This is a genomic window from Psychrobacter sp. SCQQ22, assembly GCF_015864605.1.
GTDB lineage: Bacteria > Pseudomonadota > Gammaproteobacteria > Pseudomonadales > Moraxellaceae > Psychrobacter > Psychrobacter fozii.
Window position 1 is genome coordinate 57,672 of record NZ_JADYWZ010000004.1, and the last position, 57,671, is coordinate 115,342.

General features: G+C 43.1%; 49 protein-coding genes (2 of these 49 cut by a window edge). 31 read left to right on the top strand and 18 right to left on the bottom strand.

The annotated features are described in order from the left end of the window. Positions 1 to 1,213, top strand: partial view of a tRNA-dihydrouridine synthase gene (locus I6E84_RS06765; protein WP_197217032.1) — the 3' portion only. 26 nt of this gene lie to the left of the window's left edge; the window shows 1,213 of its 1,239 coding nt (coding positions 27-1,239); its start codon lies beyond the left edge, outside the window; its stop codon occupies positions 1,211 to 1,213. Between the two features lie 151 nt (positions 1,214 to 1,364). On the opposite strand, the gene I6E84_RS06770 is transcribed toward I6E84_RS06765, so the two are convergent. Next, a complete protein-coding gene (locus tag I6E84_RS06770) occupies positions 1,365 to 2,255 on the bottom strand; it encodes a LysR family transcriptional regulator (RefSeq protein ID WP_197217041.1) in 891 nt (296 codons plus the stop codon). A 189-nt stretch (positions 2,256 to 2,444) separates the two neighbouring features. Between I6E84_RS06770 and I6E84_RS06775 the strand changes: the two genes are divergently transcribed. The 6 genes from I6E84_RS06775 to I6E84_RS06800 all read left to right on the top strand — a co-directional run bounded on the left by I6E84_RS06775 (position 2,445) and on the right by I6E84_RS06800 (position 9,933). Beyond that, positions 2,445 to 2,834, top strand: coding sequence for a RidA family protein (locus tag I6E84_RS06775; protein ID WP_045445827.1), 390 nt, complete (start codon positions 2,445 to 2,447; stop codon positions 2,832 to 2,834). 59 nt (positions 2,835 to 2,893) lie between these two features. Beyond that, positions 2,894 to 4,369 (top strand): aldehyde dehydrogenase family protein, encoded by a 1,476-nt coding sequence (locus I6E84_RS06780; RefSeq protein ID WP_197217042.1) that lies wholly within the window; start codon positions 2,894 to 2,896, stop codon positions 4,367 to 4,369. Positions 4,370 to 4,476: 107 nt separating this feature from the next. Beyond that, entirely contained in the window at positions 4,477 to 5,466 is a 990-nt protein-coding gene (locus I6E84_RS06785) for a membrane dipeptidase (RefSeq protein ID WP_197217043.1), read from the top strand. A gap of 176 nt (positions 5,467 to 5,642) precedes the next feature. Beyond that, the gene (locus I6E84_RS06790) at positions 5,643 to 7,334 is read left to right on the top strand and encodes a BCCT family transporter (RefSeq protein ID WP_197217044.1); all 1,692 of its coding nucleotides are present in this window, start codon (positions 5,643 to 5,645) and stop codon (positions 7,332 to 7,334) included. 150 nt (positions 7,335 to 7,484) lie between these two features. Next, positions 7,485 to 9,224, top strand: coding sequence for a hypothetical protein (locus tag I6E84_RS06795; RefSeq protein WP_265090853.1), 1,740 nt, complete (start codon positions 7,485 to 7,487; stop codon positions 9,222 to 9,224). Then, positions 9,208 to 9,933 (top strand): DUF3726 domain-containing protein, encoded by a 726-nt coding sequence (locus I6E84_RS06800; RefSeq protein ID WP_197217046.1) that lies wholly within the window; start codon positions 9,208 to 9,210, stop codon positions 9,931 to 9,933. Before I6E84_RS06795 ends, I6E84_RS06800 begins: the two co-directional genes overlap by 17 nt. A gap of 164 nt (positions 9,934 to 10,097) precedes the next feature. Here the strand turns inward: I6E84_RS06800 and I6E84_RS06805 are convergent, their stop codons facing one another. Next, positions 10,098 to 11,024, bottom strand: coding sequence for a LysR family transcriptional regulator (locus I6E84_RS06805; RefSeq protein ID WP_197217048.1), 927 nt, complete (start codon positions 11,022 to 11,024; stop codon positions 10,098 to 10,100). Between the two features lie 161 nt (positions 11,025 to 11,185). Here I6E84_RS06805 and I6E84_RS06810 point away from each other — a divergent pair, with 161 nt between their 5' ends. Further along, entirely contained in the window at positions 11,186 to 11,638 is a 453-nt protein-coding gene (locus I6E84_RS06810; RefSeq protein ID WP_197217050.1) for a DoxX family protein, read from the top strand. A 113-nt stretch (positions 11,639 to 11,751) separates the two neighbouring features. Then, positions 11,752 to 12,573, top strand: coding sequence for a DODA-type extradiol aromatic ring-opening family dioxygenase (locus I6E84_RS06815; protein WP_197217052.1), 822 nt, complete (start codon positions 11,752 to 11,754; stop codon positions 12,571 to 12,573). 149 nt (positions 12,574 to 12,722) lie between these two features. Here I6E84_RS06815 and nirD read toward each other — a convergent pair whose 3' ends face one another. Together nirD and nirB are read right to left on the bottom strand one after the other, a co-directional pair. Next, complete coding sequence (nirD, locus tag I6E84_RS06820) at positions 12,723 to 13,073, bottom strand: nitrite reductase small subunit NirD (protein WP_197217054.1); 351 nt, start codon at positions 13,071 to 13,073, stop codon at positions 12,723 to 12,725. A 165-nt stretch (positions 13,074 to 13,238) separates the two neighbouring features. Then, on the bottom strand, positions 13,239 to 15,839 hold the full coding sequence (gene nirB, locus I6E84_RS06825) for a nitrite reductase large subunit NirB (RefSeq protein ID WP_197217056.1): 2,601 nt from the start codon (positions 15,837 to 15,839) through the stop codon (positions 13,239 to 13,241). Between the two features lie 560 nt (positions 15,840 to 16,399). Between nirB and I6E84_RS06830 the strand changes: the two genes are divergently transcribed. From I6E84_RS06830 to cobA, 5 genes are all read left to right on the top strand, one after another. Continuing rightward, the gene (locus I6E84_RS06830; protein WP_339343417.1) at positions 16,400 to 17,989 is read left to right on the top strand and encodes a NarK family nitrate/nitrite MFS transporter; all 1,590 of its coding nucleotides are present in this window, start codon (positions 16,400 to 16,402) and stop codon (positions 17,987 to 17,989) included. Positions 17,990 to 18,005: 16 nt separating this feature from the next. After that, entirely contained in the window at positions 18,006 to 20,126 is a 2,121-nt protein-coding gene (locus I6E84_RS06835; protein ID WP_320158632.1) for a protein kinase domain-containing protein, read from the top strand. A gap of 52 nt (positions 20,127 to 20,178) precedes the next feature. Then, positions 20,179 to 21,657, top strand: a complete 1,479-nt coding sequence (locus I6E84_RS06840) for an NAD(P)/FAD-dependent oxidoreductase (RefSeq protein ID WP_227681338.1) — start codon at positions 20,179 to 20,181, stop codon at positions 21,655 to 21,657. Next, the gene (locus tag I6E84_RS06845; RefSeq protein ID WP_197217058.1) at positions 21,654 to 25,145 is read left to right on the top strand and encodes a nitrate reductase; all 3,492 of its coding nucleotides are present in this window, start codon (positions 21,654 to 21,656) and stop codon (positions 25,143 to 25,145) included. The genes I6E84_RS06840 and I6E84_RS06845 overlap by 4 nt, the downstream gene beginning before the upstream one ends. Before the next feature lie 157 nt (positions 25,146 to 25,302). After that, positions 25,303 to 26,214, top strand: a complete 912-nt coding sequence (gene cobA, locus I6E84_RS06850; RefSeq protein ID WP_197217060.1) for a uroporphyrinogen-III C-methyltransferase — start codon at positions 25,303 to 25,305, stop codon at positions 26,212 to 26,214. 77 nt (positions 26,215 to 26,291) lie between these two features. On the opposite strand, the gene I6E84_RS06855 is transcribed toward cobA, so the two are convergent. The 4 genes from I6E84_RS06855 to I6E84_RS06870 all read right to left on the bottom strand — a co-directional run bounded on the left by I6E84_RS06855 (position 26,292) and on the right by I6E84_RS06870 (position 30,473). Then, the gene (locus I6E84_RS06855) at positions 26,292 to 27,500 is read right to left on the bottom strand and encodes a copper resistance protein B (RefSeq protein ID WP_197217062.1); all 1,209 of its coding nucleotides are present in this window, start codon (positions 27,498 to 27,500) and stop codon (positions 26,292 to 26,294) included. 25 nt (positions 27,501 to 27,525) lie between these two features. Then, positions 27,526 to 29,226: a copper resistance system multicopper oxidase gene (locus tag I6E84_RS06860; RefSeq protein ID WP_320158633.1), complete on the bottom strand. Its 1,701-nt coding sequence runs from the start codon at positions 29,224 to 29,226 to the stop codon at positions 27,526 to 27,528. A 326-nt stretch (positions 29,227 to 29,552) separates the two neighbouring features. Further along, on the bottom strand, positions 29,553 to 30,122 hold the full coding sequence (locus I6E84_RS06865) for a c-type cytochrome (RefSeq protein ID WP_197217064.1): 570 nt from the start codon (positions 30,120 to 30,122) through the stop codon (positions 29,553 to 29,555). A gap of 90 nt (positions 30,123 to 30,212) precedes the next feature. Further along, positions 30,213 to 30,473: a hypothetical protein gene (locus I6E84_RS06870; RefSeq protein ID WP_197217066.1), complete on the bottom strand. Its 261-nt coding sequence runs from the start codon at positions 30,471 to 30,473 to the stop codon at positions 30,213 to 30,215. 552 nt (positions 30,474 to 31,025) lie between these two features. Between I6E84_RS06870 and I6E84_RS06875 the strand changes: the two genes are divergently transcribed. After that, on the top strand, positions 31,026 to 32,162 hold the full coding sequence (locus tag I6E84_RS06875; protein ID WP_197217068.1) for a M14-type cytosolic carboxypeptidase: 1,137 nt from the start codon (positions 31,026 to 31,028) through the stop codon (positions 32,160 to 32,162). Between the two features lie 198 nt (positions 32,163 to 32,360). Here I6E84_RS06875 and nfsB read toward each other — a convergent pair whose 3' ends face one another. The 4 genes from nfsB to I6E84_RS06895 form a co-directional block, all read right to left on the bottom strand. Further along, positions 32,361 to 33,017 carry an oxygen-insensitive NAD(P)H nitroreductase gene (gene nfsB, locus I6E84_RS06880; RefSeq protein ID WP_197217069.1) on the bottom strand — a complete coding sequence of 219 codons (657 nt, stop codon included), beginning with the start codon at positions 33,015 to 33,017 and terminating at the stop codon, positions 32,361 to 32,363. Positions 33,018 to 33,081: 64 nt separating this feature from the next. Next, on the bottom strand, positions 33,082 to 34,134 hold the full coding sequence (locus I6E84_RS06885; RefSeq protein ID WP_197217071.1) for a zinc-binding alcohol dehydrogenase family protein: 1,053 nt from the start codon (positions 34,132 to 34,134) through the stop codon (positions 33,082 to 33,084). 42 nt (positions 34,135 to 34,176) lie between these two features. Next, positions 34,177 to 35,073 (bottom strand): SDR family NAD(P)-dependent oxidoreductase, encoded by an 897-nt coding sequence (locus tag I6E84_RS06890; RefSeq protein ID WP_197217073.1) that lies wholly within the window; start codon positions 35,071 to 35,073, stop codon positions 34,177 to 34,179. Positions 35,074 to 35,324: 251 nt separating this feature from the next. Beyond that, a complete protein-coding gene (locus I6E84_RS06895) occupies positions 35,325 to 36,293 on the bottom strand; it encodes a hypothetical protein (RefSeq protein WP_197217075.1) in 969 nt (322 codons plus the stop codon). Positions 36,294 to 36,474: 181 nt separating this feature from the next. Between I6E84_RS06895 and I6E84_RS06900 the strand changes: the two genes are divergently transcribed. Next, positions 36,475 to 37,389, top strand: coding sequence for a LysR family transcriptional regulator (locus I6E84_RS06900; protein WP_197217077.1), 915 nt, complete (start codon positions 36,475 to 36,477; stop codon positions 37,387 to 37,389). Between the two features lie 115 nt (positions 37,390 to 37,504). On the opposite strand, the gene I6E84_RS06905 is transcribed toward I6E84_RS06900, so the two are convergent. Continuing rightward, a complete protein-coding gene (locus I6E84_RS06905) occupies positions 37,505 to 38,416 on the bottom strand; it encodes a LysR family transcriptional regulator (RefSeq protein ID WP_197102595.1) in 912 nt (303 codons plus the stop codon). Between the two features lie 104 nt (positions 38,417 to 38,520). Here I6E84_RS06905 and I6E84_RS06910 point away from each other — a divergent pair, with 104 nt between their 5' ends. Both I6E84_RS06910 and I6E84_RS06915 read left to right on the top strand, forming a co-directional pair. Continuing rightward, a complete protein-coding gene (locus I6E84_RS06910; protein WP_197102597.1) occupies positions 38,521 to 38,967 on the top strand; it encodes a VOC family protein in 447 nt (148 codons plus the stop codon). Next, on the top strand, positions 38,954 to 39,547 hold the full coding sequence (locus I6E84_RS06915; RefSeq protein WP_197102599.1) for a glutathione S-transferase family protein: 594 nt from the start codon (positions 38,954 to 38,956) through the stop codon (positions 39,545 to 39,547). Before I6E84_RS06910 ends, I6E84_RS06915 begins: the two co-directional genes overlap by 14 nt. A gap of 191 nt (positions 39,548 to 39,738) precedes the next feature. On the opposite strand, the gene I6E84_RS06920 is transcribed toward I6E84_RS06915, so the two are convergent. Further along, positions 39,739 to 41,919 (bottom strand): heavy metal translocating P-type ATPase, encoded by a 2,181-nt coding sequence (locus tag I6E84_RS06920; RefSeq protein ID WP_197217079.1) that lies wholly within the window; start codon positions 41,917 to 41,919, stop codon positions 39,739 to 39,741. A 199-nt stretch (positions 41,920 to 42,118) separates the two neighbouring features. On the opposite strand from I6E84_RS06920, the gene cadR reads away from it, so the two are divergent. After that, positions 42,119 to 42,532, top strand: a complete 414-nt coding sequence (gene cadR, locus I6E84_RS06925; protein ID WP_227681339.1) for a Cd(II)/Pb(II)-responsive transcriptional regulator — start codon at positions 42,119 to 42,121, stop codon at positions 42,530 to 42,532. Positions 42,533 to 42,891: 359 nt separating this feature from the next. Here the strand turns inward: cadR and I6E84_RS06930 are convergent, their stop codons facing one another. Beyond that, on the bottom strand, positions 42,892 to 43,050 hold the full coding sequence (locus tag I6E84_RS06930; RefSeq protein ID WP_181416263.1) for a hypothetical protein: 159 nt from the start codon (positions 43,048 to 43,050) through the stop codon (positions 42,892 to 42,894). Between the two features lie 164 nt (positions 43,051 to 43,214). Here I6E84_RS06930 and I6E84_RS06935 point away from each other — a divergent pair, with 164 nt between their 5' ends. The 10 genes from I6E84_RS06935 to I6E84_RS06980 all read left to right on the top strand — a co-directional run bounded on the left by I6E84_RS06935 (position 43,215) and on the right by I6E84_RS06980 (position 50,641). Then, positions 43,215 to 43,823 carry a nitroreductase family protein gene (locus I6E84_RS06935; RefSeq protein WP_110923015.1) on the top strand — a complete coding sequence of 203 codons (609 nt, stop codon included), beginning with the start codon at positions 43,215 to 43,217 and terminating at the stop codon, positions 43,821 to 43,823. Between the two features lie 186 nt (positions 43,824 to 44,009). Further along, complete coding sequence (locus I6E84_RS14275; protein ID WP_197217081.1) at positions 44,010 to 44,216, top strand: DUF4298 domain-containing protein; 207 nt, start codon at positions 44,010 to 44,012, stop codon at positions 44,214 to 44,216. 77 nt (positions 44,217 to 44,293) lie between these two features. Further along, positions 44,294 to 44,947 carry a TetR/AcrR family transcriptional regulator gene (locus tag I6E84_RS06945; RefSeq protein ID WP_110923017.1) on the top strand — a complete coding sequence of 218 codons (654 nt, stop codon included), beginning with the start codon at positions 44,294 to 44,296 and terminating at the stop codon, positions 44,945 to 44,947. A 70-nt stretch (positions 44,948 to 45,017) separates the two neighbouring features. Further along, complete coding sequence (locus tag I6E84_RS06950) at positions 45,018 to 45,983, top strand: hypothetical protein (protein ID WP_197100239.1); 966 nt, start codon at positions 45,018 to 45,020, stop codon at positions 45,981 to 45,983. A 12-nt stretch (positions 45,984 to 45,995) separates the two neighbouring features. Next, complete coding sequence (locus I6E84_RS06955) at positions 45,996 to 47,084, top strand: NAD(P)/FAD-dependent oxidoreductase (protein ID WP_197217082.1); 1,089 nt, start codon at positions 45,996 to 45,998, stop codon at positions 47,082 to 47,084. Between the two features lie 466 nt (positions 47,085 to 47,550). Further along, complete coding sequence (locus I6E84_RS06960) at positions 47,551 to 48,462, top strand: hypothetical protein (RefSeq protein ID WP_197217083.1); 912 nt, start codon at positions 47,551 to 47,553, stop codon at positions 48,460 to 48,462. Positions 48,463 to 48,515: 53 nt separating this feature from the next. Continuing rightward, complete coding sequence (locus I6E84_RS06965; RefSeq protein WP_197217084.1) at positions 48,516 to 48,758, top strand: hypothetical protein; 243 nt, start codon at positions 48,516 to 48,518, stop codon at positions 48,756 to 48,758. Then, on the top strand, positions 48,758 to 49,123 hold the full coding sequence (locus tag I6E84_RS06970; RefSeq protein WP_197217085.1) for a hypothetical protein: 366 nt from the start codon (positions 48,758 to 48,760) through the stop codon (positions 49,121 to 49,123). The genes I6E84_RS06965 and I6E84_RS06970 overlap by 1 nt, the downstream gene beginning before the upstream one ends. A gap of 47 nt (positions 49,124 to 49,170) precedes the next feature. Beyond that, the gene (locus I6E84_RS06975) at positions 49,171 to 50,079 is read left to right on the top strand and encodes a hypothetical protein (protein ID WP_197217086.1); all 909 of its coding nucleotides are present in this window, start codon (positions 49,171 to 49,173) and stop codon (positions 50,077 to 50,079) included. A 49-nt stretch (positions 50,080 to 50,128) separates the two neighbouring features. Then, positions 50,129 to 50,641 carry an endonuclease V gene (locus I6E84_RS06980; RefSeq protein WP_197217087.1) on the top strand — a complete coding sequence of 171 codons (513 nt, stop codon included), beginning with the start codon at positions 50,129 to 50,131 and terminating at the stop codon, positions 50,639 to 50,641. 996 nt (positions 50,642 to 51,637) lie between these two features. Here I6E84_RS06980 and I6E84_RS06985 read toward each other — a convergent pair. Further along, positions 51,638 to 52,354 (bottom strand): 3'-5' exonuclease, encoded by a 717-nt coding sequence (locus I6E84_RS06985; protein WP_197217089.1) that lies wholly within the window; start codon positions 52,352 to 52,354, stop codon positions 51,638 to 51,640. A gap of 337 nt (positions 52,355 to 52,691) precedes the next feature. Then, positions 52,692 to 54,506: an NAD(P)/FAD-dependent oxidoreductase gene (locus I6E84_RS06990; RefSeq protein WP_197217091.1), complete on the bottom strand. Its 1,815-nt coding sequence runs from the start codon at positions 54,504 to 54,506 to the stop codon at positions 52,692 to 52,694. A gap of 1,113 nt (positions 54,507 to 55,619) precedes the next feature. Here I6E84_RS06990 and I6E84_RS06995 point away from each other — a divergent pair. Next, the gene (locus I6E84_RS06995) at positions 55,620 to 55,925 is read left to right on the top strand and encodes a putative quinol monooxygenase (RefSeq protein WP_197217093.1); all 306 of its coding nucleotides are present in this window, start codon (positions 55,620 to 55,622) and stop codon (positions 55,923 to 55,925) included. Positions 55,926 to 56,172: 247 nt separating this feature from the next. On the opposite strand, the gene I6E84_RS07000 is transcribed toward I6E84_RS06995, so the two are convergent. Next, positions 56,173 to 57,057, bottom strand: coding sequence for a LysR family transcriptional regulator (locus tag I6E84_RS07000; RefSeq protein ID WP_197217095.1), 885 nt, complete (start codon positions 57,055 to 57,057; stop codon positions 56,173 to 56,175). 173 nt (positions 57,058 to 57,230) lie between these two features. Between I6E84_RS07000 and I6E84_RS07005 the strand changes: the two genes are divergently transcribed. Continuing rightward, positions 57,231 to 57,671, top strand: the 5' end (the start) of a protein-coding gene (locus tag I6E84_RS07005) for an alkene reductase (protein ID WP_197217097.1). The gene runs 696 nt beyond the window's last position; 441 of the gene's 1,137 nt are visible here — the first part of the coding sequence; the start codon lies at positions 57,231 to 57,233; its stop codon lies off the right edge, out of view.

Sequence of the window (57,671 nt, forward strand, 5' to 3'; positions counted from 1 at the left end):
TCCAAGCAACCTAGCAGAAACATTAGGTAAGCCGCTTGAACTGCCTTGCGGGGTAGTGCTCAAAAACCGAATGGTGAAGGCCGCAATGTCAGATTCTCTCGGTGATGGGTGTGGTAATGCAACGGATGCTCAATCACGTCTTTATGAGCACTGGGCGCAAGGCGGCGTCGCATTGTCATTGATTGGCGAAGTACAAGGTACTCCTCATTATCCTGAGAAGCCTGGCAATTTAGTACTAAACCCAAATTCAGATATCGAGGCATTACAGGATTTGGCACGTCGCGGATCTATTAATGGTGCACATCTTTGGCCGCAGCTTGGACACGCTGGTGCATTGTCATATTTGCCTGTTAGTAAACCCAAAGGTCCCTCTGCATTAGATCTGGCAGAATTACAATGCGAAGGAATGAGTATAGAAGATATCGAGGCGTTACCAGCTATGTATGCAAACGCAGCGCTTATTGCTAAAGAGGCAGGATTCGGTGGCGTTCAAATACATGCAGGACATGGTTTTCTGTTAAGTCAGTTTTTATCTCCGTTGTTCAATCGACGCACTGATGGATACGGTGGCTCTGTAGAAGGAAGATTCCGTGTCGTGCATGAGGTGATAGAAGCCGTTAGAGAAGCGGTGGGCGATGCATTCCCCATTGGTATTAAGATAAACTCAACAGATCAATTAGAAGGTGGCCTAACAGAAGCTGATGCCATGAAAATGATTGGTATCCTCGATCAGACGTCTATCGACCTGATTGATATCAGCGGTGGTACTTATTTCCCAGGAGCGCCTGCAAGCTCAGACAGTAGCTCTGGTAGCGGCCCTTACTTTATTGAGTTTGCCCAGCGTGCCAAGCAGATAACAGGTATTCCTATTATTGCGACGGGCGGTTTTAAGACGCGCCAGCAAGCCATCGACGCTATTGCGAATGGTGCGGTCGATATGGTGAGTATAGGCCGTGGTATGGCAGTAAATCCCAGTCTGGCCAATGATTGGTTAAGTGCTGAAGGTGGTGATCCAAAACTACCAAGGTTTGCCATCAATCCTCCGGGCGGTGTGACGGCTTGGTATTCAATGCGATTGACGGCACTTGCAGAAGATAATGAGGATGCATTCGATTTAGATCTAAAATCTGCTATGAGTATTTATGATGCGAGAGATGAGGCTCGTTGTGCTGAGTGGCGTCAGGCTTTTGGTCGTATAGTCAAAGAATTATAAAATGGGTACAAGGCAGCCGATTGCAGATTGTACAAGTAGTACATCTAATGAGGGTAACGCCGTAACCGTTTAGCAGTTCGCTGACTATATCTAACGCAAGACGCCTTGATTTTAGGTCCTGGTTTTCTTCTTCAGAGTAAAGCTTGCCACTCTACAGCCAGTAGTTCTCTTGAACATACGTCACACAGAGATTATAAAATGCTTGGGCGGGCGGAGAGATAGATTTATTGGCGAGTTTAAAGATACCGATCTGTCGGTTTAAAGAAGGGTCAACTAAATCTATCCAAACCAATTCGGGCTCATTAGCAGGGAAGGCAAGCTTGGGTAGAGTAGTGATACCCAAATCATTACGCAATAAAGAAAATAGCGATGTGATGTTTTCTACCGTATATCTTGCCCTGCGATTGAGCGCCTCGGCCGGTGTGTTTTCGAGCAATCTGCAAGTGCCATTATAGATAAACGGCTGCGACATGAGTTGTTGCCATGTTAGCCCTTGCACCTGATTTAACTCGTTGTTCAGTTCATTGGCTTTAAGGCAGACAACGCCAATGGGGTCTGATATTAATAAGGTGAAATCTATATTTGCTTTATCAATACTGGTGCAATTGCCCAATGCCAAATCTATCTCACCGGCCAATAACCGATTGGCCACACCGACAGAGTTATCATCTATCAATACAATCTCTATATCAGGATATTTTTTTGAGTATTCGACCAACACGCTAGGTAATAATTTAGTCACTAGTGATGGCACGCTTGCAATTCTAATTTTACCTTTATCGCCAGATGCAGAGGCTCTAAGATCGTCTTCTAGCGCTTGATAAACAGTAAGAAACTGCTCCATTTTTGGTAAGCAGGTTTCACCAAAGGGCGTCAATATGGCTTTGTTTCCCACTTCAAATAAACGCTGACCTAACGTTTTTTCTAATTCCTTTATCGAGGCTGATAAAGCGGCTTGCGAACGGTTAGCGCGATCAGCCGCCGCACGAAAGCCGCCTTCTTCTACCACAAATAAAAAATGTCGTAATTGCTGTAGCTTCATATTCAGATCATCCAAGACTATTATTCAATAACTTATCTTAAATGATAGATTAAATCTATCAAGATTAAAATTTAATTAGTTAGATTTATCGTTATTAATTAAGTAGGATAAGTTATATAGCAGTTGGCAATGATTAAATAAATTTCAGATCGCTTACTGCTGAAACCACTTATCAAAGGATCTGACGACATGACGACTCATTCAACCAAACAAGCTATCAAAACCTCACTTTATGCATCTAAAGCCCCTTTAGAATGGGCAATCACCAGCAATGGTACGTTGTACACTGCGCAGATTCCTATCGATGAAAATGGTGATGTGGTTGCAGGTGGTATTGAAGCGCAAACCCGTCAAACGCTAGACAATCTTAAGCACACATTAGAATGTGCCAATGTTGGCATGGATTCGGTATTACAGGTCATGATTTATGTGACCGATCGCGACTATCTAAAAACAGTCAATCAAGTCTATGCTGAATACTTTGAAGCACCCTATCCAAATCGTGCGGCGCTGGTGATAGCCGGATTGGCTCGTGAAGAGATGCTGGTTGAGTTGGTCGTATATGCCGCTGTGCCCTAAATTTTGAATGTACTCTAGTCAATAAATCAAATATTTAATACTTTATCAAGGAAGCTCTTATGTCAGCTCACACCGCCCAACAGATATTGCAGCAAGACCCAACCAAATCACTTTACATCAATGGTGAATGGCAGGCAGGCGTAAATACCGTTGCCAATATTAACCCATCTGATATCACTGAAACTATCGGCGAGTTTGCACAAGCCAGTAGCGATCAAGTCAAAGATGCCATTGCGGCGGCGCGTCAAGCCCAGCCAAAGTGGGAAGCGACTCCTTTAGAAAAAAAGCAGTCTATCCTACAAGCGATTGGCGATGAAATGATTGCTCGCTGTGATGAGCTAGGTACGCTGTTGTCTCTTGAAGAAGGTAAGCCGTTTGCGGAAGGTCGCGGTGAGATTTATCGTGCAGGCCAGTTCTTTCATTACTATGCGGCTGAAGTGTTGCGTCAAATGGGTGATACGGCTGATTCAGTGCGTCCTGGTGTTAAGGTCGAAGTTACCCGCGAAGCAGTCGGTGTGGTTGCAATTATCTCACCTTGGAACTTTCCAACTGCCACTGCTGTATGGAAAATCGCGCCAGCTTTGGCCTTTGGTAACACTGTCATTTGGAAGCCTGCAAATTTAACGCCAGCTAGCGCAGTGGCATTGGCTGAAATTATTCACCGTCAAGGCCTACCTGAAGGTACGTTTAACTTGCTGTTGGGTGGCGGCTCGTCAGTCGGTGATGCCCTCATCAATTCTACAGACATCGACGCCGTTAGCTTTACAGGTTCTGTACCAACAGGTCGCAAAGTCGCTGCTGCTACTGCACCAAACTTTATCCGTTGTCAGCTTGAGATGGGCAGCAAAAACGCCTTGGTTATCGCTGACGATGCCGATTTGCAAGTCGCTATCGATGCAGCAGTGGCTGGTGCGTTTGGCGGTTCGGGTCAGAAATGTACGGCTTCTTCACGTCTTATTGTGATGGACGGTATTCATGATGCGTTTGTAGACGGTGTGATTGCCAAAATGAAAACCCTAAAAGTTGGCCATGCGCTTGAAGACGGCATATTTATGGGGCCTGTCGTCGATGATAAGCAACTGGCATCAAATATGGACTGGATCGAAAAAGCCAAGCAATCTGGTGCCAATTTAGCGTTTGGCGGTGAGCGTTTAGAGATGCCGCATGACGGCTACTATATGTCGCCGACGTTATTTACTGAGACGGATAACAGCTGGGGTATCAACCAAGAAGAAGTGTTTGCACCGCTGGCGTGTGTCTTGCGTGTCAAAAGCCTAGAAGAAGCGATTGCGATGACCAATGATACGCGCTTTGGTCTGACGGGCGGCATCATCACTCAGAGCTTGCGCAGCAGTGCGATGTTCAAAGAGCAAGTACAAGCAGGCTGTGTCATGGTCAATCTAGCGACTGCAGGTACGGATTATCACGTACCATTTGGTGGCCGTAAACAGTCAAGCTTTGGCCCGCGTGAGCAAGGTCAATATGCCAAAGAGTTCTATACCATCGTCAAAACCGCTTATCAAAAAGCGTATTAGAGACCTTCTTGACAAGCATGTTAGCCACTATCGACGCGACAGGGTGTGAACACGCACTTAATAGCAAATGATAGCGGTCACTTATAAAAGTATTAAAGGGAATTGATATGTACCAAGACCATATCGTCATTGACGGATTACAGTATAGCCATTGGGATCGCGACTACTTCAAGATGCTACAAGCCAGTGGTATTAATGCGGTACATGCCACCTTGGTCTATCACGAAGACGCTCGCCAAACCACAACCCGCTTTGCTGAATGGCATGCACGCTTTGAGCAAAACTCAGATCTTATCTTGCCCGTGTACTCAGTGGCTGATATCAAGATGGCAAAAGAGCAAGGCAAAGTTGGCATCTTTTTTGGCGCGCAGAACTGCTCACCAATCGATGACGAAATTGGTCTGATTAGCGTGATGCGGCGTTTAGGTCTATTGATTATGCAGCTGACTTACAACAACCAGAGCTTACTAGCGACAGGTTGCTATGAGCAGAATGACAGTGGCATCACCCGATTTGGTCAGCAAGCCATCGCTGAGATGAATCGTGTCGGTATGATTATTGACATGTCACACAGCGCTGAGCGCTCAACACTAGAAGCGATAGAAGTGTCATCGCGTCCGATATGCATCAGCCATGCCAATCCAACCACGGCTCATGAGGCCTTGCGTAATAAATCGGATACGGTCATCAGTGCCTTGACCCAAGCAGGCGGGTTGTTAGGGTTTAGTTTATATCCGTTCCATTTGCCAAATGGCAGCGCATGTACGCTTGATGACTTTTGCACCATGATTGCCAATTGTGCTGATAAATATGGCGTCGAACATTTAGCGATTGGCAGTGATTTATGTCTCAATCAACCGCAAGCCGTGCTTGAGTGGATGCGCAATGGTCGCTGGTCAAAAGCGATGGATTATGGTGAAGGCAATGCCAATAATTCAGGTTGGCCAGATACTTTGCCATGGTTCGCTGGCAAAGACGGCATGGAAAATATCTATAACGGTCTGCTAAAGCACGGTTTTAATGAAAGTGATGCTGGAAAAGTCATCGGTCAAAACTGGTTCGATTTTTTAGAGCAAGGCTTAAAGCCTTTGTCTTAACCACTCAGTCTGAAAATAGTGTTTCAATCAACGGTTACTCGAAATCGCTATAAGAAGACAGACGTTTTATAGCATAAAACCTTTTGAAGTAGACAGTATAGCGAGGTTGTTTAGATATATCATCATTGCTATGCACCTGATTTAAATAACGAAACGTTAGCATATGGAGCCACATCATGGCCGATTTAAAGGGATTTAATCAAGATGAGCAAGGACGCTCAAGCGCTGCCAATACAGATAAAGAGGCGGAAAAGGTCACTAGCACATTAATTTCTACAGATGCTGACACGCTAGGGCTTAAAAACCCTGCATTTTGGTACAGTGGCGGCTTTATTACGATCTTTGTGCTCATGGCAATTTTTGCAGAAGCGCAGTTAGCCACGATCGTTGATGTTGGTTTTCAATGGTCGGCTAATGTTTTCGGTCCTTTCTGGCAAATTTTGCTTCTTGCCACTTTTGTTATCGCGTTAGCGGTTGGCGCAGGTCGGACTGGCCGTGTCATCTTGGGTAATTTACCAAAGCCTGAAATGGACAATTTCAAATGGATGGCTATTCTGTTTTGTACGTTGCTGGCTGGCGGCGGGGTTTTTTGGGCTGCGGCAGAACCCATTGCTCATTTCGTTTCAGCACCTCCGTTATATGGTGAGTCACCAGACTTACAACAACGGGCTTTTAATGCCTTATCACAGTCTTTTATGCACTGGGGATTTTTGGCGTGGTCGATTGTCGGTAGTTTGACAGCGATTGTGGTCATGCATCTGCATTATGACAAAGGCTTGCCGCTGAAGCCTCGTACGCTTCTTTATCCTATGTTTGGTGAGCGCGTACTCACTGGTCAAACGGGCGCGATTATCGATGCTTGCTGTATCGTCGCCGTCGCCGCTGGTACGATTGGTCCTATCGGTTTTCTGGGTCTACAAACCAGCTATGCACTCAACACCTTGTTTGGTATCCCTGATACGTTTACCACTCAGCTCATCATTATTGTATTTGCTATTGCGCTTTATACCTTATCAGCGATCAGTGGGCTTGCTCGAGGCATGCAGTTGCTCAGCCGCTTTAATGTCATATTGGCGGTTGCCCTGATGCTCTTTATTCTGATATTTGGGCCGACCAACTTTATCGTGAATGGTTATATCCAAGGTGTCGGTACGATGGTCGATAACTTTATCCCAATGGCGACGTTTCGCGGTGATGAAGGTTGGCTTGGCGGTTGGACAGTGTTCTTTTGGGGTTGGTTTTTAGGCTATGGCCCGATGATGGCCATCTTTATCGCTCGCATCTCACGTGGTCGTACGATTCGCCAATTAATTACCACCGTTTGTATTATTGCACCGCTCGTGACGTGCTTTTGGTTCACCGTCGTTGGTGGTTCTGGTTTAGCATTCGAGATTGCCAACCCTGGTAGTGTCAGTAGTGCATTTGAAGGCTTCAATCTACCCGGTGCATTATTAGCCGTCACGCAGCAACTACCATTTCCTTTGATTACCTCGATATTGTTCTTGATTTTGACGACGGTATTTATCGTGACCACTGGCGACTCGATGACTTATACCATCAGTGTGGTCATCAGTGGCGAGCGTGAGCCGAACGCCATGATTCGCACCTTTTGGGGCATTATGATGGGTGTAACGGCGATTGTTTTAATCTCTCTAGGTTCGGGCGGCGTGACAGCGTTGCAGTCCTTTATCGTGATTACCGCCGTGCCAGTCTCTTTTGTATTGTTGCCTTCATTATGGAATGGGCCACAGATTGCTCAGCAAATGGCACGAGAGCAAGACTTGTATCGTCCCAATAAGGTAGAAACCAGACATAAAATTAGTGAAGAAAAACGTGCTCAGGAAAAATTGGCTGAAAAAATTGATTGAAGCACTGAAGCACTGAAGCACTGAAGCACTAAACGGTAAATATGAGACAGCCATCACCTACACCGCTAATTTTATATTTACCAATAGATATCATCATTGAGATTATTAACGAAGCTGCTGGCTCGGTATATTAGGTAAGGTAGTGAAATTATGAATATGGTTTATGCAAATAACGAAAACAGTAACGTCAAACCACCTTCGCTTAGTACGGGTTTTCGTACTCGTGATGTGATTATGAATGCAGAAAGATTGGGCGCAATGCACCAGACCCGTATTAGCTTTGTGCGCACACTACTACGTAAAATTGACAAAGAAAAATGGACACTCAGTACGCACTTATGGGATTTGGATGAACAAGGTTACGGCAAAGTTATCTATCGCCTCAATACTCCAGAGCACTTGTATCATCTGGTGGTTTTCTGTAATGAGCTGGCTGATGAAGAGCGTAACGATAGGGTGATTGCTCAAAAGTGGGATGTCACCTTTGGTCTGGTGTTCGGCGAGATAAGTGAAGAACTATTAGATAATCTACAAGCTAATGTGCCGCTACAAGAAGCAGGTCGCAACTCTAATATGGTGATGGTGCTGGCACGAGCAAATAAGAGCGTCAGGGTCTTTGATCATATTGTGAGCTCACTCGCTGCCGGTCAGCAACCAGATTTGGATGTACTCGCTCAAGTGGGTTATATCTTGCGTACCACTGCTGTCTATGGCAATGGTAAGTTTGGTATTTATGATTTTAAGCCGTTGGAGCATAGTGAAGACTTTGATCAATCGTTTCGGGCACAGATGTGTGCCGTCTACCTGCTGCGCGAGTTTAGCTTAGATTGGGTTGATTATTTGGCAAAGCAAAAAGGTGGCAGCAATGCAGTCAAGCTGCATCCAGAGATTAAGCGTTATCTTGGGATTGGTAATGCTACGGGTCTGGGTATGGCACCGTACTTAATCAACCATCCTTGTGTCGTTGACCAATGGCTTGCGACGCGTGAAGAGGCATTGCAAGCGACATTGGTCTGTCAGGTGGAACCCAAAGAAACCGCGTATTTTGCGAGTTTAATCAAACGTGCCATTCAGCATTTTAGCGAAATCGTTACTATCAATGAGCAGCAAATAAAACTCAATGAAGCGGTCGTCACAGAGTTAACAGTACTACAAAACAATTTGATGATAAGTATTAATAATTACGCGACATGGGCAGAGTTTTTGCAAGCGCATCATGATTTGAGTTTTGAGAGCCAAGAGGTCATCATTTCTTGTTTGATGGAGTTGTATCCTGAGCGTGTCGATGCGTTTCAAAAAAAGATAAATGCCGATGAAACCTTGTCGCTACCGAAGGGTAAAGTCATCCAAGACTTGCTCGATGTCTTAGAATTACATTATCAGTGGGCGATTAATATTGATTTTAGCCAACCTGACAATAGCCATTGGTTTTGGTATCGTTCGGTGGATAAAGAAGAGCCGCGCATGGGTGTACGCGGGCAAGAGCCTGGCGCGGATCGTGAGCTGGCATTAGACATTGCACGGCAAGTAAACAGATTGTATTTTGCCCTCAAACAAGCCAAAGCCCAACAACTGATATCCGAGTTTATCTTAAATCAGCCCAAATATCGGGCAATTGCACGTCGCGTTTGGACGATGGGGCATAAACCATTGGGTGATATTCAGATGAATGTCTTGCATAAAACCGCATTACCCATGCATCTGTTACGGTGTAAATTATCGATGTTTGGTGCGACGAAATTTGATCCGAGATCAGATCGTTGGGTGCGGATTACCTTGTTTCAAGGTGCGCCTTTATTTGCAGAAGTGCATAGTGATGAATGGCTGTTTCCATTACTACCCGATTTGTCGACAGAGCAGGGAGGTTTGACTCATGATCGTATCGCATAATGAAATCGTCGCGATGGTATACAAAGCCTTTACTGGGCTGCACAGAGAGGTGGGCGAGGCTGACGTGATAGCCACCATGGTCGCTGAGCTACAGATGGCGGGCTTGGATGGTATCAGACATTTTAATAATGCCAGTCCGTATATCTTAATTGAACGTGATACGCCCATCGATATCGTCCATCAAGAGGAAGGCGCTATTCGTTTAGATTTGCATGGTAACAGTTTGGCTTGTCACTTGCCGACTATCATTGATTATGCTCTTGAAAAAATGGGTGATCTAACGCATTTTCATATTTATTTGCAGAACTGCCATAACCGTTGGCTGGCTTATAGTGAGCTGGTAGGATTGGCAAGCAAGGGTTTTGCATGTCTGGCTAAATGGGACAATGGCTCTGTACCCAAACAAACGTTATTCACGTTAAATCAAGGGTTTATCTATCCTGATCTATACTTTTTTGATAAGGCACAAGCCAATTATAATACCAATGATATGATTATCGAGATTGCGACTCAAAACTTTGATATTGAACACGACACCCAAAATTTTGATTGTAAGATATCAACAGATGAACTGTTTTCAACCCATCAGCGCGCGTGGAAAGAAGGTATCTATGTCGACGATGAACAATGGGCGATACTCAGAACAACAGCCGCCGCGATATTGGTCGAAAATAGTGAAGCATCAAGTAAAGGCGCGGGAGGCGTATAGCATACAAAGCCAGATTTCTAATTACTCTATCAAATATCTTTATGTATAGTTGGTTCAGTTTAAAAGAGAGACGAGGCAACCGAGTGCAGAGGTGTATGTGATACTTCAAGCGAGATTAACGCTGTCACTCTTTTATATAAGGTTGCCTAGATATTAATAAGCAATTAGCTATTTGGCGCTTGCGTGATGTGCTCATCCCAGTATGGCGGAGCGCCATAATAGTCTGTCATAAAGTCAATAAAACACCTGACCTTATGGGGCAGCAGCTTTCTATGCGCATAGACGGCATATAAGCCCAAAGGGTCGGGCTCATACTCAGGCAACACTACGACCAACTTGCCAGTATGTAGTGCATCACTAGCAATAAAAGTCGGTTGTAATATTAATCCTCCGCCTGCAATGGCTGCCTCAACGAGTACGTCGCCGTTGTTACTGCGAAATATACTATGCTCCTTGAATTGTTTTGCTTTTAGGTACTTATAAATTTGTCCTTTGGTCTCTACATTCATATAGCTGTAATGCAAATAGCGATGCGCTTCCAAATCTTCAAGTTTCTTAGGCACGCCGTGGATTTTTAAATACTCAGGCGATGCGCATAAAACCACGCGAATAGGTGCGATTTGCTTGGCGATGAGCGATGAGCTCTCTAACTGTCCGATACGCAGTGCAATATCAAAGCCTTCTTCAACGATATCAACTTTCCGGTCGCTTAGCTGAAGGTCAACGGTGACGGAAGGATATTTTGCTTGAAAATCAGTGATCAATCTTGCCATATGCTTTAAGGCAAACGAGACAGGCGCGCTGATTCGCAGGACTCCCTTAGGGTGCTGCTGTAGGCCGCCTAATTGCGCCGCCATTTCATCAATGCTCAATAAAACCTGCTGCGCATGCGTAAAATATTGGCTACCAGCCTCAGTTATACTCACTTTACGGGTAGTGCGATTAAGCAGGCGAGTATGTAGTTCCTCCTCTAGCTTTGCCACATACTTGCTCACCAGTTGCGGCGAGAGCTGCATCGTGATGGCGGCTTTGCTAAAACTGCCCTCTGTCACGACTGCTACAAAGGCACGCATCGCGTCGATTCTATCCATGTTTTTTCCTGTATTTATCCTAATATCAAATATATTATAAACAATACGTTGATAATTATTCAATATAACTTAGCTTACTCTTTTATATCGTTGATAGTAAAGTGTGCCCATATCATTTCCGACACTATTTATCTTAATCATACATTCTGGAGTAAGCATCAATGACAACATCACTACTAAATAAAATTTTGACATCGAACGCTGGAGCAGCGGCTTTAGTTCTTCGTGTACCAGTTGGCCTAATTCTGGCAGCCCATGGCGCCCAGAAGCTATTTGGTTGGTTTGGTGGTAATGGGCTAGCAGGTACGGCTCAATGGTTAAGCAGTATGGGTATGGAGCCTGGTTACTTAATGGCGATATTGGCAGGCGGCGCTGAATTCTTTGGTGGTCTTGCTCTGGTATTGGGTTTGCTAACCAGACCAGCCGCTTTAGCCGCAGCCTTTACCATGTTGGTGGCTATTTTTTCTGTCCATATCGGCAATGGATTATTTGCTGATAATGGTGGCTATGAATATGCGTTGACATTAATGGTGGCTTCGCTCGCGTTAATGATACAAGGGGGCGGAAGTTTCAGTATCGACAAAATGCTATCAGGAAAAGTCGAGCAGATTTAATAGCTATCAGCAGTTTAAAACTTGCGTCATCTAGAGCCATTTCTCAGCTTAAACATTGGTATTTATTATTGGGTTATTGAGCATTAAAGTGAAGCATAATGGAGTAAAAGCGAATGGGCAACGAGTCGATTTCGGTCACACAGCCAGTATTTTTTATCCCTCATGGTGCGGGGCCGTGCTTTTTCATGGATTGGCAACCGGCTGATACGTGGAATAATATGGCTGCATTTTTAAAAAGTATTTCTGATCGATTGCCTGAGCCTCCCAAAGCTATTTTGATGGTTAGTGCGCATTGGCAGACATCTGAATTTAGTATTACCGCTGGCACGAAACCTGAGCTCATTTATGATTATTATGGTTTTCCTGACCATACCTATCAACTGACTTACCCTGCATGTGGCGCGCCAGTATTGGCTGAGCAAATCAGCAGGCTACTGACAGAGGCAGGGGTAAGCAATAAACAAGATACGGAGCGTGGCTTTGATCACGGGACTTTTATACCCTTAAAGCTGATGTATCCTGAGGCCGATATTCCAGTGGTGCAGCTATCACTACGTAACAATCTAGACCCGAAGGCGCATTTGGCTGCAGGTCGAGCGCTGGCATCATTGCGTAAAGAGGGCGTGCTAATCATCGGTAGTGGCATGAGTTTTCATAATATGCGTGGCTACAACGATATAAACTTCACCGCACCGTCAGAACATTTTGATGAATGGCTGACTAATACTGTGGAATCGGTAGATTCAGATGAGCGACTTGTAGCCCTTGCGAATTGGTCGAAAGCGCCTTACGCGCTTGATTCACATGTATTAGGTGCAGAAGAGCATTTACTGCCGCTTATGGTGATAATAGGGGCAGCAGGTCACGATGATGGTCGGAAGGTTTATTCTGAACAAGTACTAAAAACGCAAATATCAGCCTTTCAGTTTGGCTAAATATGTTGAAACGTTTAATGCGTGGTATTTCAGCGTGATTATTAAATCTAAAACATCCTTTGAGTCTGAGATTCAAAGGATGTTTTAGATTAATACAGCAATTATTAGTGACATGTCAAAGTTTTCAAAATGAGGGATAACGTCTCTTATTATTCATATGTTGCCACCACATTATTTCCATCAAGTTTGAATTTATAAGTATTGAGCACAATACTCTCATCATCTAGACATTGGCCAGTAGCAAGATTAAAGCGCTGTTTATAGATGGGTGAGGCCACATAAAGTACCTCTTTTGCTGTTCCTGTATCATCTGTAATCGTGGTTCCACCAATCAACCCCCGTGACAGTACATTGGCTTGACTGAATGGATCGTAGTTATCAAGAGCAAATAAATCGTTTTGCTTGGTGCGAAAAATAGCAATTTGTTTGCCATTTATCAGTGCACACACACCAGTTTCAGGAATGATATCGTCAAGTGTACAAATAGTCTGTTGGTTCATGAGGCGGTATCCTTAGTGATGATAATATTGCTCTGTATGAGTGATAAATCGTGAGTGACAAGCTGCAAGTTGCAAAACATGATTTTAGAAAAATGAGTCTAAAAACATGAGTGGAAAAAATAGCACCTTGTTTGTTGTGATAACAAACAAGGCACTCATCATTGGCTAAGCCAGTTCAACCAGGTTGATGGTTGCTTTTTCCGCATCAGTCGCTGGGCGAATCTGTTCACGATCGGTCACGAAAACGACATTCTCATCGCCTTGCTCACTGTTTACAAAATGACGGAAACGTTTGAGTTTTTCGGTGTCGTTAATCGTCGCTGCCCACTCACACACGTAATTGTCGACCAACAATTGCATTTGTGCTTCGAGCTCATCTGCTATGCCCAAACTGTCTTCAATAATGACGGCTTTTAGATAATCAAGCCCGCCATCTAAGCTTTCACGCCACTTTGAGGTGCGCTGTAGCTTGTCCGCTGTTTTGATATAGAACATAATGATGCGGTCGATGTATTTGACCATGGTTTCGGTATCCAGATCAGTGGCGAACAGCTCACCATGACGCGGGGTAATACCGCCATTACCGCAGACAAATAAATTCCAGCCATTTTCAGTCGCAATCATGCCAAAGTCTTTACTTTGCGCCTCAGCACATTCGCGCATACAACCCGACACACCCATCTTTATTTTGTGCGGTGAGCGCACGCCTTTATAACGATCTTCTAATCTCAAGGCGAGGCCAATACTGTCATCGACGCCGTAGCGGCACCAGTTATTACCGATACAAGATTTCACGGTACGTAAGGATTTACCATAGGCATGGCCAGTCTCAAAGCCTGCTTGCACCAGTTGCGTCCAAATATCAGGCAATTGCTCCATGCGTGCGCCAAACAGATCGACCCGCATCCCACCAGTGATTTTGGTGTACAAATTAAACTGCTTCGCTACTTGACCCAGTACGATGAGCTTGTCTGCGGTAATTTCACCGCCCGGCACACGCGGTACGACGGAATAAGTGCCGTCTTTTTGTATATTACCTAAGTAGTAATCGTTACTGTCCTGTAGTGGTGTCAGCTCGGTTTTGAGTACATAGTCATTCCAGCACGATGCCAAAATAGAGGCGACCGTCGGTTTACATATCTCACAACCATGACCGCTACCATGTTCAGTCAGTAATTCATCAAAGGTTTTGATACCGTGCACGCGAATCAGGCTATATAAATCTTGACGAGAGTACGCAAAGTGCTCACACAAGTCATTGTTTACTTCAAAGCCCATGGCGGTGAGTTGATAGCTGACCGTATCTTTGACCATAGGGGCGCAGCCACCACAGCCACTACCGGCACTGGTCATGGTTTTTACATCGCTGACGGAGTATGCGCCGTTTTCGACAGCCGAACAGATAGCACCTTTGGTCACATTATAACAAGAGCAGATCGTGGCGGTATCTGGCAGATTGTCGATGCCCATTACGGGTTTTTCAACATTGGGTAATATCAGGCTTTCTGGGTGTGCAGGTAGGTCAATATCATTTAAATACAATTGCAGTAAGTTGTTATAGTCTTCGGTGTCGCCTACCAATACAGCACCAAGCAAGCGTTTGTTATCAGGTGTGGTGACCAGTTTTTTATAGATGCCCTCAGCAGGATTTTGATACAGATAGCTTAAACTGCCGTCACTCGTGCCATGTGCATCGCCAATACTACCCACATCAACACCCATCAGTTTTAACTTGGTGCTCATGTCAGCACCCGTAAATATCTGCTTGCTATCACCAGCAATTTGCGCGGCACAGATACTGGCCATATTGTAGCCGGGAGCCACCAAGCCAAATACTTTGTTGTCCCATACTGCGCATTCGCCTACGGCGTAAACATGATCGGCATTGGTGCGACATTGCTCATTGATCAAAATACCACCACGCCCGCCCATTTCGATACCGCATTCTGGGTTGTTTTTAATAAGGCCATCTTGCGGTCTAATACCAGCGCTAAACACAATCATATCGGTCGTTAGAGAGGTGCCATCTGTAAACTCCATGGTTAAATGTTGATCATCACCGTTGGTATCATCAGAGTTCGGCGCAGTATTAGACAGAATCTCTTTGGTATTTTTCCCCGTCAGCACTTTGACACCCAGTGCTTCTATTTTTCGCTTTAAAATCTCACCGCCAGCGGCATCGAGCTGAACGCCCATCAATTGCGGCGCGAACTCGACCACATAAGTATCAAGCCCTAGCGTCACGAGCGCTTTTGCGGCCTCAAGCCCCAGTAAGCCACCACCAACCACCACGCCTTTTTTAACAGTGGGCAGCTCAGCAATCGCTAAAATCTCATCTAAATCCGCAATGGTTCGGTATACGTGGCAATGCGGATGCTCGCGGCCTGGGATGGGCGGCACAAAAGGATATGAACCAGTCGCTAGCACCAACTCAGAGTATTCAATAATCTCGCCTGCCTCAGTAGTAATACGCTGACTGGCCGAATCGATATTTACAATGCACTGATTCAAATGCAAATTAACTTTTGATAATTCATAAGCTGTTAAATCTACTAGGTTCAGCTTACTGGCATCTTTATGTTCAAAATAGCTCGACAAATAAACACGGTCATAAGCAGGGCGGTCTTCTTCAGCAAATACATGAATGTCAAATTGCTGGTGTAGTCCTTGCTCAATTGCTCGTTCAATAAAGTGATGACCGACCATACCGTTGCCAATCACCACCAAATTGCCTTTACTTTCTGTGCTCAATGCAGTGCTACTCATGCGTCTGTCCTTAGTAATGGGGCTGGTTGGATACGGTCATCGTTTATTTTTTTATCACGCTATAAACGGTTTCGTTTCTCAACAACAGCTGATAAACAGCATTTAATACCTACTATTACAGAGCATTCAATAATCATGCCATGGCACTTTGATTGACTGAGTTTTTGCGCGTTGCTATTAGATAGAAAGGTATGCTTTATCAGGACCAGTCGCTTATGTACAAAGGTTTTTACGTGAGTATGGCTAGCTCCATTACTTACCAAAAATCAGGATAGATACCGTTGTTGCCGACTGCAATGTCAGAAGTTAATGCACCAAAATAGATACTGCTGTGCCCCACGTTGGATGTTATTGCTGTTTATAAGGGAGGCTGATGGAGTGTTTTAAACCTGCTGTGTTAATGCTTTATTAGCATAAGCGTCAGGTGTGATGATGGTTATAGACCCGCCAGTAAAGGCGCCTAGAGACTCAATAAGCGTTGGTCTTTATACAGATTTGGCAGCGTACACAAATAACTGGCATAACCATTGCACCGCCTGAAACATTGCTACTTATCATATTTGAATACTGCATTTTTTGAACACTTAGTACCTTTAGTACGTTGTCAGAACCCTGAAGTTAATCATTTGAGGAAGTTGCCTATGTCATCATCAGCCCCCGTTGCACCTAGTAAAGACAAGCTTAATGTTTTGTCATTTACGGGTAAAAATAAAATCCTTCATTTAGGTTGGATGGCATTTTTCCTTACCTTTTTTGTATGGTTCAACCATGCACCATTTTTATCAGCGATTGGAGAAACACTCAATCTGAGTAAAGACCAAATCAAAACGTTACTCATTTTAAACGTAGCATTGACCATTCCTGCCCGTGTGATTATCGGGATGCTGACAGACCGTTTTGGCCCTCGCATTGTATATACCGCCATTTTAGCCATTGGCGCTATTCCTTGTTTTACCTTTGCGTTCGCGCAGGATTACAACACCTTGGCGCTGTCTCGGTTTTTACTGGGTTTTGTGGGTGCAGGTTTTGTGGTGGGTATTCGTTTGATGAGTGATTGGTTTCCAACCAATGAATTGGGGACGGCTGAAGGTATCTATGGCGGTTGGGGTAATTTTGGCTCGGCAGCAGCGGCATTGTTATTACCAACTATAGCGATTGGTGCAGCAGCAGTTTTCGGTGGTGATGAAGGGTGGCGTTATGCAACAGCCACATCAGGGGTCGTGATGGCACTTTATAGCATCATTTTTTATAAGATGGCGCGTAATACACCCAAAGGGGCTACTTATTTTAAACCCAAAAAATCAGGTGCCATGATGGTGACGTCATCGGGTGATTTTTGGTTAATGATGGTTTTTAAACTGCCTATGTATTTGGCATTGGCATTATTGGCATGGAAACTATCACCTGATGGTGTGAGCTTACTGAGCCAGTCTAGTGTCACTATGGTCTATATTGGCCTTGCGATACTGTATGTTTACGAGTTCATCAGTAGCTACCGCTTTAATAAAGAGGTTTTCACCACACCTGTACCAGTGGCGCATCGTTATGATTTTAAGCAAGTAGGTATCTTAAATATTTTGTATTTTGCTACGTTCGGCTCAGAGCTTGCCGTCGTGTCGATGCTACCTTTGTTTTATCAAGAAACTTTTAGTTTATCGATTGTGATGGCAGGGGTATTGGCATCGAGCTATGCCTTTATGAACCTCATGTCACGTCCAGGCGGCGGTTGGCTCAGTGATAAGTTTGGTCGCAAAATAACTTTGTTGATTTTGACAGCTGGTTTGGCCATCGGGTATCTGTTGATGGGCTTCCTTGACTCAACGTGGCCACTTGCATTGGCGCTATTAATTACGATGTTTTGCTCCTTCTTTGTACAAGCTGGTGAAGGTGCAGTGTTTGCAGTAATTCCTCTGATCAAACGCAGCATGACAGGGCAGTTTGCAGGGATGACAGGTGCGTATGGTAATGTTGGATCAGTGGTGTATTTAACGGTGCTGAGTCTGGTGTCTTATCAGGTGTTTTTCTTTGTGATTGCCGCGACAGCAGTGGCTGGATTCTTTGCTTTGTTTTTCTTAAAAGAGCCAGAAGGCATCATTATTGAAGAAATGCCAGATGGTACATTTGCCGAAATACAAGTGAGTCATAGATAGTACGGGGTGAAGACAGATGACGATAGCACACGCCAATAGAAACAATAGTCAAAATGCGGATGAGACGGTAGCTAATATCAATAATTCGTCATCAACAGGGTCATGTCAGTTTGTTGCTATTGATGAAACTGGTGACAGTAAGGATATTGATGATAGCACTGCATTATGGTGGCTTGATTTTTTCACTATGGCAGGTCGCAAGACGGAAAATCAAGACAGTGTACTTATTACCACCTGCTTGCCCTATCGATGTTCAGGTGAAGAATCATCTAGTGCCAATCGCTCAATATCTCACGCAAGATCCTACCCACCCTCATCAGCCCCGTTATTGGTGCTCATGGCAGATGGGGTCAGTGCTTGCCAGTTTCCAAAACAGGCAAGTCGACTAGTGGTCAATACTATTGCTCACAAAATAACATTGGGGTTGACCGCACTGGCACACTCACAAGATGAGACGTCATCCATCAGTTTTGACGACGATCAAGTCGCTAGTCTCATCAAAACAGCAGTCAACAAAGCCAACGATATCCTATATTTTCCTCAAGCGTATCAACGGGTGCCGCCGTTGTTATCTACGTTATCAGGCTTGCTCTGTATCGGTGACCGTATTCACCTGTTTCATACAGGCGACTCTCGAATATACCGCGTTGGGGTAGATTGTCTGACAGTATTGAGCAAAGATCACCGCGTTCATCGTGGCCAAGACAAAGGAGCGCTTGCTGCAGCTATCGGCGCAGATAGCCAGTTAGAGCTACAACAATCGGTATTTACCCTTCATCAAAACGAGTGTTTGGCTATCATGACAGATGGGGTTTATGAGCATATAGAGCCCACAGAGTTGCAATTTGAGCTGTGCAGCAGTGCGACTGATATATTTCAGTTGATGGCAACCACACACAAATTACCGCTAGGTTTCAATACCAGTCAAGCCGTGTGCGAGCAAGCCTTTAGTGCAGGCAGTCATGACAATCTAAGCATGGTTATGCTGAGTATGAACACACGGTCAGCCCATTTTACTTCTATCAATGGCGTTAAGGGTATTGGTCATTTGAATGGCATTGACTTTGATAATCTGGATACGGTCATACATGATGTGAATCGCTACCAGTTGCCAACCGACTTACAGATAGGCGATCATATTGACGGCTTTACTGTGATTGGTATCATTGCCCGCACAGCTCGCAGTCATGTGTACTGGGTACAAGATGAATACAACCGCGACTTTGTCTTAAAATCGCCCAGTTTAGACTCTGTGGCCGATGGCCATTATCTGCGTGATTTTTTAAAAGAACGTAAAATTGGTTTGAGCCTATCAAAACATCGCCGCGCGGGCGAGTCGGCTTACAATCAAGCTGACCCCAATCGATTGCCTATCAGTCCTGCATCCAACAATATTGGTCATAACGTGGGTTCTGGCCTCAGTGAGTCGGGGCTGCTGCGATACTATCCGGTGCCAGCGAGTACCACATACTTATATCATTTGACTGAATATATCGCTGGTGAGAGTTTACGGGACTTTATGGATCGTCATGCGCCTTGTGATGTGTGGCAAACCTTTGATTTACTCACCAAAATTGGCATGGCGGTTCGAGTCATGCATCGCAACTATCTGTTGCATCAAGACATCAAACCCGAAAACATCCTTTTAACCAAATCTGGCGCCGTTAAACTGATTGATTTTGGTTCCGCCAGTTCCTATATCTTAAAAGACAGCACTCGACCACCAAATGGTGATTTGCACTATGCTGCACCAGAATATTACACCGATGCACCAAAAGGCGTGCATTCTGACTTGTTCTCGATTGCAGTGATTGGCTATGAATTGCTGACGGGGCAATTGCCATTTAATACCCAAACACTAATGATGCCAAATCAAACATTACTAATGCCCGCGCAGCCGCTACGGCAGCAGAACGTACCTGACGCCAGCCAACAGGCACTCATGCGTGCGCTGCATGTCAACACCAACGCGCGCTATCAAGCCATTGGTGAGTTTTTACAGGATTTTAACCCCGATAATAAGGCACATAGCCGTGACCCAGAACCCCTCATTAAGCGTAACCCTCTACTGGTATGGCATGGCATTTGCTTCATAGAGTTTGTCATCATTTTATTGTTGTTGGCGTACTTTTCATGACACGCTGTTTTGCATTCAATGCTGCTCCGCGCGGCTAAGGAATTTTCTGTTTATGTCGCTATCTATGTCGCAAGCCTCCACTAGGGTAGATACTCATACCAACACTCACACCTTAGCATCAGAACATCAACAAAACGCTGGCATCGTTATTATCGGGGCGGGCATGGCAGGCAGTCGCTTTGCCATTGAGCTTGCTCGCACACAATCGAATGATGATAAATCCCGTTTGCCAATTACGTTAATCAGTAAAGAGCCGCACGTGGGCTATAACCGAATTATGTTGTCACCAGTATTGGCTGGCGACACAGCGTTTGAAGATACTTATTTATATGACAACTCAGAGTATGAGCAGCTGGGTATCACCGTACTGGCTGGGGTTGCGGTAGAGACAATAGATACCAAGTGCCAGTGTATTGAGCTAGATGATGGGCAAACACTCAACTATACCAAGTTAGTAATGGCCACAGGATCAACTGCCCGAGTCATTCCATTCCCCAATCACACAGCTAAGGGCGTGCATGTGTTTCGAGACCTTGCCGATGTGACCGTTCTGATGGACTATGCCCGTCAAGGAAAAACGGGGTTGGTGATTGGCGGTGGCGTACTGGGATTGGAAGCTGCCTGCGCGTTAGCGGCACAGGGCGCGAGCATGACGGTCATTCATATGGACGGTTATGTACTCAATCGCCAACTAGACCTGCCAGCGGCCGAGCTTTTGCAAGCTGAGCTCAGTCGCCGAGGGGTTGATCTCGCAGTTTCTGCCCATACTGAGGCCATTGAGATGAATGATGCAGGAGAAGTATGCGGATTGTCTTTAAAGGACGGGCATACGCTAGCGGCCGATTTTATCGTGATGGCAGTGGGTGTGATACCCAATACAGCGCTTGCCAAACAAAGCGGGCTTGAGGTTAATCGCGGTATTGTGGTCGATAATTTTATGCACACCAGTTGTCCCAATGTTTATGCCATTGGTGAGTGTATAGAGCGAGAGGGCGAGCTATTTGGAATGGTGGCGCCGGTCAATCAGCAAGTGGATACGTTGGTCACGGTTTTAAAAGATGACTTGATAGAAAACGATATAAATGTGATAGATGGCAAAGCCACCGTGCCAGATCACTGGGTTCCTTTTGTAAGTAAACCGCTGTCATTAAAATTGAAAGTATCTGGTATGTCGGCATTTTCTGCAGGACAAATCGCTTTTGATGACGAAGCCGCTGATACTGTTGAGACCCTCGTATATCGTCAGCCTGACTTAAACCATTATCATTGTCTGTACCTCAAAGAAAACAAACTCATTGGCGCTGTACTTTATGGGGACACCAGCGACGGTAGCTTTTACAGTCAGTTGATTATAGATAATGTTGATATTACGCCCATCAAAGACACACTCATATTTGGCGAAGCATATTGTCATTTGGACGAAATTACGCTTAACAATTCGCTAACTACGGAAGTAGATGTAGAATTTAATGATACAGACAAGAACGTCAATCATCATAAAGTGGCCGAACTGTTAGAGGATGCATTATGAATGATGCTACCGCCAATCAATCTGCTGCTAGCAAAGTAGTGTCAGCTAATAAATCGAACAACCTACCTAATAGCGTACAAAAAACGACAGGCCACGTCATTGAAACACGTGACATAAGCGCCGCCAAAAATACAGAAAAAGCACCGTCGTTATCTAATGGTAATTTGATTAATAGCTCGATCACTACTATCCGCACGACGTGCCCTTATTGCGGTGTGGGATGCGGTGTGTTAGCGAGCGTGAATGCAACAGAGGTGCTGAGCGTCAAAGGAGATCCTGAACATCCGGCTAACTTTGGTAAATTGTGCTCAAAAGGGAGTGCGCTGGCACAAACATTGGGCACCGCACGCCGCTTGACCGAGCCATATTATCAAAACAAGCAAGCAGTCATGCAACAGCATCAGCCTATGCAATTGGATAATAATTTTAATGCTAGAAACCTATCTGACAAGCCACTGATAGAGCAGATAGACTGGGACACCGTTTTAGATGACGTAGCCAGTCGTTTAAATGACACCATCGCCAAATACGGGCGAGACAGCATTATGTTTTATGTCTCAGGTCAATTACTGACTGAAGACTATTACGTCGCCAATAAATTTATAAAAGGGTTTATCGGTAATAATAACATCGACTCCAACTCTCGGCTGTGCATGTCATCCGCAGTAGCTGGGCACAAACGCGCGTTTGGCGCAGACCTTGTGTCGGGTAATTACGAGGATTTAGAGGCTTGTGATTTATTAGTGCTGGTAGGCTCCAATATGGCATGGTGCCATCCTATTTTGTTTGGTCGATTTTTAGCCGCCAAAAAAGCCAATCCTAATAAAAAACTGATTGTGATAGATCCGCGCCGTACGGACTCTTGCGAGTTTGCCGATTTGCATTTACCAATTGCTGCGGGCACGGATACACATTTATATAATGGGTTGTTGCATTACCTAGATCAGCAGGGTTGCCAGAATGATGAATATGTTAGCCAAAGCTTGGGCGTTGATGATGCGGTAAATGCGGCCAAAGCATGGAGCATTGATAAAGTCGCCAGTGCTTGTCAAGTGTCTGCGGAAAGTATCCTCCAGTTCTATGAATGCGTTGCCGCCACTGATAAAACAGTCACTGCCTTTAGTATGGGCGTCAACCAATCGCAAAGCGGAACCGATAAGGTCAACGCCATTATCAACACTCATTTGTTCACAGGGCGTGTGGGCAAAGTAGGGGCCAGTCCGTTTTCACTCACTGGACAGCCTAATGCAATGGGTGGACGAGAAGTAGGCGCCCTTGCTAATTTGTTGGCGGCGCATTTAGAACTAGAAAATGCCGATCACCGGCAGCTTGTGGCAGATTTTTGGCAGTCGCCTCAGACTATCTCCCCAAACGTGGGTGTGAAAGCCTGCGATGCTGCCGCTGCCATATTGGATGGTCGTATCAAGGCCATTTGGATTATGGCCACTAACCCTGTAGTCAGTTTGCCAGATGCTGATAATTTTCGCCAAGCGCTTGCTGCATGTGATTTGGTGATTGTCTCTGATTGCTCGGTAGACAGTGATACGGTGAAGTGTGCCGATATTGTATTGCCTGCTCAAGGGTGGGGCGAAAAATCTGGAACGGTCACCAACTCTGAACGGCGCATCTCTCGACAGCGGACATTAATGCCTGCAGCAGGGCTTGCCAAACCAGATTGGTGGATACTGTCTCAAGTTGCCACACGCATGGGGTTAACGGAATTTGATTACCAACACCCAAGTGAGATATTTAATGAGCATGTGGCATTGACCGCTTATGGCAATACGCACAACCAAAGCCCATCCAATTCTAATAAGACCTATCCTCGCTACCTGAATCTTAGCAAAGACTTGTCTGCTTTAATGACAGATGAGGTGCCAGCCGATAAACCTGCTCAACAACATATTAGCCAGCATATTAATCAGAACCGCAATCAAGCACATCAGCCAATCGCACTCAGTCAGCAAGCATACGAAGAGCTGTTACCATTTCAATGGGGTGGCACGCGTATCTCTATGATTGATAAGATAAAACCTTTAGAAAACGAGATCATTAATTCCGCTGCTACTATTACTAAGGCACAGTTAATCGCTATTACGCCCTCTAATGAAGCGAGCATAGCCAATGTGCATCGACGTCAAAGAAGGAATCCCCCTCAACCGATTGGTGAGAATCAATCGCCCTCTAAACAAGAGCTTGAGCATGATAATCAATCTGAAAGCCAAGCGATTCATTTACGCCTGATTACGGGCAGGCTGCGTGATCAATGGCATACCATGACTCGTACTGGCCTTGCACCGCAGTTAAATCAACATCAGCCAGTACCGACTCTGACCATACATCCTAATGATGCACGGCAGCTAGGTGTTCAAGACAATGACTTTGTGCAACTGCATCGTAGGTATGAAAACTACGGAAAGTATGAAAGCTATGAGAACGGCGTGACCAGTGATGGCATAGTCAGTGATATCGCGATGAGCACGGCTAAAGATAGTAATAAGCCAGCGAGTACCGTGATGGCGCAAGTTGCCATTAGCAATACGTTGCGCGTTGGTGATGCATTTATGCCCATGCATTGGAGCAATGCTTTTGCTAGCTTCGCTCGTGTAGGTCCCATTATTCCGACTGTCGTCGATCCGCATTCAGGGCAGCCAGAGCTCAAAAATTCGGCGATTAGTGTCACGCCCGTTCCTATGCAATCATTTGGCAAGATTTTGGTGCATCCTGAGTGGCAAGACGCCGTTATAGTGCAATTACGTACTATTTTGGCCAATTTTTCTGCCAAAGTGTCAGAGAAAGAATTGTCTGAAACAAAATGTGAGATACATTCAAATAATATTTTGTCAGAGGCACTACCTGCACTCACTTGGAGTTTGAGTCATCAAAGTAACAGCGTCTTGATCAATCTCGCTAGCCCGATGGTGGAGGCTAGCAGTACCTTAGCGTGCCCCGAGTTTTGGCAGCAGTTTATAGCATCTATGCAATCATTATCACAGCCAAACTCTCAAGAGCATGTCATGCATACGGCGTTTACGGTCGATAATGTACAGAATCAATTGCGTTTTATTGTGACGCAATCTGCACCTGAGATAGACTCAAATAACCCTGCTATAAATCGTCAAGTATCTGATGATGAAAAGCCCAGTACACAACTGATTATGGCTGTTTATGTTGCCCCAACGCAAAAACAATTACCGAGTGTACGCTGGCTCGATAGCTGCTTTATGGATACCAGTCAAATACCTGTCAATCAACGATATAAATGGTTGCTAGCGGGGCGTCCTGCCAGCGGTTATGTCGATCCAGGACCTTTAGTGTGCTCATGTATGTCAGTTGGAAAAAACACCATTCTCAACGCTATCACACAGCATGGTTGTACTAGTGCGACGGCAGTGGGTAAGCAGTGCCGAGCAGGTATCAATTGTGGCTCTTGCGTGGGGCAAATCAATGCATTAATCGCAGAATGTGCCCCCTTGGCGCAAGCTTAGATAGTCGTGTGGCACGTCGCTTGCAACCTTTTATATGCAATTACTGGTTGAGTGTTGTGTTATGAACAATAAGCTATTTTAGAGTAGGGGTTTATTCACAACTTTGCTTTTGGTTGCCCATTTTGCTGTATTCACGCTGTTATCAGGAGTCACCATCATGACCAATATATCTGCCGCTACCTCAACGCATGAGACCTATCAGCTAATGGGTCAACACTGCGCAGAAAACGTGCAAACTTGCACCAAAAGAGGCACTGTGCATCTGATTGGCGCAGGATCTGGTGACCCTGAACTCTTAACCTTAAAAGCGTGGCGAGTGATGCAGCGTGCAGAGGTGGTGTTGTATGACAGTCTGGTGTCTGAAGATATTTTGGATATGTGCGCGACTACGGCTGAAAAAATATTCGTTGGTAAGCGCCGCGCCAACCATGCATTGCCACAAGAAAGCATTAATGAGCTACTGGTCAAACACGCGCTGGCAGGCAAGATAGTGGTTCGTTTAAAAGGTGGCGACCCCTTTATTTTTGGACGTGGTGGTGAGGAGCTACAGGAAGTGGTGCGTCATGGCATTCATTTTGAGTCTATTCCAGGTATCACTGCCGCAAGTGCTGCTGCTAGCCGTGCAGGGATTCCACTAACGCACCGTGACCATGCTCAGTCGGTCAAGTTTGTCACTGCTTGCAAAAAAAATGGCGCGCCTAATAATGATTATAGTGAGCTAATGGACAGCAGCCAGACAGTTGTGTTTTACATGGGTTTGCACCGTTTGCATGAGATGACACAAGGGTTGATAGCAAGTGGGCGCGACAGTGAGACGCCTTTTGCCATTATTAGCCATGCCAGTATGCCAACGCAGCAGGTACTTATCGGTACATTAAGTGATATCGCTGATCGGCAAGCTGAAGCAAAACTGCCAACACCTGCACTTTTAATCATGGGTGATGTGGTCGCTTTATATCATGAGTTTGCAGGCTACAATCTTGGCAATCTGGATAAAACGTCATTTATAGATGTGAATGAAGTCATAGATAGTGAAGGTTTAGCACCCAGTCTTGAGAGTGTTGTGTAAGTTGAAGCACGCCTAGTAAAAAATACTAAAAGTGTCTACAGCTAATCATCTCATACTGGGTTAAAACGAGCAGAAAGCTAAAACCAGAATTTGACCCCCGCAGTCAAACTACTGCTATCAATCGATTCATCTTCTTGACGCCGTTGACCACGAGCCTTGCCAAGCACTGTCTCATAACTAACACCCACATAAGGAGCTAGCTGGCGACTGAACATCTCGTAAGTCAGCCTAATCTCAGCTTCCATCTCATTAAAGCCCTTGGTAATACCATTATCATGGTCGTCTTTACTAAAGGCAGTCAACCCCACCTCCGGTATGACCACCCAGTGCTGATCCAAACGCCATTCGTATTCTGCACCTAAATCAAGACGAAGTTGACCATCGGTATATAAGTAGGCTCTCGCATCGGTTTCGATGAAATAAGGCGCGGTGCCGACAATACCTGCCATCACTGCAGCGTTATCGTTTTCAGTATCGTAAGCGACACCAGCTTCACCATTCCAAAAAATGCTCAGTGGTTTCCAATAAGCAAGCGAGCTCAAGCTATCTATTTCTTTATCATCTTTAGTCTGAGCACTACCTTCCGTGCGTAGTCTTATACGATTGCTATCAGTACCGTACCAACCCGTCGCCTCAAAGTTGATTTGGTCTTCATCAAACTGATAGCCCAAGTCGTCTACTGACACTCCCCATAATGGCATGCTGCCCATCATCATTGGCTTACCATACTGTCCGTAGGGAACCCCATTTGAATAGTCTGGACTGCGAGCATCGGCTGGTGGCTGCCCCCCTTGCATACCAGACATATCCATGCCACTGTGATCCATACCAGACATATCACCTGACATATCCATGCTGCTATGATCCATATCAGACATATCACCTGACATATCCATGCCACTGTGATTCATATCAGACATATCACCTGACATATCCATGCCACTGTGATCCATATCAGACATATCGCCCGACATATCCATGCTGCTATGATCCATATCAGACATATCACCTGACATATCCATGCCACTATGATCCATACCAGACATATCCATGCTGCTGTGATCCATATCAGACATATCGCCCGACATGTCCATACCACTGTGATCCATATCAGACATATCACCTGACATATCCATGCCACTATGATCCATACCAGACATATCACCTGATATATCCATGCCGCTATGATCCATATCAGACATCTCAGCAGCTGTTGCAAAAGAGGATGTGAGCAAGACTAGCGATGACAAACCAATAAATGGCAGATTTTTCTTAGATATTTTCATAATAAGCCTCATATTTGAAGGTTTGTTAAACAACGGCAACTTCTCGGAACATACCAGCTTCCATGTGATAAAGCAGATGGCAATGCCACGCCCATCGCCCAAATTCACCCGTCACATCAAAGCTAATCTTTTGCGCAGGTTGCACCACAATCGTATGTTTACGTACCTGAAAGTCTCCAGATGGCGTGCGCAAATCACTCCACATACCATGTAAGTGCATAGGGTGATTCATCATAGTGTCATTGACTAAGGTAATACGTACGCGCTCGTTAGGCTTAATATTGACAGGGGTTGCATCCTTAAACATGACACCATCTAACGCCCAAATATAGCGCTCCATGTTACCTGTTAAATGTAGCTCGATCTCTCTAGTAGGTTTGCGCTGCTCTGCAAATATTGCCTCATCGACAGAGCGTAGCTGACTATAATTCAGCACGTCACGATTGATATTACGCAGGTTAATACCGGGGTCATCGAGGTTCATACGTGGACTGTCGACACGCATATCAGATTTGAAGTCATACTCTGTTTTGGCGTGCTTTGCTTTATAACCATCAGCACCCATCGCACCCATCATATCGGCCATGGTTAGCCATTCGATCTTATCCATAGCAGGTATTGCGGCACGAGCACCTTTTTTGGTTGCAAGCGTGGTCGAGACATAGCCTGAACGATCAATGTTTTGGGCAAATATGGTATGCGCGTCTTGAGTAGGCGTGACGATGACATCATAGGTCTCAGCTACGCCAATACGGAAATCATCAATATCGACAGGTGCGACGTCAATACCATCTGTTGCCACCACAGTCATTTTGAGACCCGGTATACGCACATCAAATATCGTCTGTGCTGAGGCGTTGATAAAGCGTAGTTTGACGGGCTGTCCCGCTTTCACTAGCTGTGTCCAATTGGCTGCTGTGGTCTTACCATTCATCAGATACGTAAAAGTTTTTTCACCAGACAAATCGGTGAAATCCGTTGGCATCATGCGCATCTTATTCCACATTTTGCGCTTATCATGAGCGGCTTCTAGATCTGTTGCGGCAATATCAGACAATAGCTTTTTGAAGTCTGGCAAGTGGTAGTTATCAAAGTCAGCACGCTGCTTTAAGAGTTTCAAGAGATTATGCGGATCGCGGTGTGTCCAATCACTGAGCACAATAACGTGGTCTTCAGCGACTGGATGACGCTCACGGCCTTTTGGCTCAATCACAATGGCACCCAGCATACCGGTTTGTTCTTGGAACCCACTGTGTGAGTGATACCAATAGGTGCCTGATTGTTTAAGTTTGAATGTATAGGTAAAGGTGCTGTTCGCAGGAATACCATCGAAGCTGATACCTGGCACACCATCCATCTCAAATGGAACGAGCAAACCATGCCAATGGATAGAGGTTGATTCATCCATTTTATTATGAACACGGATGATGACTGTATCGCCTTCACGCATCTTTAGCGTTGGTGCTGGCAATGAGTCATTAATCAGTGTTGCCATACTCGACTTGCCATTGACGATAACGGGCTTTTTGCTGACATAAAGGTCAAACTCGTTGCCAGTTAAGATGGGTACGATATGGTCAGATTTATCACTGTTGACGGTTACATTTTGTTGCCCTTTACCGAGCGCACTATTGGCAATAGACGGCAGCGTAGATAGCATGGATGCCCCTAACAAAGTAGAAGACCCTGTTAAGAAACGCCTGCGGTTAAGCATATTTTTGTTCATAATAATTCACCTAACTTAATCCGTGAAATGGGAGTTGAGTTCATATAACTGTTGGCTCATTAATAGAACAGAATGAGCTATCTTAGCCGTCAATCAAAATATATCTGATACTGCGGCGATTCAATGATTGCATAAATAGCTGTTGAGCCAGCCTTGTTAAGCTGCGTCACTTTATAAGGCATAGACATTTTTTATTTAGCAGCTTTTTACTTAGAGACTCTGTACTTAGAGACCTTGCACTTAGAAGTCTTGTATTTAGAGTTCTTATATCTAACAGATTTGACTCTGTGTATGGTCAAAGCAACAGAGGTTTTAATCTATGTTGCTCAGTGTGCCATAGTCGCGTCAGTGAGTGACATATCTAATATCTCGTCATCGAATCTAGTGGTCAACATCGTATATTGATCCGTATTCAGTTTGGGTAATTCTCTGATAAAAGCCACCATCGCCCACATTCTGTCATCATCATGAGAGGCGCCCCAAGCGGGCATTCCAGAAGCCATAATACCGTGTTTGATGGCCCAAAATCCTTGTCTTGCACCAGCCTCACTTTGGTAGCGCTCAACGATATCTACATTGGTAAAGTTTGGCGGTTTCGGATAGAGGTTGTTACTCAAGTCTGTACTTGTGATACCGGGTGATAGATGACAGCCTGCACACATATCTTTATAGTCTGCGCCACCTGAGCTTATCATTTCTACCTTTTCTAAATCTGGAACCAGGATATCTTTACTTGCCCATTGAATTGAGCGATTGCGAGCGGTTTCTAATAAGTTGTAGACGATTGGACTGTGTTTCTGATCAGCACCAACGTTGACGATACCACTTGTGATAACAACAAAAATACCAATTACAATGGCTACAATAGTGAATACTACGCCCAATAAAAATTTCATACGTTCATCCAAAAAAACTATTTTGTCACTCACCACTATCTAATGAATAAAATCGACTAAGTCATGATGAGTGTTGAACAAAGTTATTTCTTAAGAAGCGCTGTTATTGGTAACACAGTGTTTTTTATACATCGCTTTCATTTTTTCCATATTGGCCATCATTGCTTTCATTGATGGATCGTTCATATCCATCTTGCTATGATCCATTTTTTCCATCATCTGCATGTGCTTTTCCATTTTTTCACAATTCATCTGATCTTTTTCAGCATGCATTTTTGGATCATGTGCCATAGCAGAGGTTGAAACGACTAAGGCAATAGCGGATGCTACGATTGATTTAGATAACCACATAATTAATCCTTTTTTTGGTTTGATAATAGTATTGATAGTTGAAGTTATTGAATCTGTCTAAAGTATAAATAAAAGTTTCTGACAGGAGCATGACTGCAAAATGACAATATTGTCATCTTGCAGATTCTGAGCGATGCTAAAAGCGTAGTGGGCTTGGTAAATTTATAACTTGAAAAAGAATTTGCCATGACCAAAAAGAGATAGAGTGACAGCGTTAAATCAAATTAGAAGCAGTCATGCAGTCATTGGGTGATAAGGTCAGTCTGAAAATGGTTGTTTAGTATTTGGGTTAGAAATAGCGACGAATACGTTATCTAACTGGTAGAACTAAGCGATTGGAAGTAAACTATTTGATGGCATTGCTAGAGCGAAACAGGCTGGCGCACTCTATTACATCTTTATATAGTCGGTTCAATATAATTTGGATACGAGGAAGCCGAGTGAAAGTACTACAATTAGTAGACTAAGCGAGACTGACACCGTATCCAATTTATAGAGGATTGACTACATGCTTTTTAGGGCACAACTATAATAATTTATTAAGGAAAGACTATGCATATCACGGCTAATTTCGATGCAGGTAATATTGATATTATTAATTTAGACGATAAAAAAGACATTAAATTAGCGATTCGTCCAGACGTTGGCGAAGAGTTTTTTCAGTGGTTTAATTTTCGTCTGTCCGGCCAGATAGGAGAGCAGTATATTCTCAATATCATGAATGCAGGAGAGGCGTCTTATTTGGAAGGGTGGGAGAATTACCAAGCGGTTGCGTCTTATGACCGTCAGCAGTGGTTTCGTCTACCAACTTCTTATAAAGAGGGCAAATTAACCATCGTGGCAGAGTTAGAATGCGAAACCATTCAAATTGCTTATTTTGCGCCCTACAGCTATGAGCGTCATCAAGATTTGCTTGCTGCGGTACAGACCCATCCATTGGTAACGTTAGAGCATTTAGGGGAAACGCTTGATAAGCACGATCTGACCTTAGTTAAAATTGGTGATGACAGCAATAGCGATGTCAATAAACGCAATATATGGATTACCGCCCGTCAGCATCCAGGTGAAACGATGGCTGAATGGTTGGTCGAGGGTTTGTTATATGGCTTATTAGACAGCGACAATGCCACAGCTAAGTCATTATTGGGTAAAGCGAACGTCTATATTGTGCCCAATATGAACCCCGACGGTAGCGTGCGCGGGCACTTGCGTACCAATGCGGTAGGGACTAATCTAAACCGTGAATGGGAAAGCCCAAGCTTAGAGAAAAGCCCTGAAGTATTTCATGTGATTAATAAGATGAAAGAAACTGGCGTTGATCTTTTTTATGACGTGCATGGTGACGAGGCATTGCCGTACGTATTCCTTGCTGGCTCTCAAGGGACGCCAAGTTATAACGACAGATTGGCCACACTGCGAGATAGATTTTCAGACGTGTTAAAACTTGCCAGTGCTGACTTCCAGTCTGAAGTTGGCTATGAGATTGATGCACCGAGTGCTGCCAATATGACGGTTGCAACCAACTGGGTGGCTGAATATTTTGACTGCCTTGCCAATACCTTGGAGATGCCATTTAAAGACAATGATAATCTGCCTGATGATGAGATGGGTTGGTCACCGGAGCGCTCTGCTAAATTAGGTGAAGCGTCGTTAGTGGCAATACTTGCCGTGGTGGATGATTTGCGTTAATAAAGATCTTAGCGGCGAATAATCTCATTGTTATTACTATTTTTAAAATGATGACATGGCTTAGTTCTCTTACTATGTTCTCTGACTATATAAATTAGCGACTGACAAAAAAAAGGGTTGTTCTGCCAATATATCGGCAGAACAACCCTTTCACCATTATGCATGAGCGGTCGTAATGGTTTGAATGTTTAACAGACACTAGGCCTTAGTAAAAATAACGTCTTCACTCAAGCGTGATTTAGGTATCTTGGCATTGAAATCTTCATCGCTACGGTAGCCAAACGATACTACTGCCACGGCAGAATAGCCCTTGCTACGTAAGTCGAACTCTGTATTAAGTGCCTGTAAGTCAACACCTTCCATCGGTACAGTATCAATCCCTAATAGCGCCGCGCCCAATAGTGCTCCGCCCATGCTGAGATATACTTGTTTGGCAAGCCAATGCGGCTCGTCTTTGTTATCGAATCGATGCATGTCTAAAAATGATTGGCGACCTTGATGCATCTGTGCTTTGAATTCTGGCTGGGCATAACGACCATCTTGATCTTCTTTGTCTAACACAGACTGCAAATATTCATCATCCGCATAGATACGAGTACAGAAAACCACTACATGTGAGGCATCTAGTACTTTAGGCGTATTAAAAGGAAAGGCCTCTTGAGTGCTTTTGGCAATACGTGCTTTGCCTGCGTCATCATCTGCAATCACAAAGTGCCATGGCTGAATATTGGTGCTTGATGGACTCATTTGCAATAGGTCTTTTATTTGCTCAAAGTCCTCGATAGATATTTTTTTGCTTGCATCAAATATTTTGGTGCTGTAACGCCAGTGTAGTGCTTCATTAATGGTTTTCATAATAGTCCTTAAGTACAGCTGGCTTCAGTTTTTAGCCAGCTTTTGATATGAGTGTGTTGTTGTTCTAAGCGTTATTAGACCAGCCTTCAAGTACGATTTTACCATGGGCTTCTCTGTTTTCTAGCATTTGATGAGCGCGGCGCAAATTGCTAGCAGTGATGGCACCCAGCTCATGAGCCACGGTGGTTTTTAGTTGACCGGCGTCAATCATGGTGGCTACTTGGTTTAACAAGCGATGCTGCTCAATCATGTCAGGCGTGTTGAACATTGAGCGGGCAAACATAAATTCCCAATGTAGGCTCAAGCTTTTTGGTTTCAATGCGTTGGCATCTAGGGTTTTAGGGTCATCAATGAGCCCCAATTTGCCTTGAGGTTTTAGGCATTTGATGATTTCAGCATAATGATCTTCGGTGTTGTTAAGGCTCACCACATAATCTACTTCGGTAATGCCTGTTTTTTGCAGCTCATCTGACAACGGATTGTGATGATTAATCACATAATCTGCGCCTAGCGTTTTTAGCCACTTGACGCTCTCATCTCGTGATGCCGTACCAATAATGACAGCTTGCGTTCTGGTTTTTAGCAACTGAGTCATGATTGAACCCACGCCACCTGCTGCGCCAACCACCAATACAGACGGGCGATTCTCAGTCGTGTTTGTATCATCAGTATTTTCGCTAGGGGCAACAGGTACTTGCAAGCGATCAAACAACATCTCCCACGCGGTGATAGTAGTTAGGGGTAGGGCAGCAGCCTCATGAAATGACAACGACTTAGGCATGTGTCCGACAATACGCTCATCAACCAATTGATACTCAGCATTGCTACCTGAGCGAGTCAAATCGCCGGCGTAGTAGACACGGTCGCCTACTGAAAACAAGCTAACCTCATCGCCAACGGCTGTGATTACGCCTGCTGCATCCCAACCAATAATGGCAAACTCACCTTCTGCGGCAGGTCTGGCTTCACGGATTTTGTAATCCACAGGATTGACTGATATAGCTTTTACTTCGACCAAAATATCACGGCCCGATGCCACTGGTTTGTCGATAGTAATGTCTTGTAATGCCAGCTCGTTACTAATAGGTAAGTTGTCTTGATATCCGATTGCTTTCATAGTCGTAGTCCTAAATGTTTGTTTATGGGTATGGAATAAAAGTTATAGTGTGGGCGTCAATATTTCTTGAGTCTGTTGCATGAGTTTGGCTATGGCTGTTTTATTCAAGGCATCGCTATGCGGTGTGCCAAACTCGCCCCGTTCATCGCCATGCTTGCCTCTAATATCATTATCAAAATATCGACCAGTTTGATGAGCAAACTCATCGTCCGCTGCCAATGCGACCAAAATATCAGCCCCTTTATCAGCAGATGACCAGTGCTGTCCGTAAGCATCGTTTGCCATACGGGTATTGAGTAATGAGCCAGGATTGACGGCGATTACGTTGATATCATTAGCAGCGACCTGTTCAGACAAAGCCATGCTCCACATGGTTAACGCCAGTTTGCTTTGCGCATAGGCATCTTGATCGCTTAAACCCTTTTGTCCTGCTAAAGCTTGCGGTGATACCGTTTGCTGCGCCGCCGAGCTCAAATTGACAATACGAGCAGGTAGGCTGTCGCTAGGTGTATTTTTAGAGTCATTAACCTCTGGTGCACGCATTATAGGCAACAATGCTTGAGTCAATAAGTAAGGGGCAAAGTAGTTCACCACAAAGCGCACATCAAACCCTTCTGGGGTTTGGGTATTTGCTACTTTAAACACGCCTGCGTTATTGATTAGCACATCTAAGTGCAAGCCCGCTGCGGTGAACTTGTTTATAACAGCGTCTGCCATGCTTTTAACATCAGTGAGCTGAGCAAAGTCCGCCACGAAGCCATCAACGTCTATTTGTTGATTGGCTTGGGTCGCAGCTTCTTTGACTTCTGCAACCACATCGGTAAGCTTATCGGTATCTCTACCATGCAGATAGATGTTGTGGCCTAGTTGTGCGAGTTTGATAGCGGCTAATTTACCAATACCATCGGTACTGCCTGTGATTAAAATAGTCTTTTTCATTTTTTGTTCCTATTTATTTTTAAAGCGGTTTATTTTAAAGCCGTGTTATTTATTCGATGTTTTCGATCATGGTTTATAATAATCAATCTGATTACCTGCGACCAGTAGCGACAAGGGAAAACACTTTCAATATTTTTTTGAAAGTCATATGTGTTTGAGTATCTACTGAGTAAGGTGTTATCTACAGATAGCGGATCAATTAGATTAATCAGCTGCTACTCATCAACTAGCAATCGACTGATAAACGAACTCTAGAATGGTGCAAAACGATCGGGTTGACTGTGTGGCACTGTCCATCGTTGATTGGCATCAATATCACTATGTAGCCCGACACCACGCGGTACTTGCATATTATCGCCATACAGCCAAAGCACCATGTTTGTGCGTGTGCCACTGGTAATAGGATGGGCTACGTGCGGCACATTACCTCGGTGAATAATTGCCATACCAGGCTCGAAGATGGCTTGTTTGGTCTGCCCTAAATGGCGATCGACAAAATCGACTTCTGACCCTGTAAAGGGTTCAGCTATCAAATTTAAGTTGATATTTATCGTCACTGCCGATGCATCAGTATGGAGTTGCAGCGATGTGTCACCTGTGGGCTGATATTGAATCGAAAACCCAAAGGTTTGAGTGTCGTAGCCATAAACATCTGCAAACAGTAAGCGAGCGATGGGCCGCACATAGCGATTCATGATCTCATGATAAAACGCCTGAAAATGGGGCGCGGCGATATAACCTGTCGATCGTGCATCCAGCATCGCTCCATTGCGATTTAACGCAATACCATAAGGCGGACGTATTGGAATATTGGCATCTGCCACGGCTTGTAAATAACGACGAAGCTGAGACAGTTGTGTCGGGTCAAAAAACTGCCCTTGGTAGACACCAGGTAAAATCTCTTGCCACAAATCTTTTACCGCCATTTCTGTCTCAGGTGTCTTCCACGCTTGTGTCACAGCGTCACGTAGTGTTGGGTCAAATAATGAGTCATCAAGTACGGGCAATTCCGTCTGAATGGTTTCCCATTCTGTCCATGCCTGCTCAAATAACTGACTATTTTGATGCCAGAAATGCTCTACTGAAGGCGCACGTCTTAGCATGTCTGATTTTGAAGGCAGTTTTAAGTTGCGCGCTTGCTGTAGTGGGCTTACGTGATCGCTTTGCTCAGTGTTGAGTGCGGTGTTGAGAGCAGTGTCAGGCTGTTCGATAGTGTGCATAATGAGTCTCCAAATGTAGGGGTAGATCTTATGTACACATATTACTATAATTAATTATTTTGATAATTAGCAGGTTTAGCGAAACAGTTTCAATAATTTTTATATAATGATAAATGTATTAGTGTCAGCAACTCGTTGTTATCGCTAATTCAATTACAGCTAAGCTAACCAAGGCGACACAATGAAAAATTTGCAGGATTTACGTATTTTTATTGAAACTGCTCGTTTAGGTAGCTTGTCTGCCTGTGCGCGCCACTTAGATCTGTCGCCAGCGGTGGTGAGTGCAGCAATAAAACGGTTAGAGGCCGAAATCGAAACGGTATTGTTTGTTCGCTCAACCCGTAGACTGCGTTTGACCAGTAAAGGTGAGCAATATTTAAAGCATTGCCGAGATGCGGTGGCTATTTTAGATAACGCTTATGCAGGATTGCATGATAATGATGCCGAGCTGACAGGCACGATTCGGTTGTCTGCATCGTCAGATTTGGGGCGAAATTTGGTGTTGCCATGGTTGGATGATTTTATGCAAATCCATCCAAAAGTGACGGTGCAGCTACATATGTCAGACAGCTATGTGGATTTATATGGGCAGCAGATTGATCTGGCGTTGCGTTATGGTGCGCCCAAGGATTCATCGCTTGTGGCATTACCGATTGTGTTGAACAATCGTCCGATACTATGTGCCTCAAAGGCATATTTGGACAAAGTTGACAATGATATTGGCTCGCCAAAAATCCCTGAAGACTTAACTCAGCATAATTGCTTGTGTTTGGGACACGATGAGAAGTACTTGAGTGAGTGGACTTTTGAAAAAGAGGGCAAGACCAAACGTGTGGCAGTGGCTGGCAATCGGCGAAGTAAAGATGGCGATGTGGTACGGCGCTGGGCCGTGGCAGGCCAGGGTATTGCCCTGAAGTCACAGTTAGATATAGCTGCAGATTTAAAAGCAGGGCGATTGGTTGAAGTGGCGTTGGACGGCTGGCAAGTGGCAAACTATCCGCTATATTTGATTTGTCCAGAGCGGCGCTTGATAGATCCGCTATTTAATGCGGTTAAAGAATATCTGATTGAGCGGGTAGAGGGAGTGTTGGCATAGATTTTTAGTCAACATAGCCATTGTCGCAGAATGTTTTACGTTTTAAGTGGTCTATCAATCAATAAATAACATGCCTTAGTGTAAATCGATAAACTTACTGAGACGTAATAATGCGCTAACAAGACAGTTCGCGAAGTCTCTCCTTTAGTTTTGGAGATGTAAATTCCAAAAAGCTTTTCATCTTTTGCGGCAAATATTTTCGAGTCTTGTGCAGCAAATGTATAGGGGTTTCATCAGGTTCAAACTCAGCTAGTATGATATTAAGATCACCTTTATCTATCGCCTCTTTCACTTGATAATGCAGTTGTTGAGTGATGCCCACACCCTTTATAGCAGCATTAACCGCAGAGTCACTATCATTGACTGTGAGTCTTGGTAAAATATCTACATGAGCGGGGAGTCCAGAATCAGGAAGGTTGTAGCTCCAATAAGGGGTGGTCATTACTGTACTTAATGATATGCAGGAGAGGTGCGTTAAATCATAAGGGGATTCAATCTTGCAATGATTAGATAAAAATAATTGACTTGCACAAGTCACTGTTCGCATACGACCCACTTGAGTCGCGACCATTGTGCTATCTGGCAACTTGCCTATTCTAATTGCCATATCTACATCATCTTCGAATAGATTGATATTTCTATCGGACAACAAGAGCTGCACATTTATATTTGAATATAAGGACAAAAATTCAATAACAATGGGTAATACGTATAGCCTGCCAAACATAACGGGTGCAGTTATAACCAAATCACCTCTTGGTTCTGAATACTCTCCTTTCGCTTTACTTTCGGCCTCTTCAACCTGCTCCAGTATTCTCTTACAAGCTTTTATATAATCGTATCCAGAATCAGTTAAAGACAGTTTTCTGGTGGTTCTATGCAATAAACGAATACCCAACTGATTTTCAAGTTCAGATATCTTTCTACTTAGGGTTGGCAGCGGTATGTTCAAGCTTTTGCTTGCCGCAGAAAAGCTGCCAAGTTCTACGACTTTGATCAGCATAGACATTGCTTGTAATCGATCCATAATTGTCTCATTTATTGAAAATATGATTATCAAATTTACAGTATTATCTTTTAAATAACAAAATGTCATACTGAACATGTCGAAATCAATAGGAGAACTATCTTATGAGCACCTTATCTCAGGCAAATTCACAAGTCGCGATTGCCTACGATCATGTTGGTATTAGAGTCAGTAATCGACAAGAAGCGATTGCGTTTTATGAGCGTCTTGGATTCGCAGAAACCTATCGCATACCTGAAGGTGAGGCGAATGAAATGGTCACTTCGGCTGGTGTACGAATCAATCTTATTTTTAATGGCGCAAAAACAAAAGATCAAAAAAACGTCCTACTGGATGAACCGATTAAAAGGCCAGGCATGACTCATCCAGCCTTTATCATTCAAGACATAGCTGCCTTACAAATCTGGCTACTGAAAGAAGGGATAGAAATCACAGAAGGCCCTAAACAATTAGGTCCAAGAAGGATTACGTTATTCATTCGTGATCCAGATGGAAATGTACTGGAATTTAATCAACTACTGTCTGAGGAAAAAAATTATGAGACTGTATGATTTAGCGCTATCAGGAAACTGCTATAAAGTAAGGCTATTTGCCTCGTTTATCGATACGCCTTTAACGATTGTGCCTGTTGACTTCATGAATGGCGAACACAAAACAGAAGCAATACTTAAATTAAATCCTTGGGGAGAAATCCCAATTTTAGAAGACGGATCCGTCATATTAAGAGACTCACAAGCCATATTGGTATACCTAGCCAATAATTATGGTGGTGAAGCATGGTGGCCGAGTGAAGCACATCTGCAAGCTGATGTGATGCAGTGGTTGTCTGTTGCTTCTAATGAGATACAATATGGCCCCAACGTAGCACGTTTGATTAAGAAGTTCGGTTTGGAAAGTGATTGGGAGCAAGCTTCAGAGCGTTCACATAGCATCTTAACCTTAATAGACAATCATCTCGGTAGTCACCATTGGCTAGCCGCCAGCCGTCCTACTATTGCTGACTGCGCAGTTTATCCATACATTTCAACGGCACACGAAGGCGATATTGATATAGACAGCTATCGCAATATTCAGGCATGGATGAATCGTCTACAGCAATTACCAAATTATATCTCTATGCCTGGGAACTAACCTTGGTTCATGATAAATACGGTGCTGTGTCTTGGATGGCAGTACTCTTTTTTGCCAATATATGGCGAAATTGTTTAACCTAGAATGACTAGGCATCAAAAATTTCACTGCATATTGTCTAAAAAATAGTCACTGCCAGCACCACATTTGAGTATTCAACAGACCCTAGTGGTTTTTAGAGCAAGTTCCAATTAACTAGCCCCTTTAAAGCGCAGTAAGCGTAACGCATTCAACGTGACCAATACGGTCGCGCCAGTATCAGCCAATACAGCGATCCATAGCCCAGTGATACCCAGTACAGTAGTGATTAGAAATATGGACTTTAGACCAAGCGCAAATATCACATTTTGATGAATGTTGGACATGGTGGCACGTGACAGGGCAATGAGATGAGCAACGTCTGTGACGCGACTTTTTAATAATGCGATATCGGCTGTCTCGATGGCGACATCCGTACCGCCGCCCATGGCGATGCCCACATCTGCGGTTGCTAGTGCTGGCGCATCGTTAATACCATCACCAATCATCGCTACTTTGCTATTACCTTTCATCTCATTCAACAAGCGTAGTTTGTCTTCGGGCAACAGCTCAGCTTGCCATTCTATCTCTAAATGACTAGCAAGCGCCTGAGCGGTCAGACGGTTGTCACCTGTGAGCATCACAGAGCGCACACCCATCGCTTTGAGCTGCGCCACGCCTGCCTGAGCATCCTCTCGCAACTCGTCTCGTAGCGCGACCAACCCAAGCAATTCACGGCTTTGCTCATCGAACAGCACGGAGACCGTCTTACCCTCATTTTGCAGTGCTTCAATTTGTGCATTTTGTTCGAGTGATATCGACGTTTCATTGGCTGCGTAGACGGGTGAGCCGATGGCTAACGGACGCCCAGCTATCGTCGCATGTACTGCTTTGCCCGCAGTGGCATAAGCCCTAGAAGCTACTGGTATAGAAATATTAGTAGCTTTGGCATGATCGATGATCGCTTTTGCAAGTGGATGACTAGAGGCAGACTCGACACTGGCAAACAGCGCCAACACCTCATTTTGACTCTCAGATCCTATATGCTCTTGTACTATGTGTCCCTGTGCTATGTGCCTCTGTGTAAAGGCAATAACATCGGTAACGCGAGGCTTGCCTTCAGTCAACGTACCCGTCTTATCAAAAGCCACGACATTCACGCGACCAATGGTCTCTAAAGCACTGCCGCCCTTGATGAGTAAGCCGCGACGTGTACCGACAGCCAACCCTGATGCGATGGCGGCCGGAGTGGATAGGATGAGTGCGCAAGGACAGGCAATTAGCAACAGTGCAAAACCCCGATATAACCAAGTCGCCCATTCTCCTCCCATCGCTAGCGGCGGCACGATAATAACCAGTGCGGCAATCGCCATCACCGCTGGGGTGTAGTAACGACTGAATTTTTCAATGAAACGGGCAGTAGGGGCTTTAGAGGCTTGCGCTTGCTCTACCAGAGTAATAATGCGCGCAATAGTGTTGTCAGCAGCGGTCTTTTCTACGCGGACTTGCAGCGCTCCTTCTATATTGATGGATCCTGCGAATACCGCGTCGCCTATCGCTTTGGTAACGGGTATGGACTCGCCAGTGACGGGCGAATCATCAAGGCTAGAGTTACCTTGCACAATGACACCATCAGCAGATACCTTATCGCCAGGTCGTACCAGTACCAAATCATTGACCTGCAATGAGACCGCAGGAACATCACGCTGTCCGCCTTGTGCATCAAGCAAAATCGCAGTCTTTGGAACCAATGATGCCAATGCTCTGATGCCAGCACGGGCATGATCAGCCGCCACGCTCTCTAGTAATTCACCGACTGAAAACAAGAAGACAACAGCCGCAGCCTCTTCAGCTTCACCAATGATAAGCGCACCAATTGCCGCGATAGACATCAGCATTTCAATTGAAAACGGGGTGCCTGTCATTGCCAAGGTCATAGATTTTCGGGCAAAGGGAAAAACGCCTACAATGACGGCAATAGCGAACGCCCACATTCCATAATCAGGAAAAACTAGTGCTAACGCGTAGGCGGCACTCATCAGGATACCGAGACCAACCACTTGCTTGCCTTTTCGGGTTTGCCACCAATGCTGTTGCTGCGTATCTAACGGATTGTCACCAGTGCCATCTGCTGCGATTGCTTGATCGGTAGTGGCAGATATACCAAAACCAAGGCGCTTGATTGTTTTTTCGACATCACTGAACTGAGTTTCTGAATCAGAGTCCAACGTTAGCTCTAACTTTTCAGTCGCAAAATTAAGCTGTATGTCAGAGACACCGGGCATACGTGCTAATGCAGTTTCAATCTTTCTGACGCAACTGGCACAGTCCATACCTTCAATACGATATTGCATAATAATTCGTCCTACTATAAGCGTTCTTTTGATAACGCTATTGTGAACCCTCTAGCGGCTTCAGAGTCAAGGCTGTTTTTAGATAACTGTACAAACTTGATTTCCTTAGGGCTAAACCTTATAGTTACTTTAATGTTTTCGGTTTTGAAATGACTTTGAAATAACTTCAAGAGAACTGTGAGATAACTTTGGAATAACTATGCTAATAAAAATTGGAGAGCTCGCTAAGTGCACTGGTGCCACCGTGGAGACCATTCGCTATTACGAAAAAGAAAAGCTATTACCAGAACCTTCCCGTAGTGAAGGGAATTATCGCTTATATCGTGAAAGCCATATTGAACGTCTACAGTTTATCCTGCACTGTCGCACACTCGATATGACGTTGGATGAAGTACGAACCTTACTGCAGTATTGGGAGGAGCCTAACAGGGACTGCGGTGATGTCGATACCTTATTGGATGAACATATTCATGCGGTGGAAGTACGTATAGAGGAATTAAAACAGTTAAAGCAGCATCTAAATGTTTTGCGGCAGAAATGCGTCAGTAGGGCACCAGCGAAGTCATGTGGCATATTAAATGCGCTTGCCGATAACTCCTGTCATAGTGAGTAGTAAAGATAGCAGTTGTTAATACCAGCGATATTGCCAAATAATTATGTGGATTTACATAGGCAACAGATTGATTGTTCCACTATTTAATACTGTCAGAGAGTAATTGATTGGGCGGTTAGAGGGAGTATCCGTAGTCTATTTTAAGTGGTTCCATTATATCGGTCTGTTTTGAGTGGTCTGTTAATAGGTTTGAAGGGTAAAATAACTGGTTCCCTTGGGGTATACCGTGCACATCTATATAATTTGTATAACTTTTTTTAAATTGTACATTAGTTTAATTTACTTGATTTATATTAACCAATCGTTTAGTTTAGTGAGTTGAGATTAATCCACAAGGTAATATTTTGCATAAAAATAGCTCAAGTAACAAGTAAGTCACTACTAATAACCAAGTCAGTGTCATGACCGTAGGTATGGGTCTGAGCACGGAACAAAGCATCTTTCCAGACACTGGTGGTGCGGCGCGTGCTATCAGTATGGTATAGCTCTGGTGGAACTTCGTCGCGGATAATAAGCAAGAGATCAATTGTCGATTGGAATAACGGTCATAAGCGTTTTGGTAATGTCGACTCTGACATGCAACGTCTGCCAGCGCCTGAATCACATCAAAGCTTTAAAGGTTGATTACCATTTAGCTGTATAACTTAGTTCTTAGACTCATAAATAATCACTGGAGAAAATTATGTCAAATTTAAAAGACTTACAACAACTAGCCGAAAAGCGCCGTTCTATCTATGCACTAAGCGATCAGCTGCCTGTTTCTAACGATGAAGTGGTTAAACTGGTTGAGCATGCAGTCTTGCATACGCCATCCGCTTTTAACTCACAGTCGGCACGTATCGTGGTGTTATTCGGTGAGGATCATAAAAAATTATGGGACATCACTGAAGAGACACTTAAGGCTATCGTCGGTGATGACGAGAAGTTCCAAGGTACTAAAGATAAAATCGCAGGCTTTAGAGCGGGTGCGGGTACAGTATTGTTCTTCGAGGACAAAGGCGTTGTGAGAAACATGCAAGAAGCAGCACCTTTGTATGCGGATAAATTCCCAATCTGGGCACATCAAACCAGTGCTATGCATCAATATGTGATTTGGACGGCATTGGCAAGTATTAATATCGGTGCCAACTTACAGCATTATAATCCTGTCATCGATCAGAAAGTTACTGAGGCATGGAATATTGCTGATGATTGGGAGTTGAATGCGCAAATGGTGTTCGGTGCTATTGAGCAGCCAGCAGGCAACAAAGAGTTCCAGCCCGTTGAAGATCGTATGAAAGTATTTGGCTAACATATTAGCTTTTAATAAAATACAACCAATGACGCTGCTATGAATATATCTGAGCGGTTTCATTGGTTTTTTTATAATTATAAGCTGGAGTAATGTAATGAATGTTTTTGATGCCCAAGCGCTACAAAAAAATATGAGCGTTAGCATGAGCTACATGAATAGATAAAAGGTGCGCAGAAAAAATGGGTGGCAGCCTGTACATTATTGTCTGAGCTACAAACTTACTACCAAAGTGAGCAGTGGAGAGACGGTCATGAAGGCAACCTGATGGTTGATTGCGCAGATAATAGGTGTTCCATCATCAGTGAAGACGCTCTTTGGAGTGCATTAACCGATCACCAAGAACAGGCAGTTTTCTGGATGAGGCTGGAACTAGATGTTATAGACCGTTGATTCTAAAACTTTATTTTTCGAAGTAATATATATTAACCAATCGTTTAGTTTAGTGAGTTGGTCATCTTGAGGTAACTATGAACACTAAAAATGAGAAGCAAATAAAAAAACGCTCCGAACAAGAGCGATCCCAAGAGACTAAGTTAAAAATTCTTGAGGCGGCATTATCTGAGTTCGCGTCTTCAGGTTTTGAAGGTGTCTCTGTCCGAGTGATTGCTAGCCAAGCAGGTGTGAATCACACCCTTATTTCTCATCATTTTGGAAGTAAGGAAGCACTTTGGAAGGCCACAGCGGAATGGGTTTTTGAAAGATACGATAGGCTATCTAAAGAACGGATTATGGCACTGAAAGGAATAGAACCTCATGCCATGATTCGTGTACTCCTCAGAAACTTCATAGAGTTTTGCGCCATCGTTCCAGATTTTAATCGGTTCATGGTGCAGGCAAATCAAAATGGTTCTGAGCGATTGAACTGGCTGGCCGATCGATTCCTGACGTCAGGTTCTGAAGCTGAATTAAGTATTTTGCGTCAAGCTCAAGAGTTGGGATTGATTCCGCAAGGTAATGGTTTGCACATACGGTATTTATTTATTGGTGCTGCGACCTCTATCTTCACTTTTGCACCTGAGTTCGAACGATTATCAGGCGAAGATGCTTTTTCTGATGAGGTTATAGAGCGACATGTTGACTATGTTTTAATGCTCTTTAGTGACAAAAACAGCCTTAGTTAAAAGCGATGAACCACACTCATTAACCAAAAGATATTTCTGGGTAAAATTCCTACTTAAAAGAGGTTCGTAAATGACGGATTATATTAGAGCAGACGCAACACATATCGATTTCCCAGTAACCAATCGAGAAGAACACATGGAGTGGTGGTACTTCGACGCCCATTTTGATAATGGCGACTACCTTGTCGTTATGTACTCGCTAAATGACACTCGGTTAAAACCAAGGCAGCCTTCTATTAGATTAAACATCTACCCTAAGGGGCAATCTGAAATCGCTAGAATAAGAAAATACACAGAAGCAGATGTCACAACGAGTTATGAAAAATGCGATGTGACCTTTGGTGAAGAAGAGTACTGCAAAGACTGTGGCGACTATTTGGAGTTCTATACCATGATTGATGGTTATGGAGCTAAGTTAACGCTCAACAAAGGTAATCACCCGTATACCTCTGAAGGTACCGACACGCCTATGCCTTGGACGGTTGCAGTTCCTTCTGGTGATATAGAAGGTGAGCTTTATAAGGATGGCGAAACCATCCAAGTAAAAGGCACTGGCTATCACGATCATAACTGGGGTGAAAAAAGCCTAGCAGGCATGGTAAAAAACTGGTACTGGGGAAAAGTGCATTCACCTGATATCTCCGTTGATTATTCAGTCATTATGAATTTTGATGACACTATATTGCAGACTGGTGCATTGGTCACTGACCGTGAAAATCTCATCATATCTCCTTCTGAATCGATAACAGACCCAGAGAACGTTAAAGCCACGGCAGTCATTAATGACACCATGAGCGAACAAACGATGGGTTACACTTTCTCAAAAAGCTTGACGCTGACAGGCTCAAAAGGCGATTTAAGCTATATCGTCAATATCGACCTTAAAGAATTAGTAATGGTTGAGCCAGGACAGTTTATGCCCGGAGAAGATGCTTATCGTTACATAGCCAAGGAAGAGCTCATCGTTACTCGTGATGGTGTCACCCAGACCTATCTGTCAGAAGGTTTGCATGAAATTGTTTACCCAAAAAAATAAGAGATATCAAGAATGACAAAGAAAATTATAATAGTCGGTGGCGGATATTTAGGCGCTGAACTGGCCAAATCATTAGAAAATCATCTAGATGTTACGCTCATAGAGCAACGAAAAGCCTTCGTTCATGCACCCGCGATGATACGTGCCATAGTTAACACAACGCTGTTGGATCGAGCTTTAATGCCTTACGATAATCTTCTTTCAGTAGGGAAGGTGTTGCACGGCAAGGTAACTAGCGTCGATGAAAGCGGTGTCACATTAATGGATGGCATACGGGTCGATGCTGACTATATCGTGATCTCGACGGGCTCCACTAATGGCGCTGCATTCAAACCTGCGGGCGATAGTATCGATGACTTCCGTGCTGTCATTACAGGTTTACATGCCAAGTTAAAAGCAGCATCGTCTGTTGCTATTGTCGGCGCTGGTACGGTTGGCTCGGAAATGGCGGGTGAAATCAGCTATGGCATGCCTGACAAACACGTCACGTTAATCTCTAGCGAGGCGAGCCTGTTTCTACAAATGCCACCGAAGTTTGGTGCTGAACTTACATCAAAACTTAATGACGCTGGTGTTGATGTAAAATTTGGTGTGCGAGTGAATAACCTTGAGAGTTTAACAGATCCCTATTCAGGCACTCTTGAATTGTCAGATGGGACGACTGTCATTGCAGATTTGATCATTCCAGCCGTTGGTTCACATGCTGTATCTGACATATTAGCCAGACTACCTAACATTAATATAGAGAAATCTGGAAGAGTGAAAGTCGATAACTACTTACGCCCTTCTTCTTTTGCTAATGTATTTGCAGCAGGTGATGTGGCGAGTGGGGGTGATGCAATGACGATTGTAGCTGTTGGCCGACAGGTGCCTTGGCTAAGCAAAACGTTCAAAGCACTAGCAGCAGAACAGCAACTAGCAGAAATTAAACCTTATGAACCATGGAAAGACGGAAAATCTCCGTTATTTCTACCGCTAGGTCCTAAAAAAGGCAATTCATTTTTAGTTATTGGTACGTTTGGAGATTGGATAACGAGTATGATAAAAGGTAAGGATTTATTTATCAGTAAATATCGAAAGATATTTGGTCTCAAAGGCTGAAGCTATTATTCAATCAAACTTTGGTGGTGTTCTAAAAAGTATGCTGGCGATAAAAGTCAATCAGAAATCTATGCTAAGTTCTCTGATTCTATAGGGGTTTCAAGGCTTCAAAAATTGTTCAAATTTTAATCAGCATACTTTTTGACACACCACCCAAACTTTTAATTAAATTGCCCTGGTATTATCGAAGACCCAATAATCTGAGAAATAGCTGCTAGTTCGGCTCCTGTATAGCGTACCGATCATCAATAGAATATGTATGGTAAGTACACCATGAAGTACACCGTGGCTATTTCAGCGAGTTAAAACGTTGATGCCATTAACCTACAGCCGAAGGTTCAAGTCCTCACTAGGGAACCGAACCAGTGAAGGAACCTGATTGGTTCGGTGTAGGTATATCTTAAAATGAATGATTCTAGCGCTTCTACTGGCACGATTAATAGCTCCTCTTTCAGAGAAGATTAACATGAGTAATATACAACGATTGAAATCAACATTGTTAAATAAAAGTAATGGTAAATGGTATCAGCGCGGTAAGCTATACACTGGCATAATCTTCTTTGATAAACCGGACCATCAACTTGAAGTTTATGAAGTCAAAAATGGAGAGATTATTAAACCTTATATCTCACCCTGTCAGATAGAGTTGCCTTCGTCTGTTAATATTGACTCTACAGGATTTTGTAATGAGGACTTAGATGAATATGGTTGTGGCACGATACCACAACTTTATCAAGGTAAGTTATATCAAGGTATGTCATATACCTTTGATGAAGGTATCTGCGATAGAGAGATCTATACCATTGAAAATGGCGAAACAGAAAATCAAATTATGTGGAGGACAAAACCCCATGAGCCATCCATGTTTGAGCTTCGATATGAGGATAAGCAGTCAGGTTTCAATTATTCGAACACCAGTAAAGACTATGTAACTTTTGGATATGGTAAAACTTGTAAAGAAACCAATCAACTTGAGGATATTTCTATCAAGTATATATCGAAGGGAAATACAATAGGTGAATTAACAATCATAGGCAACATTCTTACCTCAAAAAACTACCTTGATTGTCCAATTCCTTTACCAAAAATGTATGAGTTAATCGAGAACTATCGGTATTTTATGTTTGATAAGTTTGTATCTCTACGTATAAATGAAGATATGATAAATAAGTTATTCTGTATATGGGTAGCAAACAATAGCTTTAAACACGTAGAAAAAATACACATCAGTGGTCTGGACGGTTTAAACGATTTGGATATTTTTAGTAATAAACAGATTTTTGGCTCCCTGCGAAAAATACTTTTAAATAAAAAAATATCCTTAAAGCAAGTAGAGAGACTTAAGGCTATTGCACCTGATATCAATATCGTATACTAATAAAGCTAAACCATTAATTATGCTAAAACTCAAATCAGGACTATGGAGTTATAGTGACGGTAAATGGCATTATCAAGATAAGCCATATACTGGCATCTCCAAATGATACATTTACATACCACTCAGTTTATACCGATGATAAGTATATTTACGATCCTTTTGTATCAGATCAGCTTATAGAAGAAAGTGATTATATAAATATTTTGAACAAGCAAAACCCTGATGACATATTATGGCGGATCAAAGGTAATACAGATAATCCTGATATTCCAGAGCTTAAGAAAGGAGGATTCTAATGGATAATTTAGAACAGTTAAGTGTAGGTATGTCTTTCGTTCGAATGATAGCAAAATACACAAGAAGAGGATGGTATCGGGTTGGTGATAGGGGAGATAAGGTAAAATGTATAGTTTTTCACACTCATCCAGATGATGGTGATAAAACAGAAGCACTTATTCGTCCATTGCTTAGTGATTATTGGTTTTTTGATCGTTTTGCCTCTAACCGCTTTTTACTTTGTTCAGAGTTATATCATCAACTGTCAATTATCGAGAAAAGAGATATACAATATATTAATGAAAAATATCCCAATCTTGGTTATGAAACAGGTATCGAATTAAGAAAAGTAATAGAAAGAATTGATAAAACAGAAGGTAGATAAATAGCTGTCTGTCTTACTTGTGAGAATGAAAATTAAAAGATACAGCAATGAAACGACTTAAATCAACGTTATTAACTGAACTAGATGGCAGATGGTATTACCAGCGTCAACCTTATACTGGAGTTTTATTTTTCGATAAACCAGATCATCAGCTCGAAGCTTATGAAGTCAAAAATGGTGAGGCTATTAAACCTTATACTTCACCCTGTCAGAGAGGGCTATCTTCACCTATTCTGATAGATTCTACAGAGTTCTGTAGTGAAATTGATGACATAAATGGTTCTTGTGGAATACCACAGCTCTATAAAGATAAGTTGTATCAAGGTATGTCTTATACCTTTATGGAAGGTAGGTGTGATTTAGAGTTATATACTCATGAAGACGGTATATCCGAAAATCGTATTGACTGGAATACTCTTTCCTATGAACCAAAAGAGTTTTTATTAAACTATCTCGACGATGGAGTGATGTACTCTTACGAAGAACATTCGAGTGAAATAAACTTCAATTATTACAGTTCTGTTTGCGGAGCAAATAATGATGAAAAGGTTGGAATAAGATATACCAAACTGTTGAACAGAGTTAGCTATTTTGAAGTCGCAGGTAATACTTTAATCACAAAATCTTATATGGACAACCCTATATCCGTGCCTGACGCGTATAGAATATTAAGTAATTATGAGAGATTTATATTTGGTAAGTCTATACGATTAGATATAGATAAAAGCTTTATACAAGATTTATTTAATATATGGGTCAAAAATAACAGCTTTGAACATGTTGAAAGCATGTCTCTTAATGGACTAGATGGCTTAGAGAGTTTAGATTACTTTTTTAATAAAAAAGTATTTGGAAAATTAAAAGAGGTTCGTCTAAATAGGATAACTTCAGCGAAGCAAATAAATCGACTCAAACATCACATGCCCGATACCAATATCGTAATACTGAATTATTAGTTGTTTGAAGCATTAAAATTAAGTCATCGTATTTCGAGGTAGTAATAAATTGATTTGCCTAATTCTAGATGTATATTATCAAGAAACCAACGCTGCTACAGCAACAGTTGCAGGTATCCGCTTCGAAGGTATTGAGCAATCCCGTATTCTAAGTGAACATATTGTAGAAGTTAATGACGTTGCGCCTTATGAGTCAGGTCAGTTCTATAAACGAGAAATGCCTTGCTTACTGGCCTTGATCAACCAAATCAAAGAGCCTTTTGATGTAATTATCATAGACGGCTATGTGTTTCTGGATAGTGATGGCAAAGCAGGATTAGGCAAATATCTGTATGATAATCTAGCTAATAAAAAGCCAATCATCGGTATCGCTAAAAATCATTTTTATGACATTACAGAAGACTATGCCGTTTGGCGAGGGATAAGTAAGCGCCCTCTATATGTCACCAGTATTGGTATAAACATTATAACGGCGAAAGAGATGGTCAGCGAAATGGAAGGTGAACATCGAATGCCTAAAATGGTCTCTGATGTAGATAAATTAGGCCGTGTCATAAACTAGAACCGCTATACCTATTGAAAGATTTTGGACTACAGCCAAACCTTAACTAGGGAGCCGATCTTTTTCCCATAACGTCCGTTATAACAAATGGCTTCCATTCAAAAAATCATCCGTTTGAATGACAGAAAATAGACGAGTACGACAGGTATCAAGTAGAAGTATGTATTTAAAAAGAGTATAAAAAGCATTATTTATTTGCTATAACTGTAAAGGCTTTATAAATTCACGGTTAGGAGATGAAAAATGTATAGTGGATAATGAACTAACAGGAAGCAATTTAGCGCGAGCCATGCTGAAGCGTGGCTATAAAAAAATATGGTGTGCTGTCACTGATGAGAACGACCGACAGGCAATCACTTATTTAAATGGTAATGATTTTACAGCTTATATCGTAAAGTTTGAGAATGAATGTTTTTATTGTGATGCTGGAATGGAATGGAATGGTTGTACGCTGTACCCATTAAGATAAGGGAAATAACACAGAAAGAAGCAACTTCTATCAAAAAGACCTGCTAGCGACTGCGGGTTTTTTATTGCCTAAAATATACGTCGCATCATACCAAATATGCACTGTGGTTATAGTTAATGTGAGCAATAAATAAGTCATTGGCAGAAAATTCAAGGTTATCTACGACGAGCTGACGCCACCATAGATATCAATGGTGAAACCTCTTTTTGACACATATTTTTTAGGTGTTGTGCCGATTTAATGCTTGAGATAACGAATCAGATGCGGCTGGTCACTAAAACCAAACTCGAAAGCGATATCAACCCAATCTACCTGAAAATGCTCTTTGCAAGGGAATAGCTACAACGTTAATCACATTATCTAAGATAAGGTAGCATTTGTATCGTTGATTCAGTTTAAAAGAGAGACAGGGCAACCGAGTGTAGAGGTATATGGGATGCATCAAGCGAGGTTAACGCTGTCTCTCTTTTATAAAGGATTAACTATAGCTCAGCTTTTTATACTGGGTCATAATCATTTATAGGGCTTTATACTGACGCTAATGCCTGCTTACAAGCTTCAGCCAAATACGTATCGACCGTATCCTGTTTGAGCAGCCATTTCAGATATCCCGCACCATCCGAATGGGTAACTAAATCTGCAATAGCTTCACCCTTAAACTTACCAAAACTTAAATGCGTGGGTATGCGTGCCATTTGACTAAAGGTATATAGGCTCTCTACGTCAGTGATGACATGACCTTGGCTATTCGCTAAGTCGATTAGGCTACCAAGCACCAGTTGAGTGAAGTAAATGTCATAAATAGCAGCGTGTGCATGCTTTGCTTGAGCGCGCGCTACATCTCTATGGAAATGATAGAGCAGGGATACCAGTTTATGACTTTCAAGAGTGGGAAGGAGGTGATTGGACATTGCATTGGTACAGATCAATTTAGGGGTATGGGTCACACCCGCATTTTTTAGAACGCCCATATCATAATCAATATTATGACCAATCAAATATTCAACACTACTAGGCAATCTAAAGTCAGTATGAGGAGGCTCATTCACGACGTCTTCTTCACATATATGTGAGACAGCCATAGAGCCTAAACTGATTTCTTTTAGAGGATTAAAGCGCTTAGACCTTGGTTCCTGGATTACCTCTACGTTACCGTTATTTATATCAATAATAGAGTAGGCGGCTTCAGTCATGTGAGGTTCAACAAGACCTGTGGTTTCGGTGTCGAGTATATATGTGGTCATAGTGTCCGTTTATAGTTTGGTGCTAGATGTGAGTGGTAAAGGCGTAAAAGCTTTGATAGTGATAATAATAGCTAAGAGAATTGCTATTAATTAACAAGCTACGATATTAATGGCTAACAGCGATAATTGATTAGCTTGCTTGCTGCATAAGTAATCGCTAACTATACCAGTCTTGGCGGTTCTAATACATATTAGATTATTAATAAAGAGGTGGTCTGCCTGTGCAAAGACAACCGTAAAAATGGCTGATCTGAAAAAATACCCATACTGAATCTAATCAGTATGGGTATTGTATTTACTTTTTTTATGAGTTGAACTGACTCTGGCAACGTTTAATTTACTCTAAGTGATGCACTTCTTGCAGGCCATATACCGGTGTCTCTAAACCTTCCATTCGGGCTTTAATTTGTAGTGATAAGTATTGAGAGTAATGTCGAGACTGATGCAAGTTTCCACCATGGAACCATAATGCTTCTTGTTGTGTCGGTTTCCACATGTTTCTCAACTCGCCTTCCCAAGGGCCTGAATCTTTAGCAGTATCTGAGCCCATTCCCCAACACTTACCAACTTTATCTGCTACTTCTTGGGAGATTATTTTTGCAGCCCAGCCGTTCATAGAACCAAACCCAGTGGCATATACGATCAAATCAGCCTCTAGTTCTGTACCATCAGTTAATACAACCGATTTAGGCTTGATATGATCAATACTTACATTGGGTTTCAGCTTTATTTTACCTTCCGCGACAAGCTCAGAGGCACCTACATCGATATAGTAACCAGAACCTCGACGTAAGTATTTCATAAATAGACCAGTGTGATCTTCACCAAAGTCGAGCATAAAACCTGCATCGGTTAGCCTCTTATAAAAATCAGCGTCTATCTCTGCTACTTTGCGATATACAGGCTCATGAAATTCCGGCATAATTTTGAAAGGAATGGAACCAAAAGTCAGATCTGCTTTATAGGTAGTTATTCCGTTTTCAACGGCTTCTTCTGAATACAAACCACCTAACACTTCATCCATCAGCGTATTGGATTTGATAATATGCGTTGATGAGCGCTGTATCATAGTAACGTCTGCACCATTTTCCCATAGGGCAGCACAAATATCATGCGCCGAGTTATTAGCACCTAACACAACACATTTTTTGTCTCGATATGCTTCACCACCTGGGTGCTGGCTAGAATGATGTTGCTCTCCAGCAAAGTCCTTCGCCCCCTTAATTTCAGGAATGTTTGGTAATCCGGACATACCTGTGGCTAAAACCAATTGTTTGGGATGTAATACTAAACGTTCACCCGCTCTATCAAGCTCTACATTCCATTGCTGTAATTCCTCATCAAAGGCCGCATTAACACATTCAGTTGACCCCCAATAATTTAACTCCATAATTTTAGTGTACATCTCTAACCAATCACCCACCTTGTCTTTTGGTGTAAATACTGGCCAGTTGTCAGGGAAAGGAAGATACGGCATGTGGTCGTACCATACAGGATCGTGCAAGCATAATGATTTATAACGGTTGCGCCATGTGTCACCAGGTCTCGGCTGTTTATCAATGACAATGGTAGGAACTTCTAGTTGTCGTAAGCGAGCTCCTAGACCGATTCCACCTTGTCCGCCACCAATAACCAAGCAATAAGGTTGCTCGCTATAACCAAGGTTTTTCTCTTCAAGCTCACGCTTTTCCTGCCACGTTAAACGATTAGGATCTGCACCGTGTTCAGCCCCTTTTGAGCGTAGTTTTTTGCGCTTTTCAGGGAAGTCTGTGAGCTCAGTCATCGTGGTCAGTAATGTCCAAGCTTTGCCGTTACGCAGTCGTAAATGTCCATAGCCTTTCGATACTTTGGTCTTAAAAGAGATCCAAGCTTCTATTACGCCATTGTTTTCTACTGCATCTCCATCAAGCTGCCAGTCGTGTGGCTCAGTGGTCTCTAATGTATGCGAAAGCATTTCTTTGATTTCATCTTGTCCCTCTAGCGTTTTGATATTCCAAGTAAAAGAAACTAAGTCACGCCAGTAGCCTTCTTTTTCAAAGAATTCAGCAGCTTTGTCGATGTTTTTGGTACGTAGGGTTTGATCGAAATCTTGTAGCCAATTAGTGATTTGTTGGCTTGCGGATAACGTATGGTCTGATTTTTGAGCAGTCATAAAATTCCTCTCCCTGGTTATGTTTATTACTCTACCGCCGAACTCCATGTGCAGCAGTAAAAACTCACAAAATACCAAATAGCATGCTTTAAGAAGTGAATTAAAAGTCTAACTGATTGATATTATTGAGTGTTATCTCAAACAAGAAAATCACTATATTCGAGAAAAAGCATTGTCTTAAGGACAGCGTCTCTTTAGAAGAGTGATAGTCCGTAAAGACTATATCTGTTATAAACAGATATTGTCAATTATGGTGTATGGTTGTTCTCTCAAACACCCTAAGATAATGTACTTGCCGAGCGAAAAAAGGGTGTTGTTTGAATCTTATAATAGGTCAGGGGTCATTATGTCGCATGGGATCAGTGATAGTAAAAGCTGATGAGATAGCTTCTGCTTTTGAAAGTCATTTGGTATATATGCCTGTTTTATAATGCCATCGTATTCATTCAGCGTACTAGCACGCGTGTAGGTTGGGTAGTGCTTATGAGACCCATAAAAATAAGGTTTCATTTAGACAAAGCTACAATACAAATTCTTGTGTTGTGGCTTTTTTTACCTTTTCCAAATCAAAAAATCTCTCAAGCTTTATAGCGGCTAAAAGTACATTTCAGAACGGTTAAGGTCACTGAAAGCACCCCATGATACCTATGTGCGATAGCTTAGAGATGGTCACTTCCTCTCACACATCAATTGAAGAAGTCATCGACTTTGATATATCTTTTTAATGGACTTCCCATTTTAGGATCGTATCCAAACACTGATTTTTGCAGCATCATGTAGGAAAATCATAGGTAAAATTAGAGTTGTTTTGAGCATGCTCCTATATCATTGATGCTCTCAATCTTGAGATAACGTTATGTGATTTATCTTATAAATTATATAACATATCAACATTCACTTTCTTGATACTATAACAACCGAGCACTTACGTATTACGCGACATACATTGGAAAATTATCAAGCAAATGGCAAAAAATTATTAGAAGTCCAGCCTGTATAAAGCGTCAAATAATTGCTTAAGTTTACAAGTCTGATTTAATATTTTGAGCGCACACGTTAAAGCTGCTCAAATTCATTTGAAATAATTATAATATCTAAACATAGGAAGGATTTATGAACACACAAGCAAGCAAACCACTCACCGTCGTTGCCACTATTAAAGTGAAGCCTGAGCATGTCGAGCAAGTAAAATCAGAACTTCTCAAGCTAACTGCAGCCTCACAAACTGATCAAGGTTGTATCCAATATGACCTGCATCAAGACAATGCAAATAGTAATGGCTTTATCGTTTATGAGGTTTGGGAAGACGATGAGCGGTTGCAGAAGCATGTAGAAAGCCCGCATTTTCAAAACTATGTAACAGTGACAGACGGGATGATCGATGAATTTGTTATAAATGAAATGACCATTATCTCGTAAGTTTTAAAAAGCGCAGACTGAAAAAGTCTTTTAAGCTATGATTTATACGGCTTAAAAGGCTTTTTTAGTTTTAGAGAAGGTTGTTGTCATTAGCTATTACATCTAATGTAGAAAAGGTAGCCGCTCAGTCAGAGTTAGCAAAATACGGTTGAATAAGGTTTCTCTAGTTCCTACACCACACAACAGGTATAAATTAACAAAAGTTAAAAGAGCACAGGTCAAAATTGGTCATAACCAACATCACTTACTATATATTTCTCAACTGCTCAATCAACCAACGATGTATACCACTGTCGCTGGTACGTGGATGCCATGCCGCGATGACCTTAAAAGTAGGTGGCAATGCTTCAACCTCAAGCTCTTTGACCTTACTATTCGGCAATAACCGTGAAGGATAAAACGCAATCATGTCAGTCGTGTGCAAAATATCTGGTACGGCTGAAAAACTAGGAACTGACATCACAATATTTCGTTTTAGACCTTTTTCTGCAAACCATTGATCATGAGATCCGCGTAGATTAGCACGCGAAGGCGATACTACTAGTTGAGGATGAGCAGCCACTTGCGCCAGTGTTAATGGCGCTGTTGGAAGTTTATTTTCACAACCCGTCACGCATAAATGTTGCTCTTCAAACAGAGTGACATACGATAAGTTATCAGGGATAAATTCAGGGAAGGTAATCAGCAAATCAAGCTCGCCTGCTGCAATAAGTTGATTGATATTGTCTGAGGCAAAGTCACGGACGATCAGCTTTAGATCTGGTGCATCGCGTCGCGTAATATTAAACAATTGCGGTAACAATGCCTGCGTCGCATAGTCAGTCGCACTAATCGTAAATATGCCTTTGTATGTGTGCGGCATAAAAACCTCTGGCTCTAACAAATCTTCCAACTGTTTTAGTATATGGTCAAGGGGTTGCTGCATTGATAGCGCCTTTGGCGTTGCTACCATGCTATTGCCTTGACGAATAAACAGACGATCATCAAACACCTCACGTAACTTACGCAGTTGCTCACTGATGGCTTGTTGGGTCAGCCCCATTTTGCGTGCGACTTGTGACAAATTTTTTAGATCAAGCAGCGCCTGTAATACTCTAAGTTGCTTAATGTCGAGCCGATTCATTCCATTCATAATGCATACCATTAATAGTTGTATCTTAAACAATAAGTGGTTGTTTCTAATTGTACCCTCAAAACGCTATGCTGACTAACATTGCTTAAGTAGCCACTAAATGAGCTATTAAGCATCAAAACAGGCTCAATACCTTTAATAATAAGCCATCAGCTGCTTTAAAAGAGACACTTATGACACAAACCATTCTAAACACAAATACACTATTTTCCTCTGTAGCACTTGGGCCTTATACACTCAAAAACCGCATCGTAATGCCACCGTTGACACGCTCTCGTAGCACGCAACCTGACAATATTCCTAATGACTTAATGGCCAGCTATTATGCACAGCGTGCTACAGCAGGCTTTATGGTGACTGAAGGTACGCAGATTGAACCAAGAGGCCAGGGCTATGCTTGGACGCCAGGTATTCATTCACCAGCCCAAGTTGAAGGCTGGAAAAAAGTCACGCAAGCAGTACATGATAAAGGCGGTATTATTTTTGCTCAGCTTTGGCACGTGGGCCGTGTCTCTCACACCAGCTTGCAGCCTAATGGTGCTCAGCCTGTAGGGCCTTCTGATATTATTGCTGATAACGTAAAAGTATTTATTGAAACAGGTCCGGGTGAAGGT

Bases quoted from the DNA above. Each gene is read 5' to 3' on its own strand.
- I6E84_RS06935 (WP_110923015.1), top strand. From the start codon at position 43,215: ATGTCAAATTTAAAAGACTTACAACAACTAGCCGAAAAGCGCCGTTCT.
- I6E84_RS06835 (WP_320158632.1), top strand. From the start codon at position 18,006: ATGACGATAGCACACGCCAATAGAAACAATAGTCAAAATGCGGATGAG.
- I6E84_RS06810 (WP_197217050.1), top strand. From the start codon at position 11,186: ATGACAACATCACTACTAAATAAAATTTTGACATCGAACGCTGGAGCA.
- I6E84_RS06890 (WP_197217073.1), bottom strand. From the start codon at position 35,073: ATGAAAAAGACTATTTTAATCACAGGCAGTACCGATGGTATTGGTAAA.
- I6E84_RS06795 (WP_265090853.1), top strand. From the start codon at position 7,485: ATGAATATGGTTTATGCAAATAACGAAAACAGTAACGTCAAACCACCT.
- I6E84_RS06780 (WP_197217042.1), top strand. From the start codon at position 2,894: ATGTCAGCTCACACCGCCCAACAGATATTGCAGCAAGACCCAACCAAA.
- I6E84_RS06860 (WP_320158633.1), bottom strand. From the start codon at position 29,226: ATGAACAAAAATATGCTTAACCGCAGGCGTTTCTTAACAGGGTCTTCT.
- I6E84_RS06970 (WP_197217085.1), top strand. From the start codon at position 48,758: ATGGATAATTTAGAACAGTTAAGTGTAGGTATGTCTTTCGTTCGAATG.
- I6E84_RS06875 (WP_197217068.1), top strand. From the start codon at position 31,026: ATGCATATCACGGCTAATTTCGATGCAGGTAATATTGATATTATTAAT.
- I6E84_RS06955 (WP_197217082.1), top strand. From the start codon at position 45,996: ATGACAAAGAAAATTATAATAGTCGGTGGCGGATATTTAGGCGCTGAA.
- I6E84_RS06870 (WP_197217066.1), bottom strand. From the start codon at position 30,473: ATGTGGTTATCTAAATCAATCGTAGCATCCGCTATTGCCTTAGTCGTT.
- I6E84_RS06905 (WP_197102595.1), bottom strand. From the start codon at position 38,416: ATGGATCGATTACAAGCAATGTCTATGCTGATCAAAGTCGTAGAACTT.
- I6E84_RS06995 (WP_197217093.1), top strand. From the start codon at position 55,620: ATGAACACACAAGCAAGCAAACCACTCACCGTCGTTGCCACTATTAAA.
- I6E84_RS06840 (WP_227681338.1), top strand. From the start codon at position 20,179: ATGTCGCTATCTATGTCGCAAGCCTCCACTAGGGTAGATACTCATACC.
- I6E84_RS06960 (WP_197217083.1), top strand. From the start codon at position 47,551: ATGAGTAATATACAACGATTGAAATCAACATTGTTAAATAAAAGTAAT.
- I6E84_RS06885 (WP_197217071.1), bottom strand. From the start codon at position 34,134: ATGAAAGCAATCGGATATCAAGACAACTTACCTATTAGTAACGAGCTG.
- I6E84_RS06815 (WP_197217052.1), top strand. From the start codon at position 11,752: ATGGGCAACGAGTCGATTTCGGTCACACAGCCAGTATTTTTTATCCCT.
- I6E84_RS06920 (WP_197217079.1), bottom strand. From the start codon at position 41,919: ATGCAATATCGTATTGAAGGTATGGACTGTGCCAGTTGCGTCAGAAAG.
- I6E84_RS06950 (WP_197100239.1), top strand. From the start codon at position 45,018: ATGACGGATTATATTAGAGCAGACGCAACACATATCGATTTCCCAGTA.
- I6E84_RS06900 (WP_197217077.1), top strand. From the start codon at position 36,475: ATGAAAAATTTGCAGGATTTACGTATTTTTATTGAAACTGCTCGTTTA.
- cobA (WP_197217060.1), top strand. From the start codon at position 25,303: ATGACCAATATATCTGCCGCTACCTCAACGCATGAGACCTATCAGCTA.
- I6E84_RS06975 (WP_197217086.1), top strand. From the start codon at position 49,171: ATGAAACGACTTAAATCAACGTTATTAACTGAACTAGATGGCAGATGG.
- nirD (WP_197217054.1), bottom strand. From the start codon at position 13,073: ATGAACCAACAGACTATTTGTACACTTGACGATATCATTCCTGAAACT.
- I6E84_RS06805 (WP_197217048.1), bottom strand. From the start codon at position 11,024: ATGGATAGAATCGACGCGATGCGTGCCTTTGTAGCAGTCGTGACAGAG.
- I6E84_RS06915 (WP_197102599.1), top strand. From the start codon at position 38,954: ATGAGACTGTATGATTTAGCGCTATCAGGAAACTGCTATAAAGTAAGG.
- I6E84_RS06895 (WP_197217075.1), bottom strand. From the start codon at position 36,293: ATGCACACTATCGAACAGCCTGACACTGCTCTCAACACCGCACTCAAC.
- I6E84_RS06790 (WP_197217044.1), top strand. From the start codon at position 5,643: ATGGCCGATTTAAAGGGATTTAATCAAGATGAGCAAGGACGCTCAAGC.
- I6E84_RS06985 (WP_197217089.1), bottom strand. From the start codon at position 52,354: ATGACCACATATATACTCGACACCGAAACCACAGGTCTTGTTGAACCT.
- I6E84_RS06775 (WP_045445827.1), top strand. From the start codon at position 2,445: ATGACGACTCATTCAACCAAACAAGCTATCAAAACCTCACTTTATGCA.
- I6E84_RS06855 (WP_197217062.1), bottom strand. From the start codon at position 27,500: ATGAAAATATCTAAGAAAAATCTGCCATTTATTGGTTTGTCATCGCTA.
- I6E84_RS06910 (WP_197102597.1), top strand. From the start codon at position 38,521: ATGAGCACCTTATCTCAGGCAAATTCACAAGTCGCGATTGCCTACGAT.
- I6E84_RS06845 (WP_197217058.1), top strand. From the start codon at position 21,654: ATGAATGATGCTACCGCCAATCAATCTGCTGCTAGCAAAGTAGTGTCA.
- I6E84_RS06945 (WP_110923017.1), top strand. From the start codon at position 44,294: ATGAACACTAAAAATGAGAAGCAAATAAAAAAACGCTCCGAACAAGAG.
- nfsB (WP_197217069.1), bottom strand. From the start codon at position 33,017: ATGAAAACCATTAATGAAGCACTACACTGGCGTTACAGCACCAAAATA.
- I6E84_RS06865 (WP_197217064.1), bottom strand. From the start codon at position 30,122: ATGAAATTTTTATTGGGCGTAGTATTCACTATTGTAGCCATTGTAATT.
- I6E84_RS06990 (WP_197217091.1), bottom strand. From the start codon at position 54,506: ATGACTGCTCAAAAATCAGACCATACGTTATCCGCAAGCCAACAAATC.
- I6E84_RS06785 (WP_197217043.1), top strand. From the start codon at position 4,477: ATGTACCAAGACCATATCGTCATTGACGGATTACAGTATAGCCATTGG.
- I6E84_RS06770 (WP_197217041.1), bottom strand. From the start codon at position 2,255: ATGAAGCTACAGCAATTACGACATTTTTTATTTGTGGTAGAAGAAGGC.
- nirB (WP_197217056.1), bottom strand. From the start codon at position 15,839: ATGAGTAGCACTGCATTGAGCACAGAAAGTAAAGGCAATTTGGTGGTG.
- cadR (WP_227681339.1), top strand. From the start codon at position 42,119: ATGCTAATAAAAATTGGAGAGCTCGCTAAGTGCACTGGTGCCACCGTG.
- I6E84_RS06800 (WP_197217046.1), top strand. From the start codon at position 9,208: ATGATCGTATCGCATAATGAAATCGTCGCGATGGTATACAAAGCCTTT.
- I6E84_RS07000 (WP_197217095.1), bottom strand. From the start codon at position 57,057: ATGAATGGAATGAATCGGCTCGACATTAAGCAACTTAGAGTATTACAG.